This is a genomic window from Phenylobacterium sp., from assembly GCF_030679875.1.
Classification (GTDB): Bacteria; Pseudomonadota; Alphaproteobacteria; order Caulobacterales; family Caulobacteraceae; genus Phenylobacterium.
On the sequence record NZ_JAUXSP010000015.1, the window covers coordinates 168836 to 222917 of the forward strand.

General features: G+C 67.5%; 56 protein-coding genes (1 of these 56 only partly in view). 28 read left to right on the top strand and 28 right to left on the bottom strand.

The window, feature by feature from the left end:
- Positions 1–513: the 5' end (the start) of a bifunctional proline dehydrogenase/L-glutamate gamma-semialdehyde dehydrogenase PutA gene (putA, locus tag Q8K84_RS08855; RefSeq protein WP_305282264.1), read on the bottom strand. 2568 nt of this gene lie to the left of the window's left edge; only the first 513 of its 3081 coding nucleotides appear in the window; its start codon is at positions 511–513; its stop codon lies beyond the left edge, outside the window.
- A gap of 101 nt (positions 514–614) precedes the next feature.
- On the opposite strand from putA, the gene Q8K84_RS08860 reads away from it, so the two are divergent.
- Positions 615–1076, top strand: coding sequence for an Lrp/AsnC ligand binding domain-containing protein (locus Q8K84_RS08860; protein WP_305282265.1), 462 nt, complete (start codon positions 615–617; stop codon positions 1074–1076).
- 7 nt (positions 1077–1083) lie between these two features.
- Here the strand turns inward: Q8K84_RS08860 and Q8K84_RS08865 are convergent, their stop codons facing one another.
- Genes Q8K84_RS08865 through Q8K84_RS08875 form a run of 3 tightly spaced genes read right to left on the bottom strand, consistent with a single transcriptional unit; the run spans position 1084 to position 2156 of the window.
- Positions 1084–1560: a hypothetical protein gene (locus Q8K84_RS08865; protein WP_305282266.1), complete on the bottom strand. Its 477-nt coding sequence runs from the start codon at positions 1558–1560 to the stop codon at positions 1084–1086.
- Positions 1557–1775, bottom strand: coding sequence for a hypothetical protein (locus Q8K84_RS08870; RefSeq protein WP_305282267.1), 219 nt, complete (start codon positions 1773–1775; stop codon positions 1557–1559). The genes Q8K84_RS08865 and Q8K84_RS08870 overlap by 4 nt, the downstream gene beginning before the upstream one ends.
- Before the next feature lie 57 nt (positions 1776–1832).
- Positions 1833–2156, bottom strand: coding sequence for a hypothetical protein (locus tag Q8K84_RS08875; RefSeq protein ID WP_305282268.1), 324 nt, complete (start codon positions 2154–2156; stop codon positions 1833–1835).
- Positions 2157–2546: 390 nt separating this feature from the next.
- Between Q8K84_RS08875 and Q8K84_RS08880 the strand changes: the two genes are divergently transcribed.
- Genes Q8K84_RS08880 through Q8K84_RS08935 form a run of 12 tightly spaced genes read left to right on the top strand, consistent with a single transcriptional unit; the run spans position 2547 to position 12454 of the window.
- A complete protein-coding gene (locus tag Q8K84_RS08880) occupies positions 2547–4508 on the top strand; it encodes a methyl-accepting chemotaxis protein (protein ID WP_305282270.1) in 1962 nt (653 codons plus the stop codon).
- A 45-nt stretch (positions 4509–4553) separates the two neighbouring features.
- Complete coding sequence (locus Q8K84_RS08885; protein WP_305282271.1) at positions 4554–4853, top strand: STAS domain-containing protein; 300 nt, start codon at positions 4554–4556, stop codon at positions 4851–4853.
- Positions 4850–5215, top strand: coding sequence for a response regulator (locus Q8K84_RS08890; protein WP_305282272.1), 366 nt, complete (start codon positions 4850–4852; stop codon positions 5213–5215). Before Q8K84_RS08885 ends, Q8K84_RS08890 begins: the two co-directional genes overlap by 4 nt.
- A 49-nt stretch (positions 5216–5264) precedes the next feature.
- Positions 5265–7658, top strand: coding sequence for a chemotaxis protein CheA (locus Q8K84_RS08895; RefSeq protein ID WP_305282273.1), 2394 nt, complete (start codon positions 5265–5267; stop codon positions 7656–7658).
- A 2-nt stretch (positions 7659–7660) separates the two neighbouring features.
- Positions 7661–8128 (top strand): chemotaxis protein CheW, encoded by a 468-nt coding sequence (locus Q8K84_RS08900; RefSeq protein ID WP_305282275.1) that lies wholly within the window; start codon positions 7661–7663, stop codon positions 8126–8128.
- Positions 8125–9015: a protein-glutamate O-methyltransferase CheR gene (locus Q8K84_RS08905; RefSeq protein ID WP_305282276.1), complete on the top strand. Its 891-nt coding sequence runs from the start codon at positions 8125–8127 to the stop codon at positions 9013–9015. Before Q8K84_RS08900 ends, Q8K84_RS08905 begins: the two co-directional genes overlap by 4 nt.
- Positions 9012–10049: a chemotaxis response regulator protein-glutamate methylesterase gene (locus Q8K84_RS08910; protein ID WP_305282277.1), complete on the top strand. Its 1038-nt coding sequence runs from the start codon at positions 9012–9014 to the stop codon at positions 10047–10049. Before Q8K84_RS08905 ends, Q8K84_RS08910 begins: the two co-directional genes overlap by 4 nt.
- Complete coding sequence (locus Q8K84_RS08915; RefSeq protein ID WP_304756266.1) at positions 10049–10438, top strand: response regulator; 390 nt, start codon at positions 10049–10051, stop codon at positions 10436–10438. Before Q8K84_RS08910 ends, Q8K84_RS08915 begins: the two co-directional genes overlap by 1 nt.
- Positions 10435–10992, top strand: coding sequence for a chemotaxis protein CheD (locus tag Q8K84_RS08920; RefSeq protein WP_305282279.1), 558 nt, complete (start codon positions 10435–10437; stop codon positions 10990–10992). The genes Q8K84_RS08915 and Q8K84_RS08920 overlap by 4 nt, the downstream gene beginning before the upstream one ends.
- Positions 10992–11372, top strand: coding sequence for a hypothetical protein (locus tag Q8K84_RS08925; protein ID WP_305282280.1), 381 nt, complete (start codon positions 10992–10994; stop codon positions 11370–11372). The genes Q8K84_RS08920 and Q8K84_RS08925 overlap by 1 nt, the downstream gene beginning before the upstream one ends.
- Positions 11373–11381: 9 nt before the next feature.
- Complete coding sequence (locus tag Q8K84_RS08930; RefSeq protein WP_305282281.1) at positions 11382–11978, top strand: response regulator; 597 nt, start codon at positions 11382–11384, stop codon at positions 11976–11978.
- Positions 11975–12454, top strand: coding sequence for a hypothetical protein (locus Q8K84_RS08935; protein ID WP_305282282.1), 480 nt, complete (start codon positions 11975–11977; stop codon positions 12452–12454). Before Q8K84_RS08930 ends, Q8K84_RS08935 begins: the two co-directional genes overlap by 4 nt.
- A gap of 52 nt (positions 12455–12506) precedes the next feature.
- Here the strand turns inward: Q8K84_RS08935 and Q8K84_RS08940 are convergent, their stop codons facing one another.
- The 5 genes from Q8K84_RS08940 to Q8K84_RS08960 form a co-directional block, all read right to left on the bottom strand.
- Positions 12507–13643 carry a thiolase domain-containing protein gene (locus Q8K84_RS08940; RefSeq protein ID WP_305282284.1) on the bottom strand — a complete coding sequence of 379 codons (1137 nt, stop codon included), beginning with the start codon at positions 13641–13643 and terminating at the stop codon, positions 12507–12509.
- A gap of 10 nt (positions 13644–13653) precedes the next feature.
- Positions 13654–14061 carry a Zn-ribbon domain-containing OB-fold protein gene (locus Q8K84_RS08945; protein WP_305282286.1) on the bottom strand — a complete coding sequence of 136 codons (408 nt, stop codon included), beginning with the start codon at positions 14059–14061 and terminating at the stop codon, positions 13654–13656.
- Between the two features lie 95 nt (positions 14062–14156).
- Positions 14157–14603, bottom strand: coding sequence for a hypothetical protein (locus Q8K84_RS08950; RefSeq protein ID WP_305282287.1), 447 nt, complete (start codon positions 14601–14603; stop codon positions 14157–14159).
- Positions 14600–15628 carry a phosphotransferase family protein gene (locus Q8K84_RS08955; RefSeq protein WP_305282288.1) on the bottom strand — a complete coding sequence of 343 codons (1029 nt, stop codon included), beginning with the start codon at positions 15626–15628 and terminating at the stop codon, positions 14600–14602. Before Q8K84_RS08955 ends, Q8K84_RS08950 begins: the two co-directional genes overlap by 4 nt.
- A 2-nt stretch (positions 15629–15630) precedes the next feature.
- Complete coding sequence (locus tag Q8K84_RS08960) at positions 15631–16905, bottom strand: cytochrome P450 (protein WP_305282290.1); 1275 nt, start codon at positions 16903–16905, stop codon at positions 15631–15633.
- 187 nt (positions 16906–17092) lie between these two features.
- On the opposite strand from Q8K84_RS08960, the gene Q8K84_RS08965 reads away from it, so the two are divergent.
- A complete protein-coding gene (locus Q8K84_RS08965) occupies positions 17093–18175 on the top strand; it encodes a hypothetical protein (RefSeq protein ID WP_305282292.1) in 1083 nt (360 codons plus the stop codon).
- A 69-nt stretch (positions 18176–18244) separates the two neighbouring features.
- Positions 18245–19210: an alpha/beta fold hydrolase gene (locus Q8K84_RS08970; RefSeq protein WP_305282293.1), complete on the top strand. Its 966-nt coding sequence runs from the start codon at positions 18245–18247 to the stop codon at positions 19208–19210.
- A gap of 4 nt (positions 19211–19214) precedes the next feature.
- Here Q8K84_RS08970 and Q8K84_RS08975 read toward each other — a convergent pair whose 3' ends face one another.
- A complete protein-coding gene (locus Q8K84_RS08975; RefSeq protein WP_305282294.1) occupies positions 19215–19721 on the bottom strand; it encodes a group 1 truncated hemoglobin in 507 nt (168 codons plus the stop codon).
- On the bottom strand, positions 19721–20506 hold the full coding sequence (locus tag Q8K84_RS08980; RefSeq protein ID WP_305282295.1) for a DUF3034 family protein: 786 nt from the start codon (positions 20504–20506) through the stop codon (positions 19721–19723). Before Q8K84_RS08980 ends, Q8K84_RS08975 begins: the two co-directional genes overlap by 1 nt.
- A gap of 285 nt (positions 20507–20791) precedes the next feature.
- Between Q8K84_RS08980 and Q8K84_RS08985 the strand changes: the two genes are divergently transcribed.
- A complete protein-coding gene (locus Q8K84_RS08985) occupies positions 20792–21415 on the top strand; it encodes a methylamine utilization protein (protein ID WP_305282296.1) in 624 nt (207 codons plus the stop codon).
- Here Q8K84_RS08985 and Q8K84_RS08990 read toward each other — a convergent pair.
- Entirely contained in the window at positions 21412–23793 is a 2382-nt protein-coding gene (locus tag Q8K84_RS08990; protein ID WP_305282297.1) for a bifunctional diguanylate cyclase/phosphodiesterase, read from the bottom strand. The genes Q8K84_RS08985 and Q8K84_RS08990 overlap by 4 nt on opposite strands.
- Positions 23794–23995: 202 nt before the next feature.
- Here Q8K84_RS08990 and Q8K84_RS08995 point away from each other — a divergent pair, with 202 nt between their 5' ends.
- Positions 23996–24931, top strand: coding sequence for a MoxR family ATPase (locus Q8K84_RS08995; RefSeq protein ID WP_305282298.1), 936 nt, complete (start codon positions 23996–23998; stop codon positions 24929–24931).
- 8 nt (positions 24932–24939) lie between these two features.
- Positions 24940–26322, top strand: a complete 1383-nt coding sequence (locus Q8K84_RS09000; RefSeq protein WP_305282299.1) for a VWA domain-containing protein — start codon at positions 24940–24942, stop codon at positions 26320–26322.
- Positions 26323–26453: 131 nt separating this feature from the next.
- Here Q8K84_RS09000 and Q8K84_RS09005 read toward each other — a convergent pair whose 3' ends face one another.
- The 8 genes from Q8K84_RS09005 to Q8K84_RS09040 all read right to left on the bottom strand — a co-directional run bounded on the left by Q8K84_RS09005 (position 26454) and on the right by Q8K84_RS09040 (position 33670).
- Positions 26454–27194, bottom strand: a complete 741-nt coding sequence (locus Q8K84_RS09005) for a DUF3800 domain-containing protein (RefSeq protein ID WP_305282300.1) — start codon at positions 27192–27194, stop codon at positions 26454–26456.
- Between the two features lie 65 nt (positions 27195–27259).
- Positions 27260–29434, bottom strand: coding sequence for a xanthine dehydrogenase family protein molybdopterin-binding subunit (locus tag Q8K84_RS09010; protein ID WP_305282301.1), 2175 nt, complete (start codon positions 29432–29434; stop codon positions 27260–27262).
- 5 nt (positions 29435–29439) lie between these two features.
- On the bottom strand, positions 29440–29901 hold the full coding sequence (locus tag Q8K84_RS09015) for a (2Fe-2S)-binding protein (protein ID WP_305282303.1): 462 nt from the start codon (positions 29899–29901) through the stop codon (positions 29440–29442).
- 137 nt (positions 29902–30038) lie between these two features.
- Positions 30039–30734: a TPM domain-containing protein gene (locus tag Q8K84_RS09020; protein WP_305282305.1), complete on the bottom strand. Its 696-nt coding sequence runs from the start codon at positions 30732–30734 to the stop codon at positions 30039–30041.
- 1 nt (position 30735) lies between these two features.
- Positions 30736–31539 carry a YgcG family protein gene (locus Q8K84_RS09025; RefSeq protein WP_305282306.1) on the bottom strand — a complete coding sequence of 268 codons (804 nt, stop codon included), beginning with the start codon at positions 31537–31539 and terminating at the stop codon, positions 30736–30738.
- Positions 31536–32225 carry a LemA family protein gene (locus Q8K84_RS09030; protein ID WP_305282307.1) on the bottom strand — a complete coding sequence of 230 codons (690 nt, stop codon included), beginning with the start codon at positions 32223–32225 and terminating at the stop codon, positions 31536–31538. Before Q8K84_RS09030 ends, Q8K84_RS09025 begins: the two co-directional genes overlap by 4 nt.
- An 84-nt stretch (positions 32226–32309) precedes the next feature.
- On the bottom strand, positions 32310–32912 hold the full coding sequence (locus Q8K84_RS09035) for a 2-hydroxychromene-2-carboxylate isomerase (RefSeq protein ID WP_305282308.1): 603 nt from the start codon (positions 32910–32912) through the stop codon (positions 32310–32312).
- 17 nt (positions 32913–32929) lie between these two features.
- On the bottom strand, positions 32930–33670 hold the full coding sequence (locus tag Q8K84_RS09040; protein WP_305282309.1) for an SDR family oxidoreductase: 741 nt from the start codon (positions 33668–33670) through the stop codon (positions 32930–32932).
- Positions 33671–33761: 91 nt separating this feature from the next.
- Between Q8K84_RS09040 and Q8K84_RS09045 the strand changes: the two genes are divergently transcribed.
- Entirely contained in the window at positions 33762–34235 is a 474-nt protein-coding gene (locus Q8K84_RS09045; RefSeq protein ID WP_305282311.1) for a helix-turn-helix domain-containing protein, read from the top strand.
- Positions 34236–34246: 11 nt separating this feature from the next.
- On the opposite strand, the gene Q8K84_RS09050 is transcribed toward Q8K84_RS09045, so the two are convergent.
- The 4 genes from Q8K84_RS09050 to Q8K84_RS09065 form a co-directional block, all read right to left on the bottom strand.
- The gene (locus Q8K84_RS09050) at positions 34247–36130 is read right to left on the bottom strand and encodes an ABC transporter ATP-binding protein (RefSeq protein ID WP_305282312.1); all 1884 of its coding nucleotides are present in this window, start codon (positions 36128–36130) and stop codon (positions 34247–34249) included.
- Complete coding sequence (locus Q8K84_RS09055) at positions 36127–38028, bottom strand: ABC transporter ATP-binding protein (protein WP_305282314.1); 1902 nt, start codon at positions 38026–38028, stop codon at positions 36127–36129. The genes Q8K84_RS09050 and Q8K84_RS09055 overlap by 4 nt, the downstream gene beginning before the upstream one ends.
- A gap of 144 nt (positions 38029–38172) precedes the next feature.
- Positions 38173–38964 (bottom strand): DUF1365 domain-containing protein, encoded by a 792-nt coding sequence (locus Q8K84_RS09060; RefSeq protein WP_305282315.1) that lies wholly within the window; start codon positions 38962–38964, stop codon positions 38173–38175.
- Entirely contained in the window at positions 38961–40310 is a 1350-nt protein-coding gene (locus Q8K84_RS09065; RefSeq protein ID WP_305282316.1) for an NAD(P)/FAD-dependent oxidoreductase, read from the bottom strand. The genes Q8K84_RS09060 and Q8K84_RS09065 overlap by 4 nt, the downstream gene beginning before the upstream one ends.
- A 232-nt stretch (positions 40311–40542) precedes the next feature.
- Between Q8K84_RS09065 and Q8K84_RS09070 the strand changes: the two genes are divergently transcribed.
- The 5 genes from Q8K84_RS09070 (at position 40543) to Q8K84_RS09090 (ending at position 46444) form a co-directional block, all read left to right on the top strand.
- Positions 40543–41571, top strand: coding sequence for a cyclopropane-fatty-acyl-phospholipid synthase family protein (locus tag Q8K84_RS09070; protein WP_305282474.1), 1029 nt, complete (start codon positions 40543–40545; stop codon positions 41569–41571).
- An 11-nt stretch (positions 41572–41582) separates the two neighbouring features.
- On the top strand, positions 41583–41993 hold the full coding sequence (locus tag Q8K84_RS09075; protein WP_305282317.1) for a DUF2177 family protein: 411 nt from the start codon (positions 41583–41585) through the stop codon (positions 41991–41993).
- A 209-nt stretch (positions 41994–42202) separates the two neighbouring features.
- Positions 42203–43786: an AMP-binding protein gene (locus tag Q8K84_RS09080; protein ID WP_305282318.1), complete on the top strand. Its 1584-nt coding sequence runs from the start codon at positions 42203–42205 to the stop codon at positions 43784–43786.
- Between the two features lie 121 nt (positions 43787–43907).
- On the top strand, positions 43908–45074 hold the full coding sequence (locus tag Q8K84_RS09085) for a DegT/DnrJ/EryC1/StrS aminotransferase family protein (protein WP_305282319.1): 1167 nt from the start codon (positions 43908–43910) through the stop codon (positions 45072–45074).
- A 41-nt stretch (positions 45075–45115) separates the two neighbouring features.
- Entirely contained in the window at positions 45116–46444 is a 1329-nt protein-coding gene (locus tag Q8K84_RS09090) for a nucleotide sugar dehydrogenase (RefSeq protein ID WP_305282320.1), read from the top strand.
- Between the two features lie 121 nt (positions 46445–46565).
- On the opposite strand, the gene Q8K84_RS09095 is transcribed toward Q8K84_RS09090, so the two are convergent.
- The 4 genes from Q8K84_RS09095 to Q8K84_RS09110 form a co-directional block, all read right to left on the bottom strand.
- A complete protein-coding gene (locus Q8K84_RS09095) occupies positions 46566–47378 on the bottom strand; it encodes a thioesterase family protein (RefSeq protein WP_305282321.1) in 813 nt (270 codons plus the stop codon).
- Between the two features lie 90 nt (positions 47379–47468).
- Positions 47469–48362, bottom strand: a complete 894-nt coding sequence (locus tag Q8K84_RS09100) for a patatin-like phospholipase family protein (protein WP_305282322.1) — start codon at positions 48360–48362, stop codon at positions 47469–47471.
- Between the two features lie 177 nt (positions 48363–48539).
- On the bottom strand, positions 48540–49103 hold the full coding sequence (locus tag Q8K84_RS09105; protein ID WP_305282323.1) for a hypothetical protein: 564 nt from the start codon (positions 49101–49103) through the stop codon (positions 48540–48542).
- A gap of 38 nt (positions 49104–49141) precedes the next feature.
- Positions 49142–50302 carry a hypothetical protein gene (locus Q8K84_RS09110; RefSeq protein WP_305282324.1) on the bottom strand — a complete coding sequence of 387 codons (1161 nt, stop codon included), beginning with the start codon at positions 50300–50302 and terminating at the stop codon, positions 49142–49144.
- 195 nt (positions 50303–50497) lie between these two features.
- On the opposite strand from Q8K84_RS09110, the gene Q8K84_RS09115 reads away from it, so the two are divergent.
- From Q8K84_RS09115 to Q8K84_RS09130, 4 genes are all read left to right on the top strand, one after another.
- Positions 50498–51463 (top strand): zinc-binding alcohol dehydrogenase family protein, encoded by a 966-nt coding sequence (locus Q8K84_RS09115; RefSeq protein WP_305282326.1) that lies wholly within the window; start codon positions 50498–50500, stop codon positions 51461–51463.
- Between the two features lie 87 nt (positions 51464–51550).
- Positions 51551–52387 carry an alpha/beta fold hydrolase gene (locus Q8K84_RS09120; protein WP_305282327.1) on the top strand — a complete coding sequence of 279 codons (837 nt, stop codon included), beginning with the start codon at positions 51551–51553 and terminating at the stop codon, positions 52385–52387.
- A 24-nt stretch (positions 52388–52411) separates the two neighbouring features.
- The gene (locus Q8K84_RS09125; RefSeq protein ID WP_305282328.1) at positions 52412–53203 is read left to right on the top strand and encodes an SDR family NAD(P)-dependent oxidoreductase; all 792 of its coding nucleotides are present in this window, start codon (positions 52412–52414) and stop codon (positions 53201–53203) included.
- Positions 53204–53303: 100 nt separating this feature from the next.
- Positions 53304–54050 (top strand): YebC/PmpR family DNA-binding transcriptional regulator, encoded by a 747-nt coding sequence (locus Q8K84_RS09130; RefSeq protein ID WP_305282329.1) that lies wholly within the window; start codon positions 53304–53306, stop codon positions 54048–54050.
- Positions 54051–54082: the final 32 nt, after the last annotated feature.

Sequence of the window (54082 nt, forward strand, 5' to 3'; positions counted from 1 at the left end):
GAGCACGAACTGTTCGCCCATGATCCGCACGGCCTGGGCCACGGCGGCGCGGATCACCGGCTCCCCCAGCCGGCCGGTCAACCGGCGCAGAAAGCCGCCCAGGTCATGCCGGGCCTCGTCATCCACCTGCACCAGGCGTCCGGTAAGCATCAGCCCCCAGGTCGACGCATTGACGAACAGGCTGTCGGACTTGCCCAGGTGGGCGGTCCAGTCGGCCGAGCCGATCCGTTCTGCGATCAGCCGGTCCCGGCTCTCGTCATCGGGCGTCCTCAGCAGAGCCTCGGCCAGGCACATCAAGGCCAGACCCTCCCGGGTGCCGAGGCTGAACTCCTGCAGAAAGCTCTCCACCACCCCCTGTCGGTCAGCCCGACCGCGGGCGCCGCGGACAAGGGCCTCCGCGTCGGCCCGGATGGCGGCCTGGGCCTGCGGGTCAAAGGGGGGCCGCGCCAGCAGGGCCCGCACCGCCTGAGCCTCATCCTGATATTTGGCGGCGTCCAGCAGGTCCCAGTCCATCACAACCTCCCAAGGGCTCAGTTCGATGTAGCGGTTCAGCACCCGAATGTGTTTCGGTTATCAGTTCATTCTGCCGAATATATTCGAGATCAGCATCGATGATGACGAAGCTAGATGAAACTGACTTGCGGCTGCTGCGTCTGTTGCAGGCCGATGGCCGGATCACCAACCAGGCCCTGGCCAGCCGCTGCAATCTGTCGCCGGCCGCCTGCCATGAACGCGTAAGACGGCTGAAGGCGGCCGGCGTGATCCAGGGCTATGCGGCCCTGATTGACCCCCAGGCCATAGACCGGGGGCTGCTGATCTTCGTGGAGGTGCAGCTCGATCGGACCACCGGCGACCTGTTCGCCGAATTCGCGGCCGCGGCCCGGGCGAGCCCTGAAATCCTGGAGTGCCACATGGTGGCCGGCGGCTTCGATTATCTGATCAAGGCGCGCCTGGCGGACATGGCCGCCTATCGCGCCTTCCTGGGCGAGATCCTGGTGCAGATGCCCGGCGTCCGGGAGACCCGCACCTACGCCGTGCTTGAGGAGGTCAAGAACACGGTGCGACTGCCCCTCTGAGACCGTCTCAGTTCGAGGACAGGATCGCGTGCCGTTCGCGGACCTTGCGCAGGCCGTCCAGGACGGGCTCGGCGACGGCGTCTGCGCCAGCCGGCAGGCTGCGCAAAAGCCGGAGGGCCTGAACATGAACTTGCACGCCGCCACGGTCCCAGCGGCCGGTGGTCGCCAGTCGGTCAAGCAGGTCGCAGAGGCTGTGGGCTGCGTTCTCCAGGGCGTCGAGGTCGCAAAGGCTGGGCAGTCCGATCAGGCTCACCGCAAGACGGTAGTGCTCGGCGATCAGATCGCCGTCGAACACATCCCCATAGCGGGCGAACAACGCCTCCATCTGGGCCAGCCCGCTGTCGAGCTGCAGCCAGGCGGCCTCCTGCAGGCCTTCCAGATTGGTCTCGGCCCGCACGACCGCCTCGGCCACGGTCGTCCCGCCGGGCTTACGCAGCATCGCGGCCAGGGCGTATTTCGGACGATGGATGCGAACCGAGCTCACAGGGTGACCTTTCGGGTGGAAAACAGACCATCGACCTGGTCCTGGCTCAGGTTGGGCTCCTGGGCGTCACCGACCTCCGGGGGCAGGTCATCGCGCCTTCTTGGCACGCCGTCTGGCGGGCCTTCGTTCTTGTGCCGCCGGTCTGGCCCGACATAGGAGTCGCATTCGATGAACGGCCGGCTCTCCTTGGCGATCCACAGAATGCGCTCCAGCATGACCACCGGGGTCAGCGGCTTCTTGACGATGTAGTGGGCGCCGCAGTCGCGGGCCTTCTACACCATGGAGACTGGGGTGTGGGCGGCGGTGACCACCACCGGGGCGAACGCATTGGGTTCGCCCCCATCGGTGCGCAGCCAGGACACGAACTCATAACCCTCCCCGGCCGGCGACAGGGCGTCGGCGATAATGAGGTCGATCGAGTTGCGCTTCACCGCGTCCTTGGCGTCCTCAACTGTCTGGCAGCGGTGAAGAGACTTGGCGCCGAGGCCCGTCACGATCTGGACCAGGATGTCCATACCCATGCCGTTGCCGTCCAGCATGAGAATGGTGGCCTTCTCCAGATTGAAGCGGCCCCTGGATGTCGGTTCGAGGGCCATGCGGCGCTCCAGTGGGGAAATCGGTCGGCTACAACTGTGGCCGCAAGGTGGGCTGATGCCCGGCCCCAAGCTTCAGCAAAGACTGGCAGCCATTAAGAAAGACTTGCGGGCGCTCCAACCCATTCTGGGTAGATGCCTGGACTAGTCACGCGCCACGCCGACGCGCGCTAGAATGTCGCAGCCTCCCATTTGGCCAGGAACAGAAGGGCCCGAGACCCAGGGAGCGCCGATGGAGCCAAGGTAAGTAACGCTTTCTTCAATGGTAAAGCCCGATGTCGAACCAGAGTTAATGGACGTGCTCCGGGTTGCGGCCCGCGAACGTCCTTCCGAGGCCGGCGTATCGGGCCGAAACCTCTCGCACCGCCTAGGGCGGCGCGACCGAAGACTGGGATGGCTGACGTGTCGCTCAACGACTGGAAAATTTCGCGCAAGCTGGCGGCGGGCTTCGCCCTGATGGTGCTGGTGATCATGGCGACCGGCGCCATCACCTTTTATAATCTTGGGCAGCTCACGAACGCCCGAGAGGACCTCAGTAAAAGCAAAATCGCCCTCGACAGCGTCAGCCGCGCTGAGTTTTTTCTTGCACGTCAGGAAAACAGTTTCCGCGGCTTCTTGGTTTCTCTCGACCCCTACTATATCGAACGCGCCGACTCTCACCGCGATAACTTCAAGAAGGTCATGGGAGAGCTTCGGGAATTGTCCACCGACCACCCAGAGATTATCGGCCACATCGATGTGGCGCTGAAGGCTGCCGACGATTGGTACATGGGTGTCGTCGACAATGGCTCCGCCCTGGCGATGAATCCGGTGACCTACTCCGAGGCGGCCTCCATGGTCGGCCAGTCGGGCCTGGCGGACGAGTTGATGACCAAGGTTGAGGCGCCGATGGAGGCGATCACCAAATACGAATCAAATCTGGTGCAGTTGGCCAACGACCGTCTCGTCGCCATAAACAGCCAGACCACTGCTATGATCTCCGCCGCTCTGGCGATCGCTGTGGTCGCCGCTGCTCTCTTGGGCTGGCTGCTGACCAAGATGATCGCCGCACCGATCAATAACATGACCACGGCCATGCGCCGCCTGGCTGAGGGCGACTCCTCCGTCGAGGTCCCGGCCCGTGGCCGCAAGGACGAAGTCGGCGAAATGGCCGAGGCCGTCCAGGTGTTCAAGGAGGCCGCAATCGAAAAGGCCCGCCTGGAAAGCCAGACCGACGAACAGCGTCGCGTGGCTGAAGCCGAGCGCGCCCGTAACGAGGCCGAACGCGCCGCCACCGCCCAGGAGCAGGCCAAGGTCGTCGCCGGCCTGGCGTCCGGCCTGGATCACCTGGCCCGCGGGGACCTGACCTTCCGGATCGCTGAGCCCTTCCCGGGCGACTATGTGAAACTGCGCGACGACTTCAACGCGGCCATCCACCAGCTGCAGGACGCCATGACCGTGGTGGCCACCAATGTTCGCGCCATGCGCTCGGGCGCTGGAGAAATCAGCCAGGCCGCCGACGACCTGTCGCGCCGCACCGAGCAGCAGGCCGCCAGCCTCGAAGAGACCGCTGCGGCCCTCGACGAAATCACCGCCACGGTGCGCAAGTCCGCCGAGGGCGCCAAACAGGCCTCGGCCGTGGTCGCCACCTCCCGCGGGGACGCTGAGAAGACCGGTCATGTGGTCGGCGACGCCGTCCAGGCCATGAGCGAGATCGAAAAGTCCTCCGAGAAGATCACCCAGATCATCGGCGTGATCGACGAGATCGCCTTCCAGACCAACCTGCTGGCCCTGAACGCCGGGGTCGAAGCCGCCCGGGCCGGCGACGCCGGCCGTGGCTTCGCCGTGGTCGCCTCCGAGGTCCGGGCTCTGGCCCAGCGCTCGGCCGACGCCGCCAAGGAGATCAAGTCCCTGATCAGCGCCTCGTCCCAGCAGGTGGCCCAAGGAGTTGGCCTGGTCGGCGAGACCGGCAAGGCCCTGGAGCGGATCGTCTCCCAGGTGGCCGAGATCGACGGCCTGGTCTCCGAGATCGCCGCCAGCTCCCAGGAGCAGGCCACCGGCCTGCACCAGGTCAACACTGCGGTGAACGAGATGGACCGTGTGACCCAGCAGAACGCCGCCATGGTCGAGGAGACCACCGCGGCCAGCCACTCCCTGGCCACCGAGGCCGAGAGCCTGTCTCAGAGCGTGGGGCGCTTCAACATCGGCGCCGGCGAGGCTTCGGCCAGCCCAGCCGCCCGGGCGCCTGCCCGATCCAGTCGCGGCGAGAGCTTCGCCAACCGTCATGTCCCGCAGATGAAAACCACGTCCCGCGAGGGCGGCGCCGCACGTCGCCCCGCGCCGGTCGCCGAGAGCGAAGGTTGGGAAGAGTTTTAAGGTTTTCGCTCTTAACTAAACCATCAAGTCTGGGGGGAGTGCCGGATGACGGACACAGACGCCAACACCGCTGAAGTCAGCCTTTGCCCGGTCCTCGACCTACAGGCCGCTGAACCCTTGCGCGCAGAGCTCATGGCTCTGCGGGGCCGGCCGCTGCAGGTGGACGCATCCCAGGTCAGTCGCCTGGGCGGGCTTTGCCTGCAGGTTCTCCTGTCGGCCCGGATCAGCTGGGCCGAGGACGGGCTGCCGCTGCGTATCGAGCAGGCCTCCGATGGTTTCCTCGAACAATTGGCCGCCTTCGGCGGACCAGAAATCAACTTTGAACCCGAGGGGGCACACCTGTGAGCAAGACTGTTCTGACCATCGACGACTCCCGCACCATGCGTGAGATGCTGAATATGGCCCTGGTCCAGGCCGGCTATCGGGTCATCCAGGCCGTCGACGGGGTGGAGGGCCTGGAGGTCCTGCGCGCCCAGGGCGCCGACGTGGTCATTACCGACATCAACATGCCCCGCATGGATGGTTTCGGCGTGATCGAAGGCGTCCGCGCCGATCCGGCTCATCGGGCGACCCCGATCCTGGTCCTGACCACCGAGAGCGACGCGACCAAGAAGGAACGCGCCCGCGCCGCCGGCGCCACCGGCTGGATCGTCAAGCCCTTCAACCCGACCAAGCTGGTGGACGCCATCCGCCGCGTCGCCGCCTGAAGGCGACGATAGGCCTGCGACCTAAGCTGACCTGAGTCCGGAGCACCCCGTGGATCCATTCGAGAGTATCAAGGCGACCTTCTTCCAGGAGTGCGATGAGCTGCTGACCGACATGGAGTCGGGGCTTCTCGCCATGGAGCAGGGCGACGACGATTCCGAGACCATCAACGCGGTCTTCCGCGCGGTGCACTCCGTCAAGGGGGGCGCCGGAGCCTTCGGACTCGAAGAACTGATCCGCTTCGCCCACGTCTTTGAGACGGTCCTGGACGAGATGCGTTCAGGTCGACTGCCGCTCACCGACGAGGTGGCCAAGGTCCTGCTTCGCGCCTCCGACGTCCTGGCCGACCACGTGGCCGCCGCCCGCAGCGGTGGCGGCGTGGACGAGGGCCGCACGGTCGGCATGATCGCCGATCTTCAGGCCCTGATCGACCAGGACCGCGCCGCAGAGCTTGGGCTGAACGACCACGGCGGCGCCGACGCTCCCGACGAGGATTTCGGGTTTGTGCCGGTCCTGCTCAGCCTGGACGAGCCGGCTGCTGAGGCCCCTGAAGTCGACATCGCCGCCCTGATGGCCGCCTCTGCAGAGCCTTCTGCCGGTGTGGACCCCGCTCCGGACGCCGCGCCAAGCTGGATGGTGACCTTCCGGCCCAGGGCAGAGATGTACGCCAAGGCCAACGAGTCCGCCCTGGTCCTGCGTGAACTGGCGCGGCTGGGCGAAGTTGAGGTGAGCCTGGACACCGGCGCCGTGCCGCCCCTGGACCAGCTGTCGGCCGAAATGGCCTATCTCACCTGGACGATCCGCCTGGCCGGCGACAAGAGCGAAGCCGAAATCCGCGAGGTCTTCGAATTCGTCGAGGACGACTGCGACCTGACCGTGGTTCGAGATGGTGAGACCGCCGCCGCGGAGGGCGCCGAAACCTCAACTGACGACGACGCCTCGGCCAGCGCGGTCGAAGCCGCCGCCGCCGCGCCTCTCGATCTCGACGCCCTTCTCGCCCGAGTGTCTGCGCCGGCCCCGGCCCTGGAATCTGCTCCCCCGGCGGCCCCCGCCCCGGCCGCCGCAGCGGCTCCGGCTCCGGCTCCGGCTCCCGCCAGCCTTGACGTGGCGGGTCTGATCGCCCTGGCCGAGAAGGCCTCGCAAGACCACGCTCAGGCCCAGACGGCGCCGCCCAAGGCCGACCCGAAGGCCGATCAGAAGGAAAAGGCCGAGGCCCGCGCTGGTAGCGGCGCAGCCACAGCCGCGACCCCGACCATCCGGGTGGACCTGGACCGGGTCGACCGCCTGATCAACGCCGTCGGCGAGCTGGTCATTCAGCAGGCCATGCTGTCCCAGCGGGTCTTCGAAAGCGGCCTGGCCCGCTCCTCCGACGTGGCCCTAGGCCTCGAGGATCTGGAGCTGCTGACCCGGGAAATCCAGGACAGCGTCATGGCCATCCGCGCCCAGCCGGTGAAGTCGGTGTTCCAGCGCATGCCGCGTCTGGTCCGCGAAGTCGCCGACATGGTGGGCAAGAAGGTCCGTCTGGTGATGGACGGCGAGAACACCGAGGTCGACAAGACCGTCATCGAGCGGCTGGCCGATCCGATCACCCACATGCTGCGCAACGCCATCGACCACGGGCTGGAGACGCCTGAGGAGCGCGAGGCCGGCGGCAAGGGCGTCGAGGGCACGGTTCGCCTGGCCGCGCTGCATCGCGGCGGGCGCATCGTTATCGAGGTTCAGGACGACGGCCGCGGGATCAACCGCCCCCGGGTCCGCGGCATCGCCGTGACCAAGGGCCTGATCGCCGAGGATGCGGTGCTGTCGGACGACGAGATCGACAACCTGATCTTCCTGCCTGGCTTCTCCACCGCCGACGTGGTTTCCGACATTTCCGGCCGCGGCGTGGGCATGGACGTGGTCAAACGCTCCATCCAGGCGCTGGGCGGGCGTATTTCCATCACCTCGGAGCCCGGCAAGGGCTCGAAGTTCTCCATGAGCCTGCCGCTGACCCTGGCCGTCCTCGACGGCATGGTGGTTTCGGCCGCCGACCAGACCCTGGTGGCGCCGCTCTCCAACATCGTTGAAAGCCTGACCCCGCGGGCCGAAGACGTTCACCTGATCGGCGGGCGCGACGCGGTCATCTGCATCCGCGACACCTTCGTCCCCCTGATCGATGTCGGCGTGGCCCTGGGCTTCCGCGACACCCCCCTGCCGCCGGCCTCGGGCGTAGCCGTGCTGGTGGAAAGCGAAGGGGGCGGTAAGGCCGCCCTGCTGGTTGAGGCCATCCAGGGCCAACGCCAGGTGGTCATCAAGAGCCTCGAAGCCAACTACCAGCACATCCATGGAGTCGCCGCGGCGACCATCCTGGGCGATGGCCGGGTGGCGCTCATTCTGGATGTCGACGCCCTGGTGACGACCTCGCGCCGCAAGGCGCCCCGTATCGAGAAGCGAATGGCGGTTTGATCATGACAGACACCGTGACTCCCGGCGTCGCCCAGCGGCGCGAATTGATCGCATTCCGGATTGGCGACCAGGAATTCTGCGTCGACATCATGTCGGTGCGGGAAATCCGCGGCTGGGCGCCAGCCACGCCCCTGCCCCGGACCCCCTCCTTCGTGAAGGGTGTGATCAATCTGCGCGGCGCGGTCCTGCCGATCATCGACCTGGGCGCCAGGCTCGGGCTGGACACGTCCGAGCCCACGGCCCGTCACGTCATCATGGTCGTCCATATCGGCGAGCGCACCATCGGCCTGCTGGTCGATGCGGTGTCAGACATCATCAATATGAGCGACGATCTGGTTCAGCCGACCCCTGACGTCGCCAGCGACCAGGTGAAGACCTTCGTGAAGGGTCTGTTCGCCCTCGACGGCCGGATGGTCAGCCTGATCGCCCTGGACCGCGTTCTGCCCGAGACCGAAGCCGAGGCGGCATGACGCAGACCCCAGACTCCCGACGCGGCGGAAAGAACGAAGGTCTGGTCGACGGCGAGTTTCTGCTGACCGCAGAGGACTTCCGCAAGATCGCCCAGATCCTGCATTCCTATGCGGGCATCGCCCTGAACGAAGGCAAGGCCGCGCTGGTCTATTCGCGGCTTGCCAAACGCCTGCGCACGCTCGGCCTGCGGGACTTCAGGGAGTATTGCGCCCTGGTTGAGGACGTCGAGAGCCTGGATGAGCGCCAGGCGATGATGGCGGCCCTGACCACCAATGTGACGCGCTTCTTCCGCGAGCCGCACCATTTCGACCACCTGCGCGACCAGGTGATGCCCGAGCTCGCCGCCCGCGCCCGGGCCGGCGGTCGGGTGCGCATGTGGTCGGCCGCCTGCTCCAACGGCCAGGAGCCCTACTCCATGGCCATCACCCTGCTGTCGGTCCTGCCTGAGGCCGCCAAGCTGGACGTGAAAATCCTGGCCACCGACATCGACCCCAACATGGTCGCTGAGGGCAAGGCCGGCTGCTACCGGGAGGACTCTGTCTCTCCGGTGCCGCTGGAGCTGCGCCGCCGCTGGTTCGAGAAGGTCCAGGCTTCCGACGGCCGCGTCTGGTCGGTCTCCCCGGAGCTGCGAGACCTGGTGTCCTTCCGTGAGCTGAACCTCATCGGGGATTGGCCGATGCGGGGCCGGTTCGACATCATCTTCTGCCGCAATGTGGTGATCTATTTCGACGAGCCCACCCAGGAGCGCATCTGGAGCCGCTTCGTACCGGCCATGACGCCGGGGGGCACCCTCTATATCGGCCATTCCGAGCGGGTCAGCGGCCCGGCGGTCTCAACCCTGGAGACGTCCGGCCTGACCACCTATCGCTTGAGGTCCAAGCCATGACCGTCCGTGTACTCATCGTCGATGATTCGGCGACCATGCGCAGCCTGATCTCCGCCACCCTGCGGCAGGATCCAGAAATCGAAGTCCTGGGCTTCGCCAACGATCCCCTGGAGGCCCGGGAGGCTATCAAGCGCCTGAACCCGGACGTCATCACCCTCGATGTCGAAATGCCGCACATGAGCGGCCTCGACTTCCTCGAGAAGATCATGCGCCTGCGGCCGATGCCCGTGGTGATGGTCTCGACCCTGACCCAGGCCGGGGCCGAGGCGACGCTTTCGGCCATGGAACTCGGCGCGGTGGATTGCGTCGGCAAGCCCGGGGCGGGCAACACCGCTTCCGAAGCCTTCGCCGACCTCGCCGAAAAGGTGAAGGCCGCAGCCCGCGCCCGGGTGCGCCCATTCTCCGGCCCCGTTGTCCGCGCCGAGGAAAACCGCACCTATCGGGCCGAGGACATCATCGTGGCCATCGGCTCGTCCACGGGCGGGGTCGAGGCCCTGATGACCATCCTGTCCGGGTTCCCGGCCACCTGCCCGCCGACCGTCATCACCCAGCACATGCCGGCGACCTTCACCAGGAGCTTCGCCGAGCGCCTGGACCGAGTGTCCGGCGCCAAGGTCGCCGAGGCCTGGGATGGCGCGCGTCTGGCCCCTGGCCATGTCTACCTGGCCCCGGGGGGCGCCGCGCACCTGGAAGTGACCGGAAGCACCCACCCCACCTGTCGGCTGCGGGTCGATGAGCCGGTCAACGGTCACCGGCCCTCGGTGGACGTTCTGTTTGAGTCGGTCGCCCGCCTGAACCGTCCCGCCCTGGGCGTCATTCTCACCGGCATGGGCCGCGACGGCGCACAAGGGCTGCTGAGCCTGCGCCAGGCTGGCGCGCACACTCTCGGCCAGGATGAGTCGAGCTGTGTGGTCTATGGGATGCCCCGCGCCGCCTTCGAGATCGGGGCAGTGGAGAAACAGTCGCCGCTTGCTCGCATGAGCGCGGCAATCCTTGGTCTATGCGCGGCCGTTGAGCCGCAAAGGAGCGCCTGATGCCCGCCCCCGGAGCCATCAAGACCTTGATCGCCGATGATCAGCAGTCCATGCGCTCGCTGATCCGCACCAGCCTGAACGCTCTTGGAATCACCCAGACCCGCGAGGCGGCCGACGGGGAAGACGCCCTGCGCGCCCTGCTGGCCCAGCCGGCCAATCTGGTGATCACCGACTTCAACATGCCCAAGCTGGATGGGCTGGGGCTGCTGCGGGCGATCCGCGCCCACGGCCCGATCTCCAAGACCGCCGTCATCATGCTGACGGGCCGGGCCGACCGCGAGCTTGTCCAGCGGGCCGTTCAGTTCGGCGTGAACAATTACCTGGTCAAACCCTTCACGACCCAGATCCTGAAGGAAAAGATCGAAGCCGTTTTCGGGCCGCTCGAATGATCGTTGAGAATATCTCGCAGCGCGCCGGCAAGCGGGTCCATGTGGTCCAGGGCGAGCACTATGTCACCGGCGATCCAGAGGTCACCCTTACGACCATCCTCGGAAGCTGCGTGGCCGTGTGCCTTTGGGATCCCGAGCGTGGCGTCGGTGGGATGAACCACTTCCTGCTGCCTGAGGGTAAGGCTGAAGGCGCCAACGAAGGTCGGCGCTACGGCGCCTTCGCCATGGAAGTGCTGATCAACGAACTGCTTCGTCTGGGTGCTCGTCGAGAGCGCCTGCAGGCCAAGCTGTTCGGCGGCGCGAGGATGTTCACCGGTCTGTCGGACGTCGGCGCCTCCAACATCGCTTTCGCCGAACGCTTCATGCGCGACGAAGGCATCCCGGTCATGGGCACCAGCCTTGGGGGCTTCGGCGCCCGGCGCATCCAGTTCTGGCCGACCACAGGTCGCGCTCAGCAGAAGACCGTGACCGACACCCAGGAACTGACCAACCTCAAGGAAGTCCCCAAACCTGCGCCGGTGGTCGTCGACGACGGCGCGGTGGAGCTGTTCTGATGCGTCCCGGCCAGGTCGCCGTACTCGCTCCGCCGCTCCTGGCCGCCCTGGCTGCGGAGTTGGACCACGCAGGCGACCTGTGCGCTCGCCTGGAGGAGTTGGTGGCCCGACTGGCCGCGGCGGTCGATGGAGAACCCCGGGAGCTGGCCCTCAGCGAGGCCCAGACCCTGGATGTCCTGACGCAGCATCTCGCCTCCCTGGCGGTCTTCATGCGGGGAATCTCGGGGCAGCTGACGACGGCAAGATCGGTGGATTCCGACTCTGTCCTCGCGCAGGTTCCGCTCAGCGACCTCGCCGCTCGACTCCGGGCGGTCCTCAATAACGCCAGTCAGATCCCGCCGACGCCAGATGGCGCGTCTGGCGATCTTGATCTGTTCTGAGGCGCCCCGGTGAGCCTGCACCCCGACGTCCGGCTGAACCTGGCGCGCTCCAACCTTCTGCTGATCGACGACAACGAGCAGGCCCTGGAAGTGCTCGCCTCGATCTTCCGCGGATTTGGGGTGCATCGGCAGGTCAAGTGCGGCTCGGCTGCGGACGCTCAGGGCGTGCTGCGAAGCCGTGAGATCGACCTGATCGTCTGCGACACGGTCATGCCCGACATGGACGGCTATTCCTTTGTGCGCTGGCTGCGCCGGGAAGGACCCGACGAGGCGCGGTTCGCCCCGGTGATCATGCTGACCGGCCACGCCGCCCGCTCGACCATCGAAAGCAGCCGCGACTGTGGCGCCAACTTCATTGTCTCCAAGCCCTTTACGCCCGAGGTTCTGCTGCAGCGAATCTACTGGGTGGCGAAGGATGAGCGCTCCATGGTCCGGAGCGACACCTATGTCGGACCTGATCGACGCTTCCGGAACACCGGACCGCCCTTGGGCGTCAAGGGCCGGCGCAAGGACGACCTGTCGGCCCACATCGGTACGGCCAAGGATCCGAATATGGACCAGGACGAGATCGACAACCTGCTGAAGCCGCAAAGGGCCGCCCTATGAGCGACGCTGAAATCTTCAAGGTGCGCAACCGCCTGGCCAATCATGTGAGCGAGCCGGGCGGCATGACCGCGGGCATGGCCGGCAGCCGGGCCGCCCGGGAACTGGCCGCGCAGCAGGGCAAGTCCTACGAGGCCATCGGCGAGGCCCTGGAGACCCTGGAATGGCTCTGCCAGGACAAGGCCGCGCCGATGGATTCGGTCTATGACCTGTCCACCACCGTCCTCGATATCGCCGGTCTGTTCGACGACAAGCAGCTGTGCCGGGCGGCCTACAGCCTCTGCGAGCTGGCCGACAAGCTTCGCACCCGCGACGCCGTCGACTGGGCCGCGATCAAGGTGCATGTGAACGGTATGCGACTGATCTGGAACACCCCGGAGGCTGCTCGCGAGGGCCTGAACGCCATGGTCGAAGGCCTCTGGAGCCTGACCGAACATCTGAGCATCGACGACAGCGAGGCCGAGGCGCCCGCCGCCTGAACAGAACCGCCGCCGGGAGCTCGTGAGCCCCCGGCGACCATCCTGCGGCCGATCAGGCCTCGTTGGTGAAGATCACCGTGCCCGAGGCGGCGAACATGCCGCCAACCCCGTGACAGACGCTGATCTTGGCGCCGTCCACCTGAGCCGGCGCTATGCCGCGCATCTGACGCACGCTCTCCTGCAGGGCGTACATGCCGTACATCCCTGAGTGCATATAGGAGAGACCCCCGCCATTGGTGTTCAGGGGCAGCTTGCCGCCGATCGCGGTGTTGCGGCCATTGATGAAGTCCTTGGCCTCGCCCGGCTTGCAGAAGCCGAGGTCCTCCAGCCCATAGAGGGGCAGGTGGGCGAAGGCGTCGTAGATCATCAGGTGATCGACGTCGGCATGGCTGATGCCGGCCTCGTCAAAGGCCTTCTTGCCCGAAACCCGGAAGGCCTTGGAGGTGGTGAAATCCTCCATCTGGCTGACCAGCGGCGTCTCGACGCTCTCGCCCGTGCCCAGCACATAGACCGGCTTCTGCGGGAAGTCCTTGGCCCGCTCGGCGCTGGTCAGGATGAGCGCGCCGCCGCCGTCGGTGACCAGGCAGCACATCAGCTTGCGGAACGGCCAGGCGATCATGTCGGAGTTCAGGACATCATCGATGGTGATCGGGTCGCGATAGGAGGCGCGGGGATTCTTCGCCGCCCATTCCCGCTGGATCACCGCCACATTGGCGAGGTCTTCCTCGGTCACCCCATAGGTCTTCATGTAGCGAAGCACCGGGATGGTGAACATGGTCGGCGGGGCGGTGACCCCATAGGGCATTTCGAACTGCCCCATAAGGCTCGACGGCGCCCGGCCAAAGCCCCCGGCCCCGACCCGCGAACGGCCCGACTCCCCGTGGGTGATCAGGACGGTGGTGCAGAGGCCCGCATTGATGGCGGCGGCGGCATGACGGACATGCAGCATGAAGGAGCAGCCGCCGACACTGGTGCCGTCGGCATAGGTGGGCGTGATCCCCAGATACTGGGCGAGTTCCACCGGCGAGATGCCGGCGCAGGCCACGCCGTCGATGTCGGTGGGCTTCAGGCCAGCGTCGGCCAGGGCGTTGAGGGCGGCGTCGGCGTGCAGGCCGATCACGGACACGTCCGGAATCTTGCCCATCTTGGTGGTTTCAGCGGCGCCTACGACCGCGACAGATTTCTGCATCATGGTCGCCTTACCCCTTGGCCGGCTGGAAGAATGGCAGCGAGATGGTGTCGCTCATCTTCTCGAAGACGACCTCCAACGGCATGTCGAGCACCAGGGCCTCAGGGGTCTGGGGGCAACCGACAATATTGGTCATCATCCGCGGGCCTTCCTCGAGCTGCACCACGGCGATGGCGTAGGGCTCGGTCCCCATGTCCGGGCGGGGACGATGGTTGATCACGTAGGAGTAGAGGGTGGCGCGGCCGCTGGCCTTGAAGACCTCGACATTGCGCGAGCCCGTCTTGGGCGCAAACGGGCGCGGCGGGAAATAGGCTTCTCCGGTCTCCTTGCAGCGCTGGAGCAGAAGCTCCCCGTTGCGGGTCCCGTCCCAGAAATGCTGGGTCTCCGGAGTCGGCTCCGGCAAAATGCGAGGCGGCATACGTCTCCATCCCTCAAAAATGTTTTCAAAAATCCCGGCCTTGTCCGGCCGAGCGGGCGCCAGAAAAGACGAGTGCGAGGCGCTTGTCGACCGGCTTAGACCGGAGACCCCGAAAGACGCCGCCGCGCACTGGCTGCGGCCAGGGCTCGCCAGACCTCGGACTCCAGGCGGCGGGACTCTGGATCGTCCTGACCTTCCAGCTGCGCATGCAGGGCGATCAGGGCCACCTTCAGCTCGTTGTTGGCGCCTTGAAGGGCGCTGAGCCGCAAGCTCTCGTCCCGCCCTCCGGCCAGGGCCTCCAGCCAACGGCGACGGGAATCGTCCCGCCAGACCGCCGCGCCCTTGGCGAGCAGGACCCGGAGCTCTGCGTTTTCCAAGACCAGGATCTCGGCCGCGCCATCCCACATCTCTGCGGCCAGGGCGAGCAACAGGGCCGAAAGACCAAGCTCTCCGGCGCGCTCGGCCACGGGAATATTGGGGGCGGCGTTACGCGCGACTCGGCCGGCCAGATCGGCCAGCACCTGAGAGACGGCAGGTGTCATAGGTGTCCCATCACTTTCAGGGCGCCCCGGTCCTGGGCGTTGATCAGGGCCCAGGCGGGATAGACCAGGATCGGATCGCGGTTGGCCCCATCGAGCCAGGTCTTGGCGCTGGACACCCAGATGGCCTGGCCCTTCACGCAGGCGAACAGTTCCCACCATTTCAGCGCTTCTGGCGGCGCGCTCAGCCCGCTGGCGGCCTCCCAGGCGGCGATCGCCTCGTCCCGGGGCAGCAGGCCGCCAGGGTGCTCTCGACCGAAAGACCAGACAGGATTGAAGCTCCAGCCGAGGTCCTCCAGGGGATCGCCCAGATGGCACATCTCCCAGTCGAGGATCCCGTGGATGCCCCCTTCGGTGTCATAGAGGAAGTTGCCCGTGCGGTAGTCCCCGTGCACCACCGCCACCTTCTGGGCTGGCGGCGGCGGATGGGCCCGCAGCCAGCGGATCGCCGCCCGGATGATGGGCAGGGGCTCGGTCTCGTCAGCGTCCAACACCCCTTCCCAGTGGTCGAGTTCGCGCCGCCAGACCCCGTCCGCCGTCGTCGCGGGCAGGACCTTGGCCAGGCCCAGCGCCACAGGATCAGCCCGGGCGATCTGGCCCAGTATGGTCCACTTGCGCCGTCCGAGCGCCGGCAGGCTGTCCAGATAGGGCGCCGTCCACAGGGGTCCGGTCCCGGCCTGGAAGCCGGCGATCTCCTCGGCCACGAAGAAGGGGCTGCCCAGCGCCGCATCCCCCTCCTCCAGCCAGAGCATTTCCGGCACAGGAACATCGCCGCCATGGAAGGCGCGATAGGCCTCGAACTCCACCCGCCGTTCGGTGTCGATCAGGCTGTCGGCCGGATCGCGTCGCAGGATCAGGCCGCGTCGTCGGGCCTCCCCCGCCTCGCTCCACACCAGGGTGAAGCGATAGGTCTGTCGCGAGGCGCCGCCGGTGATGCGGGCGACCTCGGTGACCGCCACATCCCGCGCCTGCGGCATCCGCGCGGCGATGTAGGCGCCCAGACGCTGGACGAGCTCAGGCTCCTCCATGCTCAGCTCATCTTGAAGCGGATAGGCAGGGTCTTGGGCCCATTGACGAACACCGCCTGAGACATCTGGGGTTCACCGGCCAGCTCCAAGGACTCCAGGCGCGGGATCAGCTCCTCCCAGAGGATCCGCATCTCCATCTTGGCCAGATGCTGGCCGAGGCACAGATGGGCGCCATAGCCGAAGGCCAGGTGCTTGTTGGGCTTGCGGTCGACCCGGAAGGCCTGCGGATCGTCGAACACCGCCTCGTCGCGGTTGCCCGAGGCGTAGCAGAGCATCAGCCAGTCCTGGGCCGCGAGGCTGCGGCCGCCGATCTCGGTCGGCTCGGCGACGGTGCGCATGAAGGTCTTCACCGGCGTCGTCCAACGGATGGACTCGTCCACCAGGCCCGCGATCAGGGAGGGATCGGCCTTGAGCTTGGCCAGCTCGCCCGGGTTCTCCGCCAGGCCCCAGATGGCGCCGCCGGTGGAGGATGAGGTGGTGTCGTGGCCGGCGGTGGCGACGATGATGTAGTAGCTCATCGCCTCGAACTCGGAGATGGGCTGGCCGTCGATCATGCTGTTGGCGATCACGCTGGACAGGTCATCGGTGGGGTTGGCCCGACGGTCGGCCGACAGCTTGCGGAAATATTCGAAGAAGTCGGTGATCACCCCGGGCGTCAGCTTTGCGCTGGGATCGACCTCCTCCTTGCGAGCCAGTTCCGGGTCGGCGGCGCCGAACAGCTCCTGGGTCAGCATCAGCATCCGGGGCTCGTCTTCCGGGGGCACGCCCATGATCTCCATCACCACCCGCAGGGGGTAGTGCAGCGCCACCTCGCGGACGAAGTCGCACTGACCCCCGGTGGCGGCCATCTGCTCCACGGCCGCCTTGGCCACGCCGCGGATGCGATCCTCCATGGACCGCAGGTTCTGCGGCATGAACCAGGCTTGCGTCAGGGCCCGGTACTTGTGGTGGTCAGGCGCATCCATGTGGATCAGGGTGCGCAGAAGATGCGGGCTGCCGCCGGTCATCTCGCGGATCTTGGCGTCGGTCTCCAGATTGACGATGGTCGGCGACTTGGCCCCGTTCAGGAACAGCGCGTTCTGGCGGCTGATCTCCAGGATGTCGGCATGGCGGGTGGCCACCCAGAAGGGCTCGTATCCCGCCGGTTCGGCCAGCCCAAAGGCGTTGTTGGCCCGCAGCCAGGCATAGGTTTCGTGGATGCGCCCATCGGCATAGGCCTTGGGATCCACCAGAGTCTGCGCATGTTCTGCCGGTATGCGCGCGTTTAGGTCAGTCATGGTCGCCCTTGCGAGCGGCCTTACGTTGCGGAATGCTTACCCAGGGGCAGCAATTTCGTTCCGTAACGTTAGGACGCCTACGCCTCCCTTGCCTTGTTCTACTTGAACAATTGATACTGCCAGCACAGGCGACGTCGCAATACCGACAATCATACAGCTGTAGAAAATACGTCCGGAGGAACCGCCCATGCTGACCAAGGCCGATGATTTTCCCATCCACCAGACGCCGGAGCCCGTCGCCCATGCCGGCACGGACCGGAACTTCTACGACCGCTATTTTTTCAATGGCTACAGCCCCGACGGAGCCACCTATTTCGCCATCGCCTTCGGGATCTATCCGCACCTGAATATCGCCGACGCCCATTTCAGCGTCATCCGCGACGGCGTGCAGCATTGCCTGCACGCCTCCCGGGTCCTGCATTCAGAGCGGCTGGACATGACGGTGGGGCCCATCACCATCACAGTGGTCGAACCCCTGCAGGTCCTGAAGGTCACCGTGGCCGGCGATGAGGGCCTGGCCTGCGAGATCACCTTCACCGGCCGGGCCTTCCCCATCGAGGAGCCCCGCTTCACCCGCCGGATCGGGCCGCGGGCCTTCATGGACTATACCCGCCTGACCCAGAACGTCCGCTGCACAGGCTGGATCGAGATCGACGGCGTCCGCCAGGACCTGCCGGACGGGACGGTGGGCTCCCGCGACCGGTCCTGGGGCATCCGGCCGGTGGGCGCGCCAGATCCTCAGCCGCCAGTTCCCATGACCATGACCGGCTTCTTCTGGCAGTGGACGCCGTTGAACTTCGCCGACCAGAGCCTCTTCTTCCACGTCAACGCCGACCCGGACGGGACCGCCTGGAACACCCGGGCGGTGGTGCTGCCCGATGGCGCTGCGCAAGGGGGCGGCTATCACACCTCGGCGGCCAGGATGACCGGGGTGGCGCTGGTCCCCGGGACCCGCCACGCCCAGGGCGGCGTGCTGGAAATCCCCTCTGGAGAGGGTCTGATTAGGGTCCATTTTGAGCCATTTCTGACCTTTTTGATGCGCGGAATCGGCTATTCCGGCGCCTGGCGACACGGCGCCTACAAGGGCGAGCTGGTGGTCGAGCGGGAAGACATCGACCTGGCCAGCGCCGACATGGGGGCGGCCGAGCATGTCCACATCCAGGCCCTGTCCCGGGTCACCCTGACCGCGCCAGGCCAGGCGCCGCAGCAAGGCCTCGGTGTCTTCGAGCAGCTGATCGCCGGCCCCTATCAACCCTACGGCCTCGGCTGAGGCCCCGCAGGGCTTGCCAAGGCGGCGCCGGACTGATGGGCTGGGCGCCATCCCAGACAGAGGTGAACCATGCGGCGGTTTCTTGCTCAGCTCTTCGGTCCGGCGCCCACGGCGGCGGCGCCATCTGACACGACGACGGCGGCGGCCCCGCGAGCGCCAGCAGCCGGCGTCGAGCGCACCTGGACTTCCAGCGATGGGCTGAGCCTGTCGGCCCGGGACTACGACGGCGCAGGCGGCCCCGCCCGGCTGCCGGTGATCTGCATCCACGGCCTGACCCGCAATTCCCGGGACTTCGAGGACGTGGCGCCGGCCATGGCCGCCACCGGCCGCCGCGTGCTGGCCCTCGACATCCGGGGGCGCGGCCGTTCGGCCTATGACCCCAACCCGACCAACTACAACCCCGCCGTCTATGCCGGGGACGTGGCCGCCCTGATGAGTGAGGCCGGAATCGCCCGGGGGATCTTCCTGGGCACCTCCATGGGGGGGCTGATCACCATGACGCTCGCCACGATGCGCCCGGACCTGATCGCCGGCGCCGTCCTCAATGACATCGGCCCGGAGATCGCCACCGAGGGCCTGACCCGGATCAGCGGCTATGTGGGGTCGGGCGAGCCGGCGGCCAGCTGGGCCGAGGCGGCCGAACGGACCCGGGCGATCAATGGCTCAGCCCAGCCGCATCTCAGCCCCGCCGACTGGGACCGGTTCGCCCGGCGCACCTGGCGCGAAGCTGAGCCGGGCAAGCTTGTCCTCGACTACGATCCGGCCATCGCCCAGGCCTTCGCCGGAACGCCGGCCGGCGCGCCGCAGACCAGCCCCGACCTCTGGCCCCTGTTCATGGCCCTGGCGATCAACCGGCCGATGCTGCTGGTGCGCGGCGGCGCCTCGGACCTGCTGGCCGAGGGCACGGCTAGCCGGATGCAGGCCCTGGCGCCGCAGATGCGCCGGGTGGATATCGAGGGCGTCGGCCACGCCCCCACCCTGGACGAGCCGGCCGCCCGCAAGGCGATCACCGACTTCCTGTCCGACGCCCCGTAAGCCTCTAGCGTTCGACCACGTCGCCCTTCATGGGGGCGAGCCTGGCTAGAAGTCGGTTCTGGGCGCGGAAGGGGACGCCCGCATCGTCCATGGCGCCTTGCAGGTTCTCCACCAGGGCGTTGAACTCAGCGGTGGTGATCCCGAGGTCCTTGTGGGCGGCGGCCATGTCGCGACCACTGTAGGCGCAGGGCCCGCCCAGGATGAAGCAGACCTGCTCCTTCAGGGTCCGGCGCAGGCGCGCCAGGTCGGTAGGCTTGAAGATCTCCTCCAGCCGCGGATCACGCACCGAGCGGTCGACCAGATCATCGATGATCCGGCTGACCCCTTGCACACCGCCCAAGGCCTCGAAGACGGCGTCCTCGGCCATGGGGGCCGCCCCGGCGTTGGCGTCGTCTACGGCGTAGGGGTCGATGGCCTCTTCTCCCGGGTGCGCCCAGGGGGTCGGCTGGGCGGCGGCCGGGAGGGGCAGAATGAGGACGGCGGCCAGAGAGAGCGCGAAGATCGGTCGCATCAGAAGCCCGCCTGGATCGAGAGATAGAGACCGCGCTGATCCTCGAAGGTGGCGATGTCGCCGAGATCGGCATAGGCGGCGGTGATGGAAAGGTTCTTGTTCACCGCATAGGCGGCGAAGAGGTCGAACCAATCGTCCTCCCGGGCGAAGCCGAGATTGTCGGGCTTGGTCCGGTATTCCGCGCCGACCAGCAGCCGCTTGGTGAGCAGCACCCCGGCCGAGCCTTCGAACTGCAGGCTGTAGTCGTCATTGCGGTCACCGCCAAAGCCCAGCAGACCGCCCTGATTGGCCCGGGTGGCGCGCACGGTTCCGTTCAGCAGCACGCTCTGGTCCAGCAGGATCTTGGTGGCGGCCACATAGTAGTCGACGCCCTCATGGTCGCGTCCGCCGATGGCGGCGATCACGCCGGGCTGATTGTTGGACTTCCACTGGGCGCCGATGGCCACCTGCGGCGTCCAGCGGTCCTGGTCATAGACGGCGTCGCCGAAGACCCGCAGCTTGGCGCCCAGGACATCCTGGCGAAAGGTGAAGCCCTCGCCCAGACCCAGGCGTGCGCCCGTGGGGCCGGTGTCGAAGGTCTGCCGGGCATAGGACAGCTCCAGCCGGTCCTGAACGCCCAGGGCGATGCCGCCCGAGCGAAACTGGTAGTCCGGCAGGTCGACGACCGTGGCGTGCGCATTGGCGCCCACCTGGCCCTGGCTGCCATAGCCTGTGATCATCGCCCAAGGCGCAAGGCCGCCGCCGCCAGCCCCCTCCACGCTGGAGACGCCGCCGGTCAGCAACAACTTGCCGCTCCGATCCGCCTCCTGCGCGCCAGCCGCCCCAGTTGTAAGGGCCAGCCACAACCCAGTGACCGCTGTCAAACGTCTGAACAAGAGACCCCCGCTGATGATGCATTGCGCCGAACCCGGCGCCGCACCCGGTATTTTCGCAGGGGAAGTGTTTATGAAATATTCACCACAGCCGCACGCAGACTTCATGCCTGGACGATCAGGCCCTATGCCGAAGTATATCCACCCGTTCACGCCCTCAGGTGGTGTTGAAATATCGCTACATCTGAAAGCTTAGTCATGCCCAAGGCCCGCATTCTTCTGGCCAGCCTCCTGGTCTCCGCCGTCTGCGCCTTCGCCGCCCAGGCCGCAGACCTGCAAGTGACTGTGACCAATCTGGCCGGGGCGCCGGTCCGAGACGCCGTAGTGACGGTCAAGCCGGCGGTGGGGGGATGGGCCGTCAACAGCCGCACCAAGTTTTCCTGGGACTACCAGATGGTCCAGCACAACATCATCTTTGACCCGCATGTGCTGGTGGTTCCGACGGGCGCGGAGGTGACCTTTCCCAACCGGGACAAGGTGCGGCACCATGTCTATTCCTTCTCTCCGGCCAAGACCTTTGAGATCAAGCTGTATGGGCGCGAGGAGAACCGCAAGGTGGTGTTCGACAAGGCCGGCGTGGTCTCCGTCGGCTGCAACATCCACGACGGGATGATCGCCTACGTCTTCGTCTCCGACACCGTTCACGTGGCCAAGACCGGCGCCGATGGGGTGGCGGTTGTACGCGGCCTGCCGGCCGGCGCCGCGCGCCTGGCGGTCTGGCAGCCGAAGCTGCGCGCCGCAGGGGCTGAGAAGGTCCAGTCCGTCACCCTTCCGGCCCAGGGGGTCCTGCGCCAGACCGTAGCGGTCAATATTCGACCCTAGGCTGACTGGCGGGTCCGCAGGGCGTCGTCGGCCAGGAAGGCGCCCAGGGCCTCCAGCGTCATGGGCCGGGCGATCAGATAGCCCTGGGCGCTATCGCACCCCAGCGCGCCCAGCAGGGCGAAGACGGCCTCGGTCTCAACCCCTTCGGCGACAACCTTCATCCCCAGGCCGTGGGCCAGGTCGATGGTGGAGCGAACGATCAGGGCGTCGCGGCGACTGTCGGCCAGGCCGCTGATCAGGGCCCGGTCGATCTTCAGCTCATGGCCGCGGATCTGCTTGAGATAGGCCAGGGACGACAGGCCCGACCCGAAGTCGTCGATGGAGATCTCGATGCCCGCCTCGGCGAAGCGGTCGATGATCTTCAGGGCTAGGTCCGGGTTCTCGATGACCGCCGTCTCAGTAATCTCGAAGCACAGACGGCCCCGGGCCTTGGCGGCGGCGGCCAGGGCGAAGTCGGCGAAGTCGCTGTCCCCCAGCAGGCGGCCCGACACATTGACTGAAAAGGCCAGGTCATGGCCCTGGTCCAGCAGGACCCCCTGGTCCTCGATAGCCTGGTTGATCACCCAGTCGGTCAGGGCGCGGATATGGCCGGTCTCCTCGGCCATGGGAATGAACAGGTCCGGCCGGATCAGGCTTCCGTCCTCCCGCCGCCAGCGGATCAGGCTTTCGACGGCGTTCACCTGGCCGGCCCGCAGGTCGAACTTGGGCTGGTGGTGGAGCAGCATGTGGCCAGACTCGATGGCCCCCAGCATCCGGCTCATCAAGGCCAGGGAGGCCGAGGGATCGCCATAGGCCAGCCCGTCAAAGGCCGCCACCTTGACCCGGGCGACCCGGGCCTGGTCGAGCGCGATATTGGCCCGGTCTACGGCGAAGGCGCTGGTCTGGTCTTCCAGCCGCGGCGCTAGGCCGATGGTCAGGTCGACATCGATGGCCTCGCCTTCCACGGAGACCGGCGATTGCAGCGCCTCAAGCAGCTGGTGCGCCTCGGCCAGGGCCGCCTCGGCGTCCCGTGAGCGCAGGACCAGCCCCAGGGCTTCGCTGGAGACCCGGGCGGCATGCCCCTCGGGAGCTGCGCCCTGCAGGCGTTCGCCGATCTTCTGGACCATGAGGCCGGCCAGCCGGTAGCCGATGGCGCTACGGACCTGGGCGAAGCGTTCGACCCCGACCACGGCCACATAGGTGTCCCTAGCCGAGGTGCGGTCCAGGGCCTGTTCGAGGGCCAGGCGGTTGGGCAGGCCGGTCTCGCTGTCATGCATGGCCATGTGCAGGATCCGCCGCTCCCGCTCGCGGATCTCGTCAGCCATGGTGTTGAAGCTTGAGGCCAGGCGGCCGATTTCGTCGTCCCCGGCCACGTCCACATGGGCCTCCTCCCCGCGGCTGAGCCGCTGGGCGGCCAGGTCGAGGTCGGCGATGGGGCGGGCCAGGCTGGAGGCCAGCATCCAGCTGCCCCCGGCCATGATGGCGAGGCCCGCAAGGCCAAGGGCCGCCAGCCAGGCCATCAGGGCGTGATAGGGCGCCAGCGCCAGACGCAGGGGATAGCTGAGCACCAGGACCGTCCTGTCGCCGGGTATCAGCGGCGGCAGGGTCTTGACCACCGCCAGGGAGCGGACCCCCTCGGTCCGCATGACGCGAACCGAACGCTCCTGATCTTGCAGGGTGGCGGCGATCCCGGCGATTTCCGAGGGCGAGAGGTCGCCAGCCTCGCCCCGCCACGTCCCGGCTGTCTGGCGGCGGACGGCGGCGGTAAGGGGAATGGCGGCCAGCGCCTCGAGCTGGCGCATCTGGGCGGCGTCCAGTCGCGCGGCGAACACCACCCAGCCCCGCAGGTCAGGCGCCAGGATCGGCGCGGCGACCATCTGATAGGGCTGATCGCCGACCACCAGCACGCCGGCGGCGTTCTCGTCGGCATAGAGGGCGTCCAGCAGACCAGAGGCGCGATCCCCAAGGGCTGCGGACTCATCGCCCAGCAGGCGGCCGTCAGCGGTGAGGATGAAGGCCTCGTCCAACTCCAGGCGGCTGCGGAGGTTTTCCATGGCCGAGACGACGGTGGCGGTGTCCTCCGTCGCCACGGCGGCGCGGAAACCGAAATCCCGGGCCAGCAGGGAGGCGCCCTGGCGCAACTGATCAGATCGGAGGGACCAGATGCGGTCAAAGACCGTACCGCTGGCCTCGAGTTCGGCGCGGACCTGCCGTTGGGCGCTGGCCGAGGTGGCCGCGAAGACCGCCACGGCGACCAGGGCCAGGATCAGACCAAACAGGCCCGCATAGAGCACCGCCAGCCGGGTGCGCAGGCGGCTGAAGCCCCGGTGCGGGCCGTGGGCCGCGCGCCACAGCCCTCGCAGACGAACAGGGATCTGGCGGATCTGTAGGCCCTTCATGGGCCAAGCCTAGGCCATGGGCCATGAAAGTCCGGTAAAGCTCGGCCGGGCCCTGCGGTGTTGCGGCTTGCCTTTGGGGCGCGGGGCTTGGCACTATCAAAAGATTGCACCGAAAGAGGCCGCGATTTTCAGCCGCCGGCCCAAATTTTGAGAGATTGAGACTTTGACGATTTTGGCTCAGGCGGCGAAGGCTTCGCCGTCGATGGATTCAGACGCCTTCGCCTCGGTCGACGCGGTCGTCCAGGGACTGGCCAGCGTGGGCTATATCGCCTCGCGCCGCATCGCCACGGCGCTCTACATGTCGGTCCACCTGCAAAAGCCGATCCTGGTCGAGGGTGTGGCCGGCGTCGGCAAGACGGAACTGGCCCTGTCGACCGCCACCCTGCTCGACCTGCCGCTGATCCGCATGCAGTGCTACGAGGGCCTGGACGAGTCCAAGGCCCTGTACGAGTGGAAGTACGGCAAGCAGCTCCTCTACACCCAGATCCTCAAGGACCGCATGGGCGCCGAACTGGCCGACGCGGCCGGCATGGACGAGGCCATGGAGCGCCTGCACGGCATGGGCGACATGTTCTTCTCCGAGCCCTTCCTGGAGCCCCGGCCCCTGATGAAGGCTCTGCGGGAGGATGATGGCTGCGTCCTCCTGATCGACGAGATCGACAAGTCCGACGAGGCCTTCGAGGCCTTCCTGCTGGAGGTGCTGTCGGCCTATCAGGCCTCGGTGCCTGAGCTGGGCGTCATCAAGGCCAAGACCCCGCCGATCGTCTTCCTGACCTCCAACAATGTGCGCGACCTGGGCGACGCCCTGAAGCGCCGCTGCCTGCACCTGCACATCCCCCTGCCCGAGGCGAGCCTGGAGCGCCGCATCGTCGCCAGCCGGGTGCCGAACATCGAGGAGCGCCTGACCCACCAACTGGTCGGCTTCGTCCATGCCCTGCGCGAGATGGACCTGCGCAAGTCGCCCTCGATCTCCGAGACCGTCGACTGGGCCCGGGCGCTGATCCTGATGCACGCCGACAGCCTGGACGCGGCCATGGTCCGCGACACCCTGAACGTGATCCTGAAGTACGAGCAGGACATCCAGATGGTCGAGCCGCAGGTGAGCGAACTGCTGCGGACGGCCCAGGCGACTCCGTAGGCGCCGCCATGCAGCACCAGATGGAGGACTTCATCCGCGCGCTCCGGGCCGCCGATGTGCGGGTCTCGCCGGTGGAGTCCATCGACGCCCACGAGGCCGTGGCCCGCATCGGCTATGCCGACCGCGAGCTGTTGAAGGACGCGCTCTGCGCCACGCTGGCCAAGAGCGAGGACGAGGTTCGGCGGTTCGACCGGGCCTTCGACGCCTTCTTCGCCCGCGACCCCTTCGACTTCGCCACCCCGCCCCCGCCGCCGGAGGGGGGCGAGGCCGCCCCGCCGGAGGCGAAGCTGGAGGACGTCTCCGAAGAGGCTGCCGGTTCGGAGCTGGCCCAGATCATCCTGGCCGGAGATTCCACCGCGCTCAGCCAGGCCATGGAGAAGGCCGCCCAGGCCGCCCAGGTCTCGGAGATCAGGCTGTCGACCCAGAGGAGCCGCCTGACCCGGCGGCTGCTGGACGAGATGGGGGTGGCCGAGATCGAGAAGATCATCAGCCAGGCCCGAAGGCTCGAGGGCGAGGGCGGAGCCGCCCTGGCCGACCGGCTGGAGGCCGGCCGCAAGATCGTGGCGGCCGAGGCCCAGCGCTATGTCCAGCGCCAGCACGACCTCTATGCCGCCGAGAGCGGCCGCCAGCTGCGCGAGGAGCTGTTGGCGCGCAAGGCGCTGAACGCCGAGGGGGGCATCGATCCTGTCGACCTGCAGGTGATGCAGGCCCTGGTGCGCAAGATGGCCAAGCGCCTGGCCGACCGATACTCCCGGCGGCGCAACCGGGCCCGCCGGGGCCACCTGGATGTCCGCCGGACGCTGCGCCAATCGATGGCCTATGGGGGCGTGCCGTTCAACGTGGTCTGGAAGACCGAGCGCGTCGACAAGCCCAAGATCATCGCCATCTGCGACGTCTCCAAGTCGGTGGCCGCGGCCGCCCAGTTCCTGCTGACCTTCCTCTACAGCCTCAATGAGGTGGTCGACCGGATGGACGCCTACGCCTTCTCCGGCCGCATGATCCCGGTGAACCAGATCCTGGACGAGCACGGGGTGGACAAGGCGATCCTGGAGGTCCTCAAGCTGATCGGCTTCCAGCAGACCGACTATGGCCGCGCCCTGCAGGACTTCGCCGAGAACCATCTCGACAAGCTCGATCGCCACACCACGGTGATCTTCCTGGGCGACGCCCGGTCCAACTATGCCGATCCGCGCCTGGACATCATGCGCACCATCCACGAGCGGTCCCGCTCAGTGATCTGGCTGAACCCGGAGCCGGAGAGCTACTGGAACCAGGGCGACAGCGTCATGAACCGCTACCTGCCCTTCTGCCACCTGGCCAAGACCTGCAACACGCTCGACCAGCTCGAACGCATCATCGAAGACGTCCTGCGCCAGTATGTGCCTCACTGAGGGGGGTTAGATGCGGCGGGGCCAGCGGCCAGTGATGTGGATGCCATCATCCGTGGGTCGACGACAGCAGCCGCGACCCCTTCCAGGACCATTCCCAGCCGCCCAAGAAGCGTACCTGAAAGGCGATCCGGTCAAGCACCCCATCCGCCGACGCGGGTAATTGCCTCCTCAAGCTCGATCAAGAGCGGGCGTCGATAGGCAATGGTCTTGTCCAGCGGCCGAACAAGCGCCACGAGGTCGGCGCGGCTCACCCGCACATTATTCATTCCACGAATAAAGTCGTTCCGCCAAAGCCACGCCAGGAGATCAGCCGACTGCAGCGGGACGACCTTAGTCTTCTCGACGAAGGTGTGATTCCCGTAGGCGAAGCGCCGACGCGCCTCTTCATGCTGGAACACCTCGTGCATGATCCGGTTCGCTTCGCTTTGGTCACGGTGGCCTGCCTCAAAGAAGTAGGCGATCTCGCCGCGGAAGTTGGTGCGCTTCCGCCAATCGCTTATCGCTGCAAGGCAGCCCCGAAGGCAGAACGAGTATGCCCCACCGATGCTTGGCTTCGGGGTGATAATTTCGTTGTACTCTCGCTCATCCACTGTGACTGAAAAGCCGAACACGGCGCAGTCATGGATCGTAGCAATCAACTCCTTCTCGACCTCGATGCGCTTCTGTTTGTGCATGTGGTCAAATGGGGAATTGCCGGGCGCGAAGTCCACCATGTGGAAAAAGGGAATCTTCTCCCGCTTCAGGACTTTTCCCCATTTCTTAGTGAAGCGGTTGGCCCCTGCCTTCAGGAAAAGATATCCGGCCACGCACATGACCGGCGACCCGTCGTGGGTCCCGCTCTCATCAATATAGACCTCTGCAAACGCCGCCAAAGCTTCCCACCCCGAGACAAGTACAAAAATGGAATGCGTAGCGGTTGGTTGTTCGGGGTAGCGACCTACCCCGCCGCCAGCTCCGACGCCTTCAGCGGCAGGCTCCGCACCCGCTTGCCCGTGGCGGCGAAGATGGCGTTGGTGACGGCTGGCACCACCGGCGGCAGGGCGGGTTCGCCCAGGCCCGTGGGCGGGTTGTCGGACTTGATGAAGTGGGTCTCGATCACCGGCGCATCAGCGATGCGCAGCAGGGGGAAGGTGTCGAAATTGGCCTGTTCCACCTGGCCGTCCTTGATGGTGATCTCGCCGAACATTTCGGAAATGCCGTCGATCACCGAGCCCTCGATCTGGTTGAGCGCGCCGAGCGGATTGATGATCTGGCGGCCGACATCGGCGGCGACCCAGACCTTCTCAACCTTCACCGTCCCGTCCTGCGCGACGGCCACCTGGGCCACCTCGGCAAAATAGCCCAGATGGCTGTAGTGGAAGGCGATGCCCTGGCCCTGGCGGGGGCCGAGCGTGGTCTTGCCCCAACGGGCCTTTTCGGCGGCCAGACGCACGACGCCGGCCATGCGTTCGGCGTCAAAGGCGCCGCCGCTGGACTGGGCCAGCAGGCGCAGGCGCATCTCCACCGGATCGACGCCGCCGGCATGGGCCAGTTCGTCGATGAAGGACTGCACCACAAAGGCGATGGCGTTGCTGCCCGGGGCGCGCAAGGGGCCGGTGGGCACGCCCAGCGGCATCATGGAGACGTCGAGCTTGTAGTTGGGAAGGAACTGGGCGGGGAATTCGGTGGCCGCCATGCCGGCGCTGCGGGCCGTGGCCTCACCTTCGCCAAAGGTGACGAAGTGGTTGGCCCAGGCGGTGATGTTCCCCGCAGAGTCGACCCCGCCGCGGAAGTGGTGGAAGCCCGCCGGCCGATAGAAGTCGTGGCGCATGTCGTCTTCGCGGGTCCAGACCAGCTTGACCGGGGCGCCGGCCTCCCGGGCGATCCAGGCGGCCTCGACCATGTAGTCGTTCATCAGCCGGCGACCAAAGCCGCCGCCTGAGCGGGTCATGTGGACGATGACGTTTTCCGGCGCGATCCCCAGGGTCTTGGCGACCAGCTGGCGGCCGGGCTCGGGCAGCTGGGTCGGGGCCCAGATCTCCATCTTGCCGTCATGGAAGTGCGCCGTGCAGTTCTGCGGCTCCAGCGTGGCGTGGCTGAGGAAGGGATAGAAGTAGTCGGCCTCCACCGTCTTGGCCGAGCCCGACAGCGCGGCCTCGACATCGCCGTCGCTGCGCAGGGACTTGCCGCCCTTGGCCGCGACGAGGCTGCGGGCCTGGCCGGCATAGCCCGGTGTGGACTGGCTGGAGGTCGGATGATCCGCCCACTGAACTTTTAGCGCCTGACGGCCCTTGTTGGCGGCCCACCAACTGTCGGCGACCACGGCGACGCCGGGCAGCAGGCCGTCGAGTTCGGTCCCGCCCTCGACCACGAAGGCCTTGCGCACGCCCTTGACGGCTTGCGCCGCGGCGAGGTCGGCGCCGGCCACCTTTGCGGCGAACACGGGCGCCTTTTCATAGGCGGCGTAGAGCATGCCCGGCAGGCGCATATCGATGCCGAACAGGGGCTGGCCGGTGACGATGGCGGCGGTGTCTACCTGGGGGATGGGCTGGCCGATGATGCGGTAGTTCGCGGCGTCCTTGAGCTTCAGGCTCGAAAGTTCCGGCGCGGTCTGGGTGGCGGCCTTGGCGGCGAGCGCGCCATAGGTCGCCCGGCGGCGGCTGGCGGCATGGACGACCACGCCGGGCTCCGTCGTCAGGCTGGCGACATCGACGCTCCAGTCGGCGGCGGCCGCGGCCATCAGCATGGCGCGCCCGGCCGCGCCGACCTGGCGCAGCTGGTCCCAATGCAGGGGGGTGGCCATGCTGCCGCCGGCGAACTGGCGGCCATAGGCTTGCGGATCATTGCCGGCCTGGACCGTGCGGACATTGGCCCAGTCCACGTCCAGCTCCTCGGCGATCAGCATGGGCAGGGAGGTCTTGATCCCCTGGCCGATCTCCGGGTTCTTCGACACGATGGTGATGATCCCATCCGGGGCGATCTGCACATAGGCGTTGAGCTTGGCGGGGCCATCGGCCGCTGCGCCCTTGCCGGCGAAGGAGAAGGCCAGGACCAGACCGCCGGCGCCGCCGCCAGCCAGCACGGCCCGGCGGGAGGGGGAGAAGCCCTGAGTGATGTTGGTGATCATGCCCATGGTCTTCAGGCCTCCTGGCCGGCGGCGCGCTTGATGGCTGCGCGGATGCGAACATAGGTGGCGCAGCGGCAGATGTTGCCCGCCATGGCCGCGTCGATGTCGTCGTCGGTGGGGGCCGGGTTCTGGGACAGGAGCGCGGTGGCCGACATGATCTGGCCGGGCTGGCAGTAGCCGCACTGGGCCACGTCAAGCTCGCTCCAGGCCTTCTGGACCCGGGCGCCGACCTCAAGCGCGCTGGCGCCTTCGATGGTGGTGATCTTGGCGTCGCCGATGGCTTCGATGGGGGTCATGCAGGCGCGGATCGGGGCGCCGTCCGCATGGACGGTGCAGGCGCCGCACTGGGCGATCCCACAGCCGAACTTGGTGCCCACCAAACCCAGGGTGTCGCGCAGCACCCACAGCAGCGGGGTGTCGGGATCCACGTCGGCGTTCATCGTCACGCCGTTGACGTTGAGCTCGTAGGCCATGCCCCGTCCCCTTGTTCTGGTTTCCTCAGATACCAAGAGTACGGGCGACGGGGGCGGAGGTAAACGGTTGTTCGAACTTCGCTCTAGCCCGGGGCGCGTTTCATCCGATCACCGGTTCCCCCTTATCGGAACGCGCTCTAGAGGCGGGGGATCAGGAGCACCGCGTCTGGCAGCTCATTGGGGTTGTCGGTGGGGTCGGCGGGGAAGTGCTCGGCCAGGATGTCGCCCACCTGGGTGATGGCGGCCACCAGGCCTTCGCCGGTGCGCCCGGCCTTGGCGCCCGCCACCAGGGCGGCGATGGCGTCATCCCAGCGCTTCTGATCGACCACCGCGGCGATGCCCTCGTCGGCGATCAGTTCTGCGCCATGCTCGGCCAGGGAGACGAAGATCAGCACGCCGGTCCGCTCCCGGGTCTGGTGCAGGTTGCGGGCCAGGAACAGCTCCTGGGCGTGGCGCCGGGTGCGGTCGAGCTTGACGCTGCGGGGCGTCATGAAGCGGCGCACAGGACCCAGCGAGCCCACCACCGCGACCAGGATGAAGAGGACCGCCTGCAGGACCAGGGTGGCGGTCAGCGCCCCGCGCACCGCCATCTCGGCGGCTGCGCCCGCCTGGGCCGCCGTCCAGGGGGCGAAGGCGTCGGGGACCGACACCTGGACGCCGGCCAGCAGCAGGATGGCCGGGGCCGCCAGCGCGGTCAGGCCCGCCCACAGGAAGGGGGTTTCGCGATAGTCCGAGGACTCCTCGGCGATGACGCAATAGAGCTCGCCCCGGGTGCGGGTCTCGGCGGCGCGGACGGCGGCCTTGACCGCCTGGGTCTCCTGATCGTTCAGCATCTCACCAGCTCCCCGAGGATCCGCCGCCACCGAAGCCGCCGCCGCCGCCGGAGAAACCTCCCCCGCCGAAGCCGCCGCCGCCACCGAAGCCGCCCCCGCCGCGGCCGCTGCTGCTGGAGATCAGCAGGGGCAGGAGCCACCAGAGGCTGGAGCCCCGGCGTCCGCGGCCACGGCCGCGACCAAAGGCGCCCATGAAGCCGCCGATGATCCAGAAGACGATGAACAGCACGAAGATGATCGGGGCGATCAGGCCCTCTTCGCCTTGCGATTGTTCAGCCGCGGCTGCGGCCCGGGCCAGGGCCTCGTCTTCCGGCAGGGCCAGCTGATCAATGATCGCCCCCGTGCCGGCGATGACGCCGGCCTCCATCTCACCCTCGCGAAACTGCGGCAGGACGACAGCCTGGAGGATAGTGGAGGACAGGGCGTCGGTGAGGATCGGCTCCAGCCCGTAGCCCACCTCGATGCGGACCTTGCGCTGGTTCGGCGCGACGATGAACAGGGCGCCGGAATCGGTCTCGGCCTCGCCGATCCCCCAGTGGCGGCCGAGCTGATAGCCGTAGTCCTCGATCTCATAGCCCTGCAGATCGGGCAGGGTGACCACCACCAGCTGGCGGCCGCTGGCGCTCTCCAGGGCGGCGAGCTGCTCGGTGAGCTGGGCCTCGGTCTGGGGCGAGAGCATGTTTGCGCCGTCGACCACGCGGCCGCTCAACGCCGGGAAGCTGGGCGCGGTCTGGGCCTGTCCCGTCCCGGCCAAGGCCAGGACGAGACCGAAGGCCAGGGCGCAGGCGGCGCCGAACGACCTCATTGGGCGGGCGCAGGCTCAATGGCAGGCGCAGGCGCAGGCGCCGGCAGCGGCGCGGGAACCGGCGCGGGGGCCGGAGCAGCCGGCTGCTCGAAGGTCACAGTCGGCGCCGTCTGGGCCGAGGCTGTGGCTTCGAAGGTCTGCATGGGCTCGGCCCAGCCATGGACGGTGTTGGCCCAGATGGCGCCGGGGAAGGTGCGGATCTCGGTATTGTAGTCGCGCACGGCCTCATTGTAGTCGCGCCGGGCGATGGCGATCCGGTTTTCGGTGCCTTCCAGCTGGCTCTGCAGGGCCAGGAAGTTCTGGTTGGACTTCAGCTCCGGATAGCGCTCCTGGATCATCATCAGTCGGCCCAGCACCCCTGACAGCTGGTTCTGCGCCTGGGCGAAGCGCTCGAACTGGGCCGGATCGGTGATGGTGTCGGCGTTGACCTGGACCTGGGTCGCCGAGGCCCGCGCCTCGGTGACGGCCACCAGGACCTCGCGCTCCTGGGCGGCGAAGCCCTGGACGGTGGAGACCAGGTTGGGGATCAGGTCCGAACGGCGCTGGTACTGGTTCTGCACCTCGGCCCAGGCGGCCTTGGCCCGCTCGTCCTTGGTGGGAATGGTGTTGATGCCGCAGCCGGCGAGCGCCAGCGGAACGGCGATCAGGACGGCGGCGCGGGCGAGGCGGGCGAACAGTCTGGACAAGGCGGGCGCTCCGAAGTGGTGATGGCGCAGTTTCGGCGCGAATGTGGGCTGCGCCTTGATCCTGCGCAATGGGCGCCGCGCGCGTCAGGCCGCCAAAGCCTCCTCGACCTGGCCCAGGCGATCCTTGCCGAAGAACATCTCCTGGCCCACGAAGAAGGTGGGGATCCCAAAGGCGCCACGGGCGGCGGCGGCCTCCGTGCCCGCCATCAGCTCGGCTTTCACGGCCGGGTCCTGTGTGGCCTCCAGCAGCCCTTGGGCGTCAAGCCCGGCGGCGGTGAGCACCTCGGCGACTACCGCCGGATCATCCATCTTGCGCCCCTGCTCCCACATGGCGACCAGCACCGCTTCGATATAGGGCGTTTCGACACCGGCCCGCCGGGCGGCGACCAGGCCACGCATGATCAGCAGCGTGTTGACCGGAAAGTGCGGATTCATCTGGAAGGCGGTCAGCCCGTGGCGGGCCACAAAGCGCCGCGTCTCCAGGTTCTCATAGGCGAGCTTGCCCTTGACCTCGGCGAAGGCCTCCATGGGCGAGCGGTTGGAGGTCAGCTTGAAGAGACCGCCCAGCAGCACCGGCGTCACCTTCACCACAGCGCCGGTGCGCGCCAGGATCGCCGGCAGGGCGCGCCAGGACAGGTAGGCGTTGGGACTGCCGAAATCGAACAGGAATTCCAGGGTGGCGGCCATCGGGCGTCTCTCCTTGCTCACCAACTCTCCGACCACGGACGAAGATCGAGCTCATGGGTCCAGGCCGAGCGGGCCTGGCGATGAAGGGCCACATAGGTGGCGGCGATATCGGCGGGCTTGAGGACCCGATCCTCGACCAGGCGCTGTTCGATGTCGGGCATGTTGGCGCGGCTGAAGACCCCGTCGATGGCGCCGTCGACCACCACGTGGGCCACATGGACCCCCTGGGGCGCCAGTTCGCGGGCCAGGCTCTGGGCGACGGCTCGCAGGCCATGCTTGGCGGCTGCGAAGGCGGCAAAGCCTTCCCGGCCCCGTACTGACGCCGTGGCGCCGGTGAACAGGATCGTGCCTCGGCCCCGGGGCAGCATCACGCGCGCGGCCTCACGGCCGGTCAGGAAGCCCGCGAAACAGGCCATCTCCCAGACCTTGGTGAAGACCCGGCTGGTGGTCTCCAGGATGGGGAAACGGACATTGGCCCCGATGTTGAACACCACCACCTCGATGGGGCCCACCTCGGCCTCGATGCGGTCGAACAGGGCGGCCATCTCGGCCTCTTCCCGGGCGTCGACGCCGTAGGCCCGGGCCTGCCCGCCGGCCGCGAGGATCTCGTCCGCCAAGGCCTGGAGCTGATCCTCGTGGCGGGGCCGCCGGGTCACGCAGGCGATCAGGCCTTCGGCCGCGAAAGCCTTGGCGATCGCCCCGCCGACGCCGTCACCGGCGCCGATGACCACGCAGGCGCCTTTGGGTTCGTCTGCCATGGACCCCTCCGTTCAAAATTCGAACTCAGGTTCGTATTGAATTTGAACGGAGTCAATCGCATTATCGGCGGGCAGCAGGAGGTCGCCGCCGATGAAATGGGATGAGCTGGCCCGGGAGCCCTGTTCGGTGGCCCGATCCCTGGCGGTGATCGGCGACCGCTGGACCCTGATGATCCTGCGCGACGTCTTCCTGGGCGTCCGCCGGTTCGAGACCTTTCAGGCCCGTCTGGGCATTTCGCGCAGCATCGTCACCGAACGGCTGAACCTGCTGGTGGCCGAAGGCGTGCTGGAGCGCAGGCCCTATCAGGACCGGCCGGTGCGTCACGAATACCGCCTGACCGCCAAGGGCCTCGACCTGCATCCGGTGATCATGGCCATCGTTGACTGGGGCGACCGCCACTATGCCGGTGCGAGCGGGCCCCCGATCCTGCGTCGGCACAAGGGCTGCGGCTGCGACTTCCACGCCGTCCAGGTCTGTTCCGAATGCGGCGACCCCGTCACCGCCCGCGACGTCGAGGCGAGGCCGGGGCCCGGCGCGGCGGCAAGGGCCGCGCTCGCCCCCTGACCCATTCGCCTCTACGTCCTCGTCGCGAATTCGGCGTCGCCCGTGGCGGCCACCTGGGCGTCGTCGAAGGAGGCGTGGGCTGAGGTGTAGAGCCGGGAATAGAGACCCTGGTTGGCCATCAGCACGTCGTGGGGCCCCTGCTCCAGGATGTGACCCTGCTGGAGGACGATAATCTTGTCAGCGTCGCGGATGGTCGCCAGCCGGTGGGCGATGACGATGCAGGTCCGCCCCGCAAACAGCACCTTCAGCGCCTTCTGGATCGCCTGTTCGGTGAAGGAGTCGATATTGGCCGTGGCCTCGTCGAGGATCAGGATCTGCGGATCGGCGACCAGGGCCCGGGCGAAGGACAGCAACTGCCGCTGTCCAAGGGAGATGTTGCGTCCCCGCTGGCCGAGCTGGGTGTCGTAACCCTCGGGCAGACGCATGATGAAGTCATGGGCCGAGACCGACCTGGCCGCCGAGATCACATCCTCGCGGGTGGCGCCTGAGGTATTGTAGCGGATGTTCTCCTCGATGGTGCCGCTGAACAGGAAGGGCTCCTGCAGCACCATGCCGATATTGCGGCCCAGGGATTCCAGCGTCACGTCGCGGACGTCGCGCCCGCCGATCAGCACCTGGCCCTGGTCCACCTCGTAGAAGCGGTGGGCGAGCGCGATGATGCTGGTCTTGCCCGAGCCCGTGGGGCCCACCAGCGCCACCACCTGACGGGGCTGAACCTCGAAGCTCACATCGTGCAGCACGGGGCGGGCGGGGTCATAGCCGAAGGTGACATTGCGGAATTCGACGGTGGGCGCGAAGTTCGCCAGGGGTTCGGCGTCGGGCTTGTCGACGATGGTCACCGGCACATCGAGCACCTCGAAGATCCGGTGCCCCGCGGCCATGGCCCGCTGCATGATGGTGTATTGCATCGACAGCATGCGGACCGGGTCGAAGAACCGCTGCACATAGAAGATGAAGGCGACCATGACGCCGACGTCCAGCCGGCCCCCCAGCACCGCATTGCCGCCAACCACGATGACGATGCCCATGGCCAGCCCGGTCAGGACATCGACCGTGGGGACCATCACCTGGGTCATGGCCGCCGAGCCGTTCTGGGCGGCCATGTTTTCCCGGGCCTTCTCCTCATAGAGCTTGAAGTTCATCGCCTCGCGGCGGCTCTCCTGCACCGTGCGAACCCCCTGGATGTTCTCGGCCAGCGCGCTGTTGGCGGTGGAGGAGGCGTCGCGCGCTTCCCGGAACGTCTTCTTGGAGAAGGGCAGCCAGATGGCGCGGACGACGATCAGGGCGGGGATCACCGTCAAGGTCAGAAGGCCAAGCTGCAGGTCCATGCTGAGCAGGGCGACCGTGATGCCGATCAGCAGGGCGATGTCGCCGACCGCGCCGGTGGTGCTCTCCAGGAACTCCTGCAGGGCGTTCACGTCGCCTTGCAGCCTGGCCATGATCCGACCCACATGGGTCTTGTCCATGAAGGACAGGGATACGTCCTGGAAGTGGCTGAACATGGCGCGGCGGACGTCGAAGATGACCCGCTGGGCCAGCCGCGAACTCATCCACTGTTCGAGGAAGAAGGCGCCGGCGTTCAGGATCACCACGCCGACGAAGATGGCGATGATCTGGTCCAGCCGCGCATTGTCGCCGCCGCCAACCGCGGCGTTCACCGCCTGGCCGATCATGTAGGGAATGGCGATGGCCGTGGCCGCCGAGATCAGCACGGCGATCTGTGCGCCGATGACGAAGGTCTTGTGGGGTTTGAGGAACGGGATGAACCGGCCCAGGATCTTGGGGTTGATCGAGGCGAAAATCTCTTCGGCGTCATCGCTGCCGAGGGTGGCCCGGGGCTTGCGGGGGGTCTGAGAGGCGACGTCGGTCCCGCGGTCGAAGACGAAATCGCTCATGCCCGCACCCCTTCGGTCTGGCTGGCGGCGGGGGCCTCTGCTGACGCCTCGGGCGCCAGGTCCTCGGACAGCCCCCCCCCATCGGCCCGGGTCTGCAGGGCGTAGAGCTCGGCATAGACGCCGCCGGCGGCGACCAGGCTGCGATGGTCGCCGCGTTCGACCACCCGGCCCTCGTCCAGCACGATGATCTGGTCGGCGTGCATCAGGGAGGACAGGCGATGGGCGATGATCACCGTGGCCTTGGTCTCGGTGGCGCTGGCCAGGGCGTCCCGGACCTTGCGCTCAGTGACGGCGTCAATGGCGGCGGTCGAGTCATCGAAAATCATGACGCCCGGCCCCGGCACCACGCCCCGGGCGATGGACATCCGCTGGCGCTGGCCCCCGGACAGGGCCACGCCGCGCTCACCCACCCGGGTCGTGTAGCCGACCGGCAGGCCGGCGATATAGTCGTGCAATTGGGCGGTGCGGGCGGCGCCGACGATGCGGTCCTCCTCGGCCCAGGGATCGGCATAGGCGACATTGTTGGTCACCGTGGTGTCGAACAAGAAGGCCTCCTGCTGCACCAGACCGATATATTCCCGCAGAGTGGCCAGGCTGACCTCGCGGATGTCCTGACCATCGATGGTGATGCGGCCGCCGCTCACGTCGTAGAAGCGGGGGATCAGGTTGGCGATGGTCGACTTGCCGCTGCCCGGCGCGCCGACGACCCCCAGGGTCTGGCCCGGGCGGACTTCGAAGCTGACGTCGCTCAGCACCGGCCGGCCCTCGTCATAGGAGAAGTCCACATGCTCGAAGCGCAGGATTCCTTGCGTGGGCGCCAGGGGCCGGGCGCCGGGCGCGTCGGCGATCTCGGGCGCCAGATCGAGGACCTCGAACACCCGACCGCCCGATGAGGTGGCCCGGGCCGCCGAGGCGAAGATCATGGCGATCTGCCGGATCGGGGCCTGCAGCAGGGTCATATAGGTGAGGAATTCGGTGAGCCGCCCCACCGACATGGCGCCGGCGATCACCTGGTGGCCGCCGTACCAGAGCAGCATCGCCATGGAGCCGTAATAGCTGAGCGTCATGGCGGTGATCGCCCGAAAACGCAGGGTGATGCGCTTGAACGAGTATTGCAGGGCGTTGTCGGCGGCGACGTCGAACTTGCCCATCTCAAAGGCCTTGGCCGAGAAGGCGCGCACCACCCGGATGCCCTGGAGATTCTCCTCCATGGTGAGCGTCAGGACCGACATCAGCTGCTGGACCCGCAGCCAGGTCACCCGCAAGAGAAAGCCCATCCGCGCCAGGAACCAGCCGGCGATGGGCACGAAGGCCAGGGCCAGGAAGGCCATGGTGACGTCGGTGGAGAACATCATGAAGGCCGAGACCGACAGCAGCATGACCAGGGTCAGGGTCTGCATCATCCCGCCCTGGATGAAGGCTCTCGTGCCTTCCAGGTCGAGCATGCCGCGGGTCACCAGGTCGCCGGAATGGATCTTGTCATGGAAGCCGAAGGACAGGCGCTGGAGCTGCTGGAAGAAGGACAGCCGCAGGTCATAGGCCACCTTCTGGCTGACCTTCTCGGCCACATAGCCCCCATAGCCGGTGAGCAGTCCGCGCAGGCTGGCCGCGCCCAGAACAAGCAGGGCTGTGTTGATCAGGGCGCGCTGCACATCGTCGGCGCTGGCGCTCCCGCCCGCCAGCAGCAGGTGAGCCTGATCCACCGCCTGGCCAAACAGACGCGGCAGGGTGAGGCTGAACAGGGCCGCCCCGATGGAGCAACCGACGGCCAGGGCGACCAGACCCGGATAGCGCAGGGCCAATCCCATGATTCTGCGCAGCACTCGGGGCATGGCCGAGACGTCAATCGACACAGAATCCGCCGCCGCATCCCTGGGGGAGGGGCGTGAATCACTCATCTGAAAATGTCCAATCTTGGTATGACGCCATCATGCGGCGCCACCAGGGGTCGCGCCACCGTCTTTTGACGCCGCCGCCAATTAGTCCATCTGCGTGACATCCGTCCGGGTCTCGGGACCGGGATCGACCAGACAACCTTGGCCTCAGGCGGACAGGGGCCGCGCCCTGGGAGCCACGGTCACCGCCATAGTCGGCGGCCTGGGTCGCGGCCGCAATCGCCCGCCCTTCAGCCAGATCTTGAGGGCTTCCCAATGGATGGCGCCCATGACCCCGAGGGTCATCCAGGGGTGGGTGAGCCACGCCGTCAACAGGGCGCGATCGGTCAGGGGTCGCCGGCCGCCGGCGAAGCCGGCCGACAGCAGGGGCCCCTCCCCGTCGGACACCTCGATGCTGACCGCCACCTTCTCGCCTGGGGGGCGGATGGTGAAGGCGTAGGTCAGGTCCATGTCCATGAAGGGCGAGACATAGAACCCCTTGTCGATGGCTTGGCGCAGGGTTTCGCCCTCTATGGCCGGGGCTGGGATCAGATAGCTGTGCCGGTCGCCGAAGGTGTTGTTCACCTCATAGAGGATGGCGCTGAGGCCGCCGTCGGCGCGGTGGCAGAAGAAGACGCTCAACGGATTGAACACCCCCCCCAGCACCCGGGGCATGCAGAGCAGGCGGATGGGGCCCCCCGTCTCAAGCCCCGCCTGCGCCAGGTGGGCCTCCACCTGGGTCTTGAGGGGACGAGCCGTGCCATCCCCATGGTCCCGGCTCTGGAAGCTGAACAGACCGGGGGCGTCGAACCCGAAGAGGCGAAGGCCCCGGCCCAGGGCCGGGGCTTCATCGAGGTCCACCAGCAACATGAAGATGCGGTAGCGCAGGCTATGCGCCTTGGGACGCGTCCGGGCGTGGAGGACCAGCCCCGGATAGAGGCCCGAGGCGGACGGGCTCACGCGGCGGCCTCGGCCGGGGCTGCGGTGGGGACCGGGCGCAGGCGGATTCGCCCGGATTCGCCGTCCACCGACCAGGGCCGGCGCACGCCGCCGAGCTGCTCGGCCACCGCCAGCCCCGACTGCAGCCCGTCCTCATGGAAGCCGTGGCCGAAATACGATCCGCAGAACCAGGTCCGGTTGGCGCCTTGGAGGGACCACAGCTCGTCCTGGGCGGCCAGGGCGCCGGCGTCGAACAGGGGATGCTCATAGACCTCGGTGCGGATCACCGCCTCCGGCGCGATCTCCCGGTTCGGGTTGAGGGTGACGAAGAGCTCAGGCTTGGACGGCAGGCTCTGCAGCTTGTTCATCCAGTAGGTGACGCAGCCCTCCTCCGGCGCGCCGCGACGGCCGAGGTGATTCCAGGCGGTCCAGGCCGCGCGGCGCTTCGGCATCAGGGCGGGGTCTGTGTGAAGGACAGTGAGGTTGCGGCTGTAGCGAAAGGCCGACAACAGGCGGGTCTCCTCCGCGCCCGGATCCTCCAGGAGGGCCAGGGCCTGATCGCCGTGGGTCGCGATCACCACCTCGTCGAACCGCTCGACCTGGCCATTGGCCAGCCGGATATCGACGCCGCCAGCCTCACGGCGAACGCCGACCACCCGGACGCCTGAGCGGACCTCCCCCTGGAAGGCCGCGGCCAGACGCGACACATAGGTGCGGCTGCCCCCCTCCACAGTCCGCCACAGCCCTCGCCCGAAGACGCTCATCATGCCGTGGTTCTGGAAGAAGCGGATCAGGGCCGCGGCCGGATAGGCGCCGATGGCGCCCAGCGGCGTCGACCAGATCGCCGCAGCCTGGGGCAGCAGGTGGTCGTCCCGGAAGGCCTGGCAGTAGCCCTTCTGCTTCAGATAGTCGTCGAGGCTGGTGAGAGGAGCCTCCAGGGCCGCAAGGTCCCGGGGGCCATGGCGATAGAAGCGGGTGACGTCCCGCAGCATCCCCCAATAGCGGGCGCTGAAGACATTGCGCTTCTGAGCGAACAGGGACTGTGAGGAGTACTCGAAGGCGCCGTCATCCAGGGAGACGCTGAGCGCCATGTCAGCGTCCAGGGTCGAGACGCCCAGGTGGGCCAGCAGGGCCGTGAAATTGGGATAGTTTTCCTCGTTATAGACAATGAAGCCCGTATCGACGGCGACGATCCCATCGGGGCCACCAGGCGCCTCGACGGTGTTGGCGTGGCCGCCCAGCCGGCTGTCGCCCTCGAACAGGGTCACCTTGTGCTTTGCGCCCAGCAGCCAGGCCGCCGAGAGGCCGGAGACGCCCCCCCCGACCACGGCGATCCGCAACGGCCTGGAACTGTTGTCTGCGCCCACGGGAACTCCTTGACTGCTGTTGATTTGGTCAGACCGCCGCCCCACCGGCGCCGACCTCAAGCATTACGGGGCGAGTGACAGGGCGGATGCAGCCCCAGGCCGACGCATCCGAACTCTCCGGTCTCGCGTAACCAGATGGTCGAACATGGACCGGCGCGGCGCGGCGGCGTCGCAGAACAGCCCGCAATGCAGCCCGGAATACAGCCCGGAATACAGAAGGAACACCGCCTCGATGAGCTTTATCGGTTCGGCCATCCAGGCCTTTGAAGGGGCCCCGGCGCCCGACCTCATGCGACGGGCGGCCATCGAGCTGCTGGTCGCCAACGCCCGGCGGCAACTGGGCAAGGCAGGCCCTGACGCCGAGGCGAAGTTCGCCCGCGAAATGAGCGAACGCCCTATCGCCGAACACGCCGCCGCGGCCAATGATCAGCACTACGAACTGCCCGCGGCCTTCTTCCAGAAGGTGCTTGGGCCGCAGCTCAAATACTCCAGCAGCCTCTACGATCCCGGCGTCGCCGACCTCGCCTCGGCGGAGGAGAACGCCCTGTCGGAGACCGCCGATCACGCCGGTCTTCAGGACGGCCAGGAGATTCTGGAGCTTGGCTGCGGCTGGGGATCCCTCACCCTGTGGATGGCCCGCGCCCTGCCCCGGGCCCGGATCACCGCGGTGTCCAACTCGGCCAGCCAGGGCGAATATATTCGCGAGCAGGCCCGGGCGGCCGGCCTGACCAATGTCACGGTGCTGACCGCCGATATGAACACCTTTTCCGCACCGGGCCAGTTCGACCGGGTGGTCTCGGTGGAGATGTTCGAGCACATGGCCAACTGGCGGGCCCTGCTGACCCAGGTGCGCGGCTGGCTGAAGCCGGACGGCCGGGCCTTCATCCATGTGTTCACCCATCGCACCACCCCCTACCGGTTTGAACTGGAGGACGAGTCGGACTGGATCGGCCAGCACTTCTTCTCCGGCGGGGTCATGCCCAGCCATGGGCTGATGAGCCAGTTCCCCGACCTGTTCGAGGTCGAGGCCGACTGGCGCTGGTCGGGCCGCCACTATGAGCGCACCGCCCTGGACTGGCTGGCCAATTTCGACCGAAACGACGCGGCCATTCGCGACGTGCTTCGGGAGGTCTATGGTGACGCCGCCCCGCTGTGGCGGCGGCGCTGGCGGCTGTTCTTCCTGGCCACGGCGGGCCTGTTCGGCCACCGGGGCGGCGCGGAATGGGGCGTCAGCCACTATCGTCTCAAGCCGGCCCTCTGAAGGAGCTCGCCATGCTGAAATACGTCATCGGCTATCTGGGCGCGGGTCTGGCCTTCGCCCTCATCGACGCGGTCTGGCTGACCACGGTGGGACCAAAGCTCTATCGTCCGACCCTCGATGAGGTGCTGGCCGATCAGTTCGCCCTGGGTCCGGCGATCGCCTTCTATCTGATCTATATCGCCGGCATCATGATCCTCGCGGTCAGCCCGGCGGTCCGCGACGGCGGATGGACCCAGGCCCTGACCACCGGGGCGATCCTCGGCTTCCTCTGCTACGCCACCTATGACCTGACCAACCAGGCGACGCTCAAGGTGTGGGCGACACACATCACCCTGGCCGACATCGCCTGGGGCACCTTCCTGACCGGCGCCTCAGCCACCGCCGGCTACTTCGTCACCCGCTGGGCTGAACGCACCTTCTAGACCTTCCCCCGGCCGCCCGATCCGACCCTTGTTCGGATTGGGCGGCCGTTGTCGTTGCGGAATTCCGCTGTCATTGTGCGGCCAAGGACGGCCCAGGCGGCGGTCGGGCATATTTCGCCCGATCCCCCCGGAGCCACGCCGTCCCCCAACGATAATCAGACGCGCCCTGCGCCCGGGACTCCCGGTCAGCAGACGCCGGGAGGAATTTGATGGAAGATTTGAAAGAGCGCGTGGGCCTGGACAACCGGCTGGACGAAGCCGCAGTCAATGGCATGACCATGGCCGTGTGGGCCGACGTCCAGCCCGACAAGACCGCCGTGGTCGACGCCTATGGCAAGTCGCGGACCTTCGCCGAGGTCAACGCCAACGCCAACCGGCTCGCGCGCCTCTTCCGTCAACATGGAGTCCAGCCCGGCGACAGCCTGGCGCTGGTCTGCTCGAACCGGGCTGAATTCATCGAGGTCCTGGCCGCCACCATGCGCGCCGGCGTGCGCATCACCCCGGTTAACTGGCACCTCAACGCCGACGAAATCGCCTATATCATCAACGATTGCGAGGCCAAGGTCCTGGTCGGCGACGTCCGGGTGGCGGTGATCGGCGAGGTGGCGACCCATTGCCCGCACCTGACGCTGAAGCTGTCGGTGGGCGGGGATATCGACGGCTTCGTCGACTATGACACCGCGCTGGGGCCGCTGGACGGGTCGGACATTCCCGACCCCATTCTGGGCAATCAGATGATGTACACCTCGGGCACCACCGGGCGTCCGAAGGGCGTCTTCCGCCCCGCGCCGGTGGTCACCCCGGTCAGCATCCTGGCCGGCCGCGGCTATGATGACACCTCGATCCAGCTTTGCGCCGGCCCGGCCTATCACGCCGCCCCTCTGGCCTTTGACGTGCGGGCGGCCATGGGCACCGGTTCGACCCTGATCTTCATGGACAAGTGGGACTCTGAAACTGTCCTGCGCAATATCAGCGAGCAGAAGGTCACCCACCTGCACATGGTGCCGATCATGTTCCAGCGCCTGCTGGACCTGCCCGCCGAGGTGAAGGCCAAGTACCCCGTGGACCATGTGCGCTACATCGTCCACGGCGCAGCGCCCTGCCCGCCCGAGGTCAAGCAGGCCATGATCGAGTGGTTCGGCCCGGTGCTCAGCGAATACTATGCCGGCTCCGAAGGCGGCGCGGGCTTCACCATCAATTCCGACGAATGGCTGCAGAAGCCGGGCAGCGTCGGCAAGCGCCCGGCCCTGCTGCAGGTCCGCATCATCGACGAACAGGGCAACGACTGCCCCAACGGCGTGCCCGGCACCATCTATCACCAGCTGCCCCCCGGCGGCGGGTTCCAGTACTACAAGGACGAGGCCAAGACCCAGGCCTCCCGGGTGGGCGAGTTCTTCACCATGGGCGACGTCGGCTATTTCGATGAGGACGACTATCTGTTCCTCACCGGCCGCAGCGCCGAAACCATCATCTCCGGCGGCGTGAACGTCTATCCGCAGGAGATCGACAACGAGCTGATCAAGCATCCAGCCGTGGCCGATTCCTCCACCGTCGGCATCCCGCATCCCGAATGGGGCGAACAGGTCAAGGCGGTCATCATGCTCAATGAGGGCTATGAGGCGAGCGACGAACTGGCCCACGAAATCCTCGACTTCGCCCGCAAGGCCCTGCCCGGCTTCAAGGTCCCCCGTAGCCTGGACTTCGTCACCGAGCTGCCCCGCAGCGAGGCCGGCAAGATTCAGCGCAACAAGGTCCGCGCCCCCTATTGGGAAGGCCGCGCCCGACAGATCTGATCGCGTCGCCGCGCCGGGACCGGTTCCGGCGCGGCGAAATCTTGCGAAAACATCCGTGTTTGGCGTGACCTCCGGGGCCGTGGCATGTACCGCCGCCTTAACGACCCCACGAGTAGCCGCCATGCCGATCCCCTTCATCGACCTGCAGGCCCAGCGCCTGCGCCTCGGCGAGCCCCTGGAGGCCGCCATCCTCGAGGTGGTGCGCTCGGGCGCCTATGTCATGGGCCCGCAGGTGGCGGCCTTCGAAGCCGCCCTCGGCGCCTTCGGTCAGGCGCCGCATGTGCTGTCCTGCGGCTCCGGCACCGAGGCGCTGATCCTGCCGCTGATGGCCTGGGGAATCGGGCCCGGGGACGCGGTCTTCTGCCCCTCCTTCACCTTTGCGGCCACAGCCGAGGTCGTGCCCCTGGTCGGCGCCTCGCCGGTCTTCGTGGACATATTGCCCGACACCTACAACATGGACGCCGCCCATCTGGACGCCGCCATCGCCGCGGTGAAGGCAGAAGGCAAGCTGACGCCCCGGGCGGTGATCGCCGTCGACCTGTTTGGCCAGCCCGCCGACTATCCGGCGATCAGCGCGGTCTGCCAGAAGCATGGGCTGAAGCTCATCGCCGATTCCGCGCAAGGGTTCGGCTGCACCCTGGGTGGCCATCACCCGCTGCACTGGGCCGACGTCGCCACCACCAGCTTCTTTCCCGCCAAGCCGCTGGGCTGCTACGGCGACGGCGGGGCGGTGCTGTGCAAGGACGCCCGTCTCCACGACATCCTGGTCTCCCTGCGGGTGCATGGCCAGGCGGTGAAGTCGGACCTTGAAGGGCGAACCTTCGACCACGATCCCAAATATCTGAACATGCGGATCGGCATGAACGCCCGGATGGACACGGTCCAGGCCGCCGTCCTGCTGCAGAAGCTCTCCATCTTCGCTGACGAGATCGCGGCCCGAAACCGCGTCGCCGACCGATATGCCGAGGGACTGTCCGACGTCGTGCGCACGCCCCGGGTGATCGAGGGCGGGATCTCGGTCTGGGCCCAGTACACCATCGAGACCGACGCCCGGGACGGCTTGGCCGCCTATCTGAAGGCCGCCGAAATCCCCACCGCCGTCTACTATCCGATCCCGATTCACAAGCAGGGGGTCTATTCTGGATATCCGGTGGGACCCGGCGGATTGCCGGTGACGATGGCTGCCGCCGAGCGGGTCATCAGCCTGCCCATGCATCCCTATCTGGAGCCCGACGTGCAGGAACAGATCATCGCCGCCATCCGAGCCTTCGCCGGTCGCAACGCATGAGCGGCGCCGGCGCCACAGGAGATCGTCCGACCCCGGATCAAATGGCCGAGGCCTTCGAGGCCCGCGCCGAGTCGCGGGATCTGGTGATCGGCGTCATCGGCATGGGCTATGTCGGCCTGCCGCTGTCCGAAGGCTTCATCGGCAAGGGCTTCCGGGTCCTGGCCTATGATCCAGACGCCGCCAAGATCGAAGCCCTCAACTCAGGCCGCAGCTATATCAAGCACATCTCTGACGACCGGGTGGCGGCCATGGCCGCGACGGGACGCCTGGAGGCGACCACCGATGAGGCCCGCCTGGCCCACGTCGACGCCCTACTGATGTGCGTGCCGACGCCGCTCAATGTCCACCGTGAGCCTGACCTGTCCTATGTGGCCGACTGCGCGACCACCATCTCGCGTCATCTGCGCCAGGGTCAGCTGGTGGTGCTGGAATCGACCACCTATCCCGGCACCAGCGAGGAGCTGATCCGGCCGATCCTGGAGGCCGCCTCCGGCCTGAAGTCCGGGATCGACTTCGCCATCGCCTACAGCCCCGAGCGCGAGGACCCCGGCAATATCGATTTCGGGGCCACCACCATCCCCAAGGTGGTGGGCGCCGACACCGAGGCTGAGCGGCGGATGGCCATCGCGGTCTATTCGCCCCTGACCCAGGTGGTGCCGGTCAGCGACCTGAAGACGGCCGAGGCGGTCAAGCTGACCGAGAACATCTTCCGGCTGGTCAATATCGCCCTGGTGAACGAGCTGAAGGTCGTCTTCGAGAGCATGGGCATCGACATCTGGGAGGTGATCGATGCGGCCAAGACCAAGCCCTTTGGCTATATGCCCTTCTATCCGGGGCCGGGGCTCGGCGGGCACTGCATCGCCATCGATCCCTTCTACCTGACCTGGAAGGCCCGGGCGCACGGAGAGGCGACCCGATTCATCGAATTGGCTGGCGACGTGGTCGCCGCCCTGCCCCGCCGGGTGGTGGAGGCCGTGGCCGAGTCGCTGTCCAGCCGCGAGGGCAAGGCGGTGAACGGCGCGCGCATCCTGGTGGTGGGGCTGGCCTACAAGAAAAACGTCGACGACATGCGCGAGAGTCCGTCGCTGCATGTGATCCGCCTGCTGCGCGAACGGGGCGGCCTGGTCGACTACTACGACCCGCACATCCCGGTGGCGCCCGACAATGGCGAGCATCCCGAGGTGGCCGGCATGGCCTCCATAGGCTGGGACGAAGCCGCGCTGGCGACCTATGACTGCGCCGTCATCTGCACCGATCACGACATGGTGGACTATGCGACCCTGACCCGGGTCGTGCCCCTGGTGATCGACACCCGCAACGCCGTCGGCCGCCTCGCGCCTGACTTCGCCGACCAGGTCCGAAAGGCCTGAGGCCCGGCCTGCCGTCATGCTCGCCCTAGTGGCGAGCATCCCTGTCGAGGGCAGGCGCGAGCGTCTCGAGGGATTCTCGGCACAAGGCCGAGAATGACGAGGGGTGGGTGAGTGATCGCCCCTATTTGAACCAGCAGAGCTGTTCGGTGGTCGCCAGCAGGACGCCGTCGCGGGACCAGAGCGCGCCGTGCTGGTCGAAGAAGCCGCTTTCGAAGCGCCGCGCCTGGGCGTGCGCCAGAACGAAGTCGCCCCCCACCGCCGCCAGTTCGGCCGGCGTGGCGTGGAAATAGACGCTCATGCTCACCGTCGAGGCCGGGCGGCGCTCTGGGCTGCGATAGAAGATGCGCGGGGCGAACACGTCAGCCAGGCCCGCCAGCAGCGGATAGTCCAGCGGCCGCGCCTGGTGGTCACGAACCCAGGTCGTCGTCAGGCTGTCGTCATTGGCCTGCAGGGGAGCCGACCCCGAGACCTGACGGGTCTCGAACATGGCGGTGAAGAAGCCGGGCCGGCCGGGCACGCCCGCGATCGCTTCCGGCGCGGTCACACCCTCGGGAAAGCTCGCCTCGTGGGTCGAGAACGTCTCGCGCCTTTGACCGAGGGTCACCATGGCCATGGCCACCGCGGCCTTGTTCTGGATCAGCTCGGAGGTCCAGAATTCCACCGACTTCCCCTGTCTCGCGGGGCGCGTGGACAGGCTGAGCGGCGACTCATCGAGGCCGCCCATCAGGTTGACCGTCATGGCCACCGGCGTACCCCCGTGATCGCCCTCGGCAAGGACCGCCTTCAGCAGCAGGGCCGCCGTCCAGCCGCCCCAGGGGCCGATCATGTTCCAGTAGCGCTTGTCGATCCGGGAGTCCCAGAGCCGGGGACCGGCGGGGCTGAGCGGCAGGGCCTCATCAAAATCGTGCAGGCGCACGGGCGCGGCGGCGTCCATGGAAAGTCCCTCAAATGAATGCAGGCGCGGCGGGGAGGCCGCAGTAATTCCCGCCTTCTAGGAAGGACGCCCTAAGGGAAGGCTAGCAGGTCAGTTCCACACTGTGGCGATCCGGGCGGCCTCGGCGCGGCCCTGCTCAAGACCTGCGCGGACGGCGTCGGGTCGGCGGGCGAAGTTCATCAGGTTGACGCCCATGGCCCCGGCGCTGCCGGCGTCAGGGCTGATCAGGACCACCTGCGCGCCCGAGGCGTTGAGCGCAGCGATCTCCTCGTCCAGCTGCCTCGCCATGGCCTCGGCCGCCGGCCCGGCGGACGCCCCGCCGCGCACCTGGACGAGGACCACCAGATCATGGCCCTTGGCCATGTCGGCGTTGAGCGACGAGCGCATGCCGCCGTCGATATAGCGCCGTCCCTTCAGGGTCACAGGGGGATAGACCCCTGGCACCGAGCAGGACGAGGCGACCGCCCGCGTCACGCCAACGCCTGACTCGCTCGTCCAGAGTTGAAACGCGCCCGTCAGGGCGTCCACTGCGGTGCAGGCGAAGCCGCGCTCGGGCCAGGCGTCCTCGGCGAGGCCGGCGAAGGAACGTCCAAAGGAGGCGATGAAGGCCGCCTCATCCACCGTCTCGGCGGCCAGTGCGAAGGCGCCGATATCGGCGCGCACGGATTCGGCCGGGCGGGCGCCGGAGCGGGCCTCCTGCATCATCTTCATCAGCGGCGTCATGTCCGGCGCGGCGCGTGGGCCTGTGTCGGTCTTGACCGGCGCCGGGCGGGGCCGGTCCGCTTCGGCCAGGATCGGGGCCGCAAGGTCACCGGCCGGGTCGCCAAGCGCCAGCCTCGCGCCGACAAACGACCCCGCTGAGGTGCCGAGAATGAAATCTGCGACGCCGAGGTCGACGCCCGCCTGGGCGAGGCCTGCGATCAATCCCGATTCCCAGGCGATCCCCACCGGACCGCCGCCGCCCAACACCAGCGCCTTGCTCATGGAAGTCTCCCCAGCCGTGTTCTGTCTTTCCGGCGAGGATCGCCCGCCATGGCGGGCATGTCCATGAGAGGCGCCCGAAACGAACGAGAGCGCAGCCAAGGACTGCGCTCTCTCCGTCAGGATGAGACCGGAACTCCCCCAAGCCCGGCCGACGCCCCCACAGGGGTAGGGACGCTCCTAACAGGCCTTTTCGCGGTAGAGACCAAGCAGGTGGTTCATCCGCTGTTGTTGGGGCGACACGCTCGGCGCCGCGACTTCACCGCCTGCGGCGACCGCTTGACCCACAGCCTGGGAGCTGGAGTCCGCCACCGCGCTCAGGGCCTGGGCGGCGAAGGGGCTGAAGGCCCCACCCACCATGCCGCGGGCCAGCCCGTATCGGGCCGCGCCGCCCAGGACGCCGCTGGCCAGACCGCCGGCCATACCCCGACCTTGCTTGGCGCGCTGGGCCTGCTTGGCGGCTTCGGCCTGCTCGGCCATCAGCTGCGCGTTCAGCGTATTGGCCTCCGCGCCGATCTGTTCACAGCTCATGGCCCGGTCGCCAGAGCGAAGCACCTGATAGACATTGGGGTCGACCACCGGGGCGAGGGGCGCTGTCGGAGCCGCGGCTGGCGCTTCGGCGGCGGGATGGGCGGCCAGGGGCTGAGCTTCCGCCGCGGGCGGCGGGGCGGCTTCGGTGGTCTGGGCGACCGCGCCGGTGGCGGCCAGCACCAGGGCGGCCGTGGCGCAAAGCAAACGCTTCATGGTTCAAGTCTCCATTGCAAGGGAAGGGACGGAAGAGGTCACTGGCCGCGCGCCTTGCGGATTTCGGTCACCAGGGCCGCATTGAATCCCTGGACGGCCGCCCGGCTCAGGGCGGCGTAGCGCTTGGGTGAGATCTCGGCGTCGTAGACAAGGCTCTGGCGGTAGATCGACCCAAAGCCGATGGTCACCAGGGCGTTGTGCGTGGCGATGGAGTCCGACCGATCGGCCGTCTGGGCCAGGATTCCGAAGGGCTGGGGGGTAAAGGCGCCCTTGGTGGTGAACCAGCCGGGCATGGCGCCACCGCCATTATTGCCCCACACAAAGTCGATCCGGGAAGTCGGGTTGATGCCGAAGCGCAACTCAGCGTCCACCGAGGCCGAGCCGCTGTAGGTTCTCTGCCCTGTGCTCTCCATGTCGATGTAGTCGATCAGCAGGCGCGGCACGATGATGACGGCGTCCAGGTCACGGCTGGCCCGGCCAAAGCTCATCAAGGCGCCCGAGGCTGCGATCGCCCCCATACCGGTCTCGAAGGCATAGCCCTTGATGGGCGCAAGGGACCTGGGGCCATAGACAATCCACGCCTTGGTGGCCCGACTGTCGATGATGCCTTTGCCGCCGAACGCGTCCCCGTGGCGGGCGAGGCCCCGCACCTGGTCGGAAGACTGCAACTGGGCGGGATCGATCACCTCAAAGCCCGCGGCCTCAAGTTGGGCGACCAGGTCAGCATAGGCCATGTCGGCCAGATCCCGGGCCATCTCGTCCGTCAGACCGACCAGTCGGGTGGCGATCTGGGTCCGGCGCTGGCTGGTGTCGAGCCCGGCGCCGCCACCGAACGCGCTGGCGCTGGCGCCCTGGACGAAGGCCAGGCTGTAGCCGGGAATGGCGATCTTCGGCCGATTGGCGAGGTAGCGGGTCGCGTGGCCCTGCAAGGCGACCGGCAGGGGCGGCGCCATGTCGGGCATCATGTCCAGCTGCGCCAGACTGACCTGACCGCCGGCCTGCGCCCCCACATAGCTGCGGCCCACCGCCCCGCTGATCGAGGTCGAGCCTGTTCGTCCCGACGAAGCGTCCTTGGCCGGCGGGGCCCCGGGCGGAGGCCCATAGAGGGCGCCGAACGGATCGGCCTGGGCGAAGGCGGAGCCCGCGAGGGCGAGGAGGGCGACCGCCATGGCGGTCAAGCCCGTCGATCCGTGGCGCATGGGGGGGCGCATGGGGGAATGGCCTGGTTTGAGGACGGAAGCGGTTGTTGCGCCAACCTGACCCCTGCGACCTCCCGCCGCATGATCCAAACGGACTAGAGTCGCCCGTGGGGTCGACGCCCACGGCTTGCGATCCGTCCCGACCCATGGGAAGGCTCGTCAAACACATGTTTTAAGTGATTAGGGAGATGCGAGATGAAGGCTGCGGTCTATTACGAGAACGGCGGTCCCGAGGTCCTGAAATATGAGGAAATCCCGGACCCCACCTGCCATCCCAAGGGCGTTATCATCCGGGTCGAGGCCATCGCCATCGAAGGCGGCGACACCCTGAACCGCTGGCGCGGCCCGCTGATGACCAATCCGCATGTGGTCGGCTATCAGGCCGCCGGCGAGATCATCGAGATCGGCGACCAGGTCACCAATGTGAAGGTCGGCCAGAAGGTCGCCACGGTGAACAACTGGGGCAGCCACGCTGAGCTGCGCTCGGTGCCGGCGCGCAACTGCTGGCCCATCCCCGACGGCTTCGATGTGCGCAAGGCCGCCGCCATTCCGGTGACCTTCGGCACGGCCCATGACTGCCTGTTCGAGTTTGGCCGCATGAAGAAGGGCGAGACCGTCCTGGTCCAGGCCGGCGCCTCAGGCGTGGGCGTGGCCGCCATCCAGCTGGCCAAGCGGGCCGGCGCGGGCCTGATCCTGGCCACCGCCTCGTCTGACGAACGTCTCGAGAAGCTGAAGCGTCTCGGCCTCGACCACGGCATCAACTACACCCGCGACGACGTGGCCAAGGAGGCCAAGCGCCTGACCGACAACAAGGGGGTCGACGTGGTCGTCGATTCCGTCGGCGGCTCGACCCTGCAGGGCTCGATCAACGCGCTCGCCTATCGGGGTCGGGTCTCCATGGTCGGCGCCGCGGGCCGCGAGCCCATGGTGGTCGATGTCGGCTCCATGATGGGCGGCAACCGTGCGCTGTCCGGGGTCTTCCTGGGCGCAGAGATCGGCACCGACCGGGTGCACGACAACATCCAGCAACTGATCGAGGACGCCGCCAAGGGCGAGCTGGAAGTGATCATCGACAAGGAGTTCTCCCTGTCGGACGCCGCCGCCGCCCACGCCTATATCGAAAGCCGCCAGGCTGTCGGTCGGGTGGTGCTGGTCCCCTGATCGCCTGATGATCGGACGGCGCGGGCCCCAGGTCAGCGCCGTCCACCCTCCGCCCGCGCCCACAGTTGAAACGACAGGGAGGCCGCCATGCCCCGCGCCGCCGTCAATGGCATCGAGATCGAGTACGAGACCTTCGGACCGGACGACGCTACAGCCGTCCTGCTGATCAACGGACTCGGGTCGCAGATGACCCGCTGGCCCGTCCCCTTCTGCGAGAAGCTGGTCGCCCAGGGCTACCATGCAATCCGGTTCGACAACCGCGACGCCGGCCTGTCCACCTGGTTCCAGTCCGGCGACCGCTACACCCTGTCGGACATGGCCGCCGACGCCGCCGGCCTGCTGGACCACCTGAAGATCGAGGCGGCCCATGTGGTCGGGGTCTCCATGGGCGGCATGATCGCCCAGACCGTGGCCATCGAGCATCCGGACCGCGTGCGGTCGCTGACCTCCATCATGTCGGCCACCGGGGCGCCCGGAACCATGGACGCGACACCCGAGGCCGCCGCCGTCCTGACCCAGGTCGCGCCCGACCCGACCGTCGACGAAGACGCCTTCATCGCCCACGGCATGAAGAACGCGCGGACCATCGGCAGCCCCGACTATCCGTGGTCGGACGAAGCCCTGCGCGAGCGGGTGCGGTCGGAGATGCGCCGGGCCTTCAATCCCAAGGGCGTGCAGCGCCAACGGGGCGCCATCGGCGCCAGCGGCGATCGGACCGAGAAACTCGCAAAGCTGAGCGTGCCCACCGTCGTCCTGCACGGCGAGGCCGATCCCTTGGTTCCCAAGGCTGGCGGCGAGGCCACCGCCAGGGCGATTCCAGGCGCTGAGCTGCGCATCATTCCGGGCATGGGCCACGACCTGCCGGAAGCCCTTTACGACACCATCATCGACGCCATTGTCGCCGCCGCCGAGCGGGCGCGCTGACCCCACCGCCAAAAGGAGAATTTCATGGGACGTCTCGAAGGCTTTTCGGCCGTGGTCACCGGCGCGGCCAGCGGCATTGGTCGCGCCAGCGCCAGCCTGTTCGCCCGTGAGGGCGCGCGGGTCGTCTGCGTCGACCGGGCCGAGACGGTCGAAGAGACCGCCGCCTCCATCCAGGCCCATGGGGGCCAGGCGGTGGCCATGACCGGGGATGCCGGCGACGAGGCCTTTGTCCAGTCCTACATCCAGCGGGCGGTGGACGAGTTTGGCGGCCTGGACGTGGTCTACGCCAATGCCGGGATCACCGGCGGGCCCACCCCCTTCTTCGAACTGACGCCGGAGATCTGGGCCGAGGTGCTGCGGATCAACCTGATCGGCCCGTTCCTGGCGATCAAGCACGCCAGCAAGATCATGGTCCCCAAGGGCAAGGGCTCGATCGTCTGCACCGCCTCGGTGGCCGGCATCCGCTCAGGCGCAGGGCCGGCCTCCTATTCGGCGTCCAAGGCCGGCGTCATCAATCTGGCCACCACGGCGGCCAACGAACTCTACGGCACGGGCGTTCGCGTCAACGCTGTCTGCCCGGGTCTGATCGAGACCGGCATGACCCAGGGCGTCTTCGACTATGCCCGTTCCCGGGGCAGCGAGGACAGGATCGGCCAGCTCAATCCGCTGAAGCGCGCGGGCGTCCCTGACGAGATCGCCCACATGGCGTTGTTCCTCGCCAGCGACGAGGCCTCCTATGTGAACGGCCAGGCCATCGCCGTGGACGGCGGCCTTTCCTCCTCCCACCCCGTGGGTAAACGCGGCGGACCTCGGTAGACGAGACTGGCCCTTGGGGCGCAGGGTTTTGCCTTGCGCCCCACCGAGCGCTAGAAGCGGCGCTCAATCGCTGCAGACCAGCCCAAGACCTCCAGGACCCATGGCCGGACATTCAAAGTTCAAGAACATCATGCACCGCAAGGGCCGCGCCGATGCGGTGCGGTCCAAGCTGTTTTCCAAGCTCAGTCGCGAGATCACCGTGGCGGCCAAGTCAGGCATGCCCGATCCGGCGATGAACTCCCGCCTGCGGCTGGCCGTGGCCAACGCCAAGGCCGAGTCCATGCCCAAGGACAATATCGACCGGGCGATCAAGAAGGCCTCGGGCGCCGACGCCGAGGCCTATGAGGAGATCCGCTATGAGGGCTTCGGCCCCGGGGGCGTGGGCCTGATCATTGAGGCCCTGACCGACAATCGCAACCGGGCCGCGGCCAATGTGCGGGCGATCTTCTCCAAGAACGGCGGCAATCTCGGGGAGACCGGCGCGGTCTCCTTCATGTTCGACCGGGTCGGCCAGATCGTCTATCCGGCCGCCGCCGGCTCAGAGGACAAGGTCATGGAGGCGGCCATCGAGGCCGGCGCCGAGGACGTGGAGTCCGACGAGGACACCCACACCATCTACACCGCCTTCGAAGACCTCTCCGAGGTGGCCCAGACCCTGGAAGCCGCGCTCGGCGAGCCGAAGTCCACCACCATCGCCTGGCGACCCAAGACGTTGACGCCTGTCGAGGGTGAGCCCGTCGCCACCCTGATGAAGCTGATCGACGCCCTGGAAGACGATGACGACGTCCAGAACGTCTACGGCAATTACGATGTCTCCGACGAGGACCTGGAGACCTATGCGGGCTGAGGCCTGAGCATTTCGGCGTGAAGCTCCCTGCC

What these genes read in the sequence shown, in the direction of transcription:
- Q8K84_RS08860 (WP_305282265.1), top strand. Translation starts at nt 615, where the DNA reads ATGACGAAGCTAGATGAAACTGACTTGCGGCTGCTGCGTCTGTTGCAG.
- Q8K84_RS08870 (WP_305282267.1), bottom strand. Translation starts at nt 1,775, where the DNA reads ATGCTGGAGCGCATTCTGTGGATCGCCAAGGAGAGCCGGCCGTTCATC.
- Q8K84_RS08875 (WP_305282268.1), bottom strand. Translation starts at nt 2,156, where the DNA reads ATGGCCCTCGAACCGACATCCAGGGGCCGCTTCAATCTGGAGAAGGCC.
- Q8K84_RS08880 (WP_305282270.1), top strand. Translation starts at nt 2,547, where the DNA reads ATGGCTGACGTGTCGCTCAACGACTGGAAAATTTCGCGCAAGCTGGCG.
- Q8K84_RS08885 (WP_305282271.1), top strand. Translation starts at nt 4,554, where the DNA reads ATGACGGACACAGACGCCAACACCGCTGAAGTCAGCCTTTGCCCGGTC.
- Q8K84_RS08900 (WP_305282275.1), top strand. Translation starts at nt 7,661, where the DNA reads ATGACAGACACCGTGACTCCCGGCGTCGCCCAGCGGCGCGAATTGATC.
- Q8K84_RS08905 (WP_305282276.1), top strand. Translation starts at nt 8,125, where the DNA reads ATGACGCAGACCCCAGACTCCCGACGCGGCGGAAAGAACGAAGGTCTG.
- Q8K84_RS08910 (WP_305282277.1), top strand. Translation starts at nt 9,012, where the DNA reads ATGACCGTCCGTGTACTCATCGTCGATGATTCGGCGACCATGCGCAGC.
- Q8K84_RS08915 (WP_304756266.1), top strand. Translation starts at nt 10,049, where the DNA reads ATGCCCGCCCCCGGAGCCATCAAGACCTTGATCGCCGATGATCAGCAG.
- Q8K84_RS08920 (WP_305282279.1), top strand. Translation starts at nt 10,435, where the DNA reads ATGATCGTTGAGAATATCTCGCAGCGCGCCGGCAAGCGGGTCCATGTG.
- Q8K84_RS08925 (WP_305282280.1), top strand. Translation starts at nt 10,992, where the DNA reads ATGCGTCCCGGCCAGGTCGCCGTACTCGCTCCGCCGCTCCTGGCCGCC.
- Q8K84_RS08935 (WP_305282282.1), top strand. Translation starts at nt 11,975, where the DNA reads ATGAGCGACGCTGAAATCTTCAAGGTGCGCAACCGCCTGGCCAATCAT.
- Q8K84_RS08940 (WP_305282284.1), bottom strand. Translation starts at nt 13,643, where the DNA reads ATGCAGAAATCTGTCGCGGTCGTAGGCGCCGCTGAAACCACCAAGATG.
- Q8K84_RS08945 (WP_305282286.1), bottom strand. Translation starts at nt 14,061, where the DNA reads ATGCCGCCTCGCATTTTGCCGGAGCCGACTCCGGAGACCCAGCATTTC.
- Q8K84_RS08950 (WP_305282287.1), bottom strand. Translation starts at nt 14,603, where the DNA reads ATGACACCTGCCGTCTCTCAGGTGCTGGCCGATCTGGCCGGCCGAGTC.
- Q8K84_RS08955 (WP_305282288.1), bottom strand. Translation starts at nt 15,628, where the DNA reads ATGGAGGAGCCTGAGCTCGTCCAGCGTCTGGGCGCCTACATCGCCGCG.
- Q8K84_RS08960 (WP_305282290.1), bottom strand. Translation starts at nt 16,905, where the DNA reads ATGACTGACCTAAACGCGCGCATACCGGCAGAACATGCGCAGACTCTG.
- Q8K84_RS08965 (WP_305282292.1), top strand. Translation starts at nt 17,093, where the DNA reads ATGCTGACCAAGGCCGATGATTTTCCCATCCACCAGACGCCGGAGCCC.
- Q8K84_RS08970 (WP_305282293.1), top strand. Translation starts at nt 18,245, where the DNA reads ATGCGGCGGTTTCTTGCTCAGCTCTTCGGTCCGGCGCCCACGGCGGCG.
- Q8K84_RS08975 (WP_305282294.1), bottom strand. Translation starts at nt 19,721, where the DNA reads ATGCGACCGATCTTCGCGCTCTCTCTGGCCGCCGTCCTCATTCTGCCC.
- Q8K84_RS08985 (WP_305282296.1), top strand. Translation starts at nt 20,792, where the DNA reads ATGCCCAAGGCCCGCATTCTTCTGGCCAGCCTCCTGGTCTCCGCCGTC.
- Q8K84_RS08990 (WP_305282297.1), bottom strand. Translation starts at nt 23,793, where the DNA reads ATGAAGGGCCTACAGATCCGCCAGATCCCTGTTCGTCTGCGAGGGCTG.
- Q8K84_RS08995 (WP_305282298.1), top strand. Translation starts at nt 23,996, where the DNA reads ATGGATTCAGACGCCTTCGCCTCGGTCGACGCGGTCGTCCAGGGACTG.
- Q8K84_RS09000 (WP_305282299.1), top strand. Translation starts at nt 24,940, where the DNA reads ATGCAGCACCAGATGGAGGACTTCATCCGCGCGCTCCGGGCCGCCGAT.
- Q8K84_RS09010 (WP_305282301.1), bottom strand. Translation starts at nt 29,434, where the DNA reads ATGGGCATGATCACCAACATCACTCAGGGCTTCTCCCCCTCCCGCCGG.
- Q8K84_RS09015 (WP_305282303.1), bottom strand. Translation starts at nt 29,901, where the DNA reads ATGGCCTACGAGCTCAACGTCAACGGCGTGACGATGAACGCCGACGTG.
- Q8K84_RS09020 (WP_305282305.1), bottom strand. Translation starts at nt 30,734, where the DNA reads ATGCTGAACGATCAGGAGACCCAGGCGGTCAAGGCCGCCGTCCGCGCC.
- Q8K84_RS09025 (WP_305282306.1), bottom strand. Translation starts at nt 31,539, where the DNA reads ATGAGGTCGTTCGGCGCCGCCTGCGCCCTGGCCTTCGGTCTCGTCCTG.
- Q8K84_RS09035 (WP_305282308.1), bottom strand. Translation starts at nt 32,912, where the DNA reads ATGGCCGCCACCCTGGAATTCCTGTTCGATTTCGGCAGTCCCAACGCC.
- Q8K84_RS09040 (WP_305282309.1), bottom strand. Translation starts at nt 33,670, where the DNA reads ATGGCAGACGAACCCAAAGGCGCCTGCGTGGTCATCGGCGCCGGTGAC.
- Q8K84_RS09045 (WP_305282311.1), top strand. Translation starts at nt 33,762, where the DNA reads ATGAAATGGGATGAGCTGGCCCGGGAGCCCTGTTCGGTGGCCCGATCC.
- Q8K84_RS09050 (WP_305282312.1), bottom strand. Translation starts at nt 36,130, where the DNA reads ATGAGCGATTTCGTCTTCGACCGCGGGACCGACGTCGCCTCTCAGACC.
- Q8K84_RS09055 (WP_305282314.1), bottom strand. Translation starts at nt 38,028, where the DNA reads ATGAGTGATTCACGCCCCTCCCCCAGGGATGCGGCGGCGGATTCTGTG.
- Q8K84_RS09070 (WP_305282474.1), top strand. Translation starts at nt 40,543, where the DNA reads ATGAGCTTTATCGGTTCGGCCATCCAGGCCTTTGAAGGGGCCCCGGCG.
- Q8K84_RS09075 (WP_305282317.1), top strand. Translation starts at nt 41,583, where the DNA reads ATGCTGAAATACGTCATCGGCTATCTGGGCGCGGGTCTGGCCTTCGCC.
- Q8K84_RS09080 (WP_305282318.1), top strand. Translation starts at nt 42,203, where the DNA reads ATGGAAGATTTGAAAGAGCGCGTGGGCCTGGACAACCGGCTGGACGAA.
- Q8K84_RS09085 (WP_305282319.1), top strand. Translation starts at nt 43,908, where the DNA reads ATGCCGATCCCCTTCATCGACCTGCAGGCCCAGCGCCTGCGCCTCGGC.
- Q8K84_RS09090 (WP_305282320.1), top strand. Translation starts at nt 45,116, where the DNA reads ATGGCCGAGGCCTTCGAGGCCCGCGCCGAGTCGCGGGATCTGGTGATC.
- Q8K84_RS09095 (WP_305282321.1), bottom strand. Translation starts at nt 47,378, where the DNA reads ATGGACGCCGCCGCGCCCGTGCGCCTGCACGATTTTGATGAGGCCCTG.
- Q8K84_RS09100 (WP_305282322.1), bottom strand. Translation starts at nt 48,362, where the DNA reads ATGAGCAAGGCGCTGGTGTTGGGCGGCGGCGGTCCGGTGGGGATCGCC.
- Q8K84_RS09105 (WP_305282323.1), bottom strand. Translation starts at nt 49,103, where the DNA reads ATGAAGCGTTTGCTTTGCGCCACGGCCGCCCTGGTGCTGGCCGCCACC.
- Q8K84_RS09110 (WP_305282324.1), bottom strand. Translation starts at nt 50,302, where the DNA reads ATGCGCCACGGATCGACGGGCTTGACCGCCATGGCGGTCGCCCTCCTC.
- Q8K84_RS09115 (WP_305282326.1), top strand. Translation starts at nt 50,498, where the DNA reads ATGAAGGCTGCGGTCTATTACGAGAACGGCGGTCCCGAGGTCCTGAAA.
- Q8K84_RS09120 (WP_305282327.1), top strand. Translation starts at nt 51,551, where the DNA reads ATGCCCCGCGCCGCCGTCAATGGCATCGAGATCGAGTACGAGACCTTC.
- Q8K84_RS09125 (WP_305282328.1), top strand. Translation starts at nt 52,412, where the DNA reads ATGGGACGTCTCGAAGGCTTTTCGGCCGTGGTCACCGGCGCGGCCAGC.
- Q8K84_RS09130 (WP_305282329.1), top strand. Translation starts at nt 53,304, where the DNA reads ATGGCCGGACATTCAAAGTTCAAGAACATCATGCACCGCAAGGGCCGC.